We start from the raw sequence: 56,482 nt of genomic DNA on the forward strand, positions 1-56,482 counted from the left end.
TGCACAACCTCACCCTCGCCGGATAAGCGAGCAGGCCGCACGGCAGCCCGCCATGCCCGAGGCCACTCGAAGATCATTTACGGGACAACCCTTAGCGATGGATCATGACGGGCACTGGGCTTACCAGATGAACTCGCTTGATGTGCATGACGACGGCCTGACCAGGGCCGTTCTGGCGTTCGCGAGGCAGCATCAGCTCGGCCGTGGCCGGGATGCTCGACCGCTCACGGTCCTTCCCGGCTTTTCGTATGGGACCTATCAGTTCGATGCCGTCGCAGCGGCGTCGCCGGCCGTGCACGGGTTCCACCATGGGCGGAATGAGGCCTTGAACGAGGTCGTCTCGGCGGTCTTCCCGGCGTACGAGTGCGAGTTTCGCGGTGACGAGAACGTGGAGGAAGCAGTTCTGCGGTTCAAGCGCATGCTGCGGCCGACGGTCGTGTCCCGGTTGCCGGTCCCGTACCTGCGCATGCGATACGAGAACACGCGGACCGGTGGCGGCAGCATGGGCACCTCCCGGGGGTTCACCACACACGATGTGCTGCTGCGGGAACTCGTGCTTCTTGAAGGTGCTCCTGGCAGCTTCCTGGAGTTCGAGAACCTGCGTGGTGAGATGTGGCGCGTCCAGTGGGACGGCTCCTGGCTGGTGAACGGCCAGCCACAGGACGTGCGGCCCTCGGAGGAGTGGGTGATGACGGTTCTGGGGTGCCCTTAGCCCGTCTCCACACCGGCCGGTGCGCACCCGGTGCCGACTGACCATCGTGTGGTGCGCACGGTGCGGCGCACTCCCCTTCTGGTGGTGCGCGCTGGTGCGGCCGGTGCACACCACACCGCACAACAGTTGACGCAGGGTCACGGTGCGTCGAGCGGTTGTCGAGCGGTTAGGGATGGAAGATCTCCCTGAATGCTCGGCATCGAATGCGCATAGTGGGGCAATACAGGCGCGATACGGCGTGTTTCAAGGGAATCACGGCAGATCAGTCGCCGGACAAGGGTTGATTCTCATCCGGACAAGGGGGCGCGACACACCGGAGTCTCGTGCCGCCGACACCGATACGCCGCTGGACGCCCTACTGCAGAGCCCTGTGCCGAGGCCCGCCGGTCGGCCCGCCGTCCAAGGACAGCCTGTGCCGGACGCGCTGCGCCAGTGGCCCGCGCTGCTGGGCATCCTCGCGCTGGCGGTCATAGTGACCGTTTCTGCCGAGGCGACGATCGTGTACGCCAAAGTCCTCTCCCGCCTGGCACACCGCGACGGGCCCGGCGTGCGGCCGCAGGACTGAGTCTGCGGCTGAGCGACGGTGCAGTCGCGAAGAGGGTCCAAGGACGGATTGCTCGCGCTCGGACTACCGCGCGAAGCCCGAGTTCACGGACGGGCTCCGAGCGCGACGGGACAGCGGTGCACCTGGCTGCGGTCGCCGAAGATGCAAGGTCGCGTTGACCATCCGGAACGCCGGTCGTGCAGCTGACCTTTCACCTCACTGGTCACGGGCCGACGGGCGGTGCGGGCACGGTCATCAACGCGATCGGACACTGCGCGACGGATCTCCGTGCGGGCAAGCAGCGGCGAGCCACAGCAGCCCTCACGACCAACAGGCGGGCTCGGCACGTGTGCAGTTGCCATGTCTATGATCACGAGAGGTCGACGAGGAGGGCGCAGCATGGGGGATTTCGACCAGGAGTGGCGCCAGTCGCGCTCTGGTGCGGACCCCACGTCATCGGTGGCGCCGTGACACCGCTGTACTTCGCCACACCCGTCGGTGCTGCCGGCGCCACCATGTCCGTCGCCTTCGGCGACTCGCTCCAGCGTGGCGTCGACACCTGGGCCTGGGAATGGGACAACCGCATGAAGGCTGCGGTCGACGCCAAGGCCAATCCCGAGATTGCCGACACCTATCTCTCCATCAACAAGCAGGTACCCATCATGGTCGGTGAATGGGCGAAGGAGCGGCCCGACATCCCCGAGGCCGACGTCCAGAACTACACGCGCAACGTGCTGGACGGACGGGTACGCGGGACCGAGACCGCGCAGAAGTACCTGACAGACACGGCCAACTGAGCCGAACGACGAAGAGGAATGGGGCCAGCCATGACGGGGAAGACGACCCGCCGTGCGGTGCCGGTCAAGATATGGTCCGTGCTGCTGGCGGGTCTGGCCCTGTTGGGGGCGCTCGGCGCATGGCTCACCTTCGGGCGCGATACGGCCGCTCCCTGCAACGGCCTGCCCGAGGACCGGCGCGTACAGAAGTCCGTGGGGGCGGACGTGCATCCCGGTATGAGCTGTGCCGCCCTCGGTCAGGCCATCGTGAAGGCCACGGCCGCCGAGCAGGGCAGGCATTCACAGGCGCAGGCGCAGGCCGTGAAGGATGTGTTCTTCTCTCCCGGGCTCGGATACACGAAGAATCTCCGGATCGATGCCGCTCTGCGGGTGCCACTGGCCACCGTGCTCGCGGACTTCGCGGACGACACGCATGAGCTGCTCGCGGGACTCAACTCCCAGTACGTCGTCAAGGGGGACCCGGACGACGGCCCGTGGGAGACCTCAGGCACCTATCACCTGGCAGTCGACAGCCTCGTCTTCCGCAACGTTGTGCACGCCGTCTCCCAGGATCCACAGGCGTACGCGATCCTGCGCCTGGCAGAGACCCGGTACGCGGCGCAGCAGCTCGCAGCCGTCCCGGGCGACGCGACGGGGAGCGCGCTCTCCCTCCCTCCGACAAAGAACGCCCGCGCACTCGGCATCCTGGACGGCCTGACCGACAGGTACGCCCGTGACCGGGCGTGGCGGACCGCCGTACGCGACGGCTTGCTGCGTGAGCCGACCACCCAGGGCAGCTACCAGGAGAACCCCGCCTCCTACCTCAGAGCGGCATGGCTCCAAGGCCTCGGGAACACGCCGGAGGCGGAACTGGCCAACCGCCTCCACACCCAAGGAGTCGACGTCGCCCGCACATGGACCCAGGCGCGGAACACTGACCAGTCCACTCGGCAGGATCTGCTCGCCGAAGTGGATCGGAGCGCGGTGAGTGCCTACCGCGAGGCCAAGTCGTAGCCCAACTGCCCGGTGCAGCAGGCCCGGGCAGTGCTCTTCACCGCATTCCTCGACACGGTGATCAAGGACCGAGGGTGTGGGATCACTCGCCGACGTGGAGCGAATCGGAAGACGAGGAACCACTCCGGCTCGACTCCGCTCGGCGGGGCTGCACGGCTCCCCCACGCCGCAGGGCGGGATCACTGCCGGCTCTCGCTCTCTTCGCCACTCTCCTCCGCTCACGCCTCATGTGCGCTGCGGCACTGGCCGCAAACAAGCTCGCAGCCACAGCACAGAAACTGACCCCGACATGGCGCCGTCGGCCCGTCATCACCACGTCCTTCCGCGCGTCCTGCGGTCAGGCCCTGAGCAGGGTGCCTGCCCGGTAGACGGCCGCGCGGGCCGCCGCCCGAGGAAAGGTTGCGGCCCGCGCACGCCCGCTGGTCGGCGGTTCCCGCCCGTGCGGGCCGGGCGCCGGCGGCCGCCCGCCGTCCAGGCGGCCCCCAGCACCCGGCCCCGCGGGTCAGTGGTGACGCCGGCCCCACGACTCCGTGTCGACCGTACGACCGCGGTCATCGCGCAGCGTCGCGGTGTCGGCCCGGTTGCCCCAGATGTACTCGCGGCGGTTCTGGAAGAGGTCGGTGCGGGTGTCGCGGCCGCTTCCGGTGTGGATGCGGATCGTGGCGCGGCCGACGATGCGGACATTGTCGAAGCGGTAGCGGTTGCCGTCGTCGTCGCGCAGGGTCCAGCCGCGGAGGTTGATGGCGTCGCGGGTGGTGTTGGTGATCTCGACCCATTCCGCGTTCAGGGAGCGGTTGGAGTGGTCGTCGCGTCCGGGGCTGTCGGCCTGGACCCGGCTGATCTCCACCCGCGGACGCTGGTGGTGGCCGTCCTGGGCGGCCGCCGGCAGCGCAGCCGCGCCGACCACGGCTCCGGCGGCCAGGACGGTGGCGGCGATACGGCGGACGGAGGAAGAAGCAGAAGCCATGGGTGACGCTCCCTCAAGAACAGCGCCCCACCAGCCGAAACAGGCTGGTAGAGGCGGTGCGGGTTCCCGGCCCGGATGAGCCGAGAGCCCCACTCTCGACCCGGCACACGACCGGCTGCAGCCCTCGCCGGGGCCGGTTACCGCACCCGGACATTCCCGTCACACTCGCCTGCACACCACACGCATGCCGGTCAGGCGTGGCCCTGACATTCACTGACCGTTACACCCACCCATCCCGCGCCCGGGATGCGGCGAACAGCGCGCCCCAGCGCACCACCCGGCGCACTTCTGGCCCACCCCACCCACCCGGACTAGTTGATCAAGTAACAACCGTTCTGCGGAATTCTTCGCACTCACGTCCAGATAGGCACAAAATTTCGCACCTTGTAGCCAGCCAGGACTCCTCCAATCCGGCTCTGGCTGTCCAGTGCACGGGCGCGGCTGGCCCCGCGGCTCAAGGACGCAGACCCGTCGTGGTGGATCACGCCCGCGAGGTGGAGCCCTGAGTCGCGGGCGACGCGCTCGCACATGGCCTTGCGAGTCACCACGGGCTCGTCCTTGGCGGTGCACAGGCAGATGACGGCGATGGGCTTCGTGAGCTTGGTCATCGTTCATCCGATATCAGTAGCGGCGCGACAACGGACGACAGGTGAAGGCGTGTCAGTCCGTGCGCGTGCGGTTTCTGAGATCGTGTCCCCCAGGTCGGGGCAGCCCAGGACTCTCAGCCGCGCCGCTCAGAGTTCGGCGGCAAGGAAGTCGACGAGTTCGACGAGCTGTGGGGACAGGCCGCGCTTGCATTCGGTGGCGGCCAGTTTGATGCCGGTCAGGATGTCGGTGGCCGGCAAGCGTAGTCGCGCTGTTCGGTGTGGGCGGCGGCGAGTTCGAGCAGGTGACGGTTGCGGTTGTTGGAAGTGGAGCGGGCGGGCGTGGTGACCTGCTCGGAGAGCTGGAGGGCCTCAATCCGGGTTAAAGCCCACCCGAGCTGATCCCCGACGAGCTGGTCAGCACCGACCTCAAACGCAGCCTGCCCCACGCCCACCAGGCCAGGAACCAGGCCGAACCCGCCGCCGAAACCCGCAGATTCTTCCACCGCCGACAACGCCAGCCCCACATCGTGCGGGGATACTTCGGCGGCCGGCACATCCGCTACGTCCTCGACGGGTGAACCCCATGAGTTTCCGATCAATAGGGGATGTCTCACGTGGTGATGTCGTGACGTGCGGCTTCATGGCTGCTTGTGGGTGCTGATCTGTCGCGGCGGCTGGTCCTGACGGGCTGTGGGAATTGGCCGGCCCGTTGCTGCCGTCGTTCAAGTCCCGTCCGCAGGGCGGCGGGACTGCTCCGTGTGATCAGCGGGCCCTATTCACTGCGGTCGTGTAGGTGCTGACCAGCGGGTGCGCCTGGCGGCACCTGCCAGAGACGTTCGGTGTGTCGCCCGCGACGGCCCATCGCCGGTTCACCGTCCGGTACGAACGCAAGGGCTCCCACCTCCTCGCCTTCCTCGGTCTTGCAACCGCCCTGACCTGCTACAAGAAACCGATTAATATCACCACGTGAGACATCCTCTAAAGGCCCGGATTCAATGACACATGGCCTGATTGAGTGAGACGGGACATGCTCGCTTTGGTTCCCCACGCAAATACTCGATGCAGAGTTTTCAAGGCGTAGAGTGAGCGCGTGCCTGCTCTCGGGGTAATCCCCCAAGCCGTTGCTCTGCAGAACCTCTTGACGGATCTCTACTCCTCGCCAGTGGTTGTCGACCGTTGGCAGCGGCTGGAGCCCTGGGACGTAGCCCGGGTTCGGCTCCGGGGTAGTGCCGTCCCACGCTCCGTCGTCGTCAAGTGGATCCATACGGGCAAGGGTCAAGGCCAGGTCGGTACTTCCTCATGGCGGCTGCGCACTGAGCTGGCTGCGCTCCGGTTCCTCGGCGACGATGTCGGGATCGGTCTTGCTCCTCGCGTCATTGCCGCCGACACGGCTGCCCGGTTCCTCGTCCTGGAAGACCTCGCGCCACGTGTTCCCCTGGACCATCTGCTTGGACGCGACGGAGCGGCGGCCCACTGGGAACGGCTGGCCGCCTACGCCCATGCCCTCGGTGAGCTGAGCGCGGCCACCGCCGGGCGGGCCGAGATCTACTACGCTCGCCGAGGCAGGCTGGGACCTGTTGACCCCGCGGCCGACCTGGCGGGACGACTTGCCCCGCTCCGGGACACAGCAATCGAACACGCCGTGGCGCTCGGGGCTCCCCTTCAGGGCCGAGCTGCATGCGAACTCACCGCAGCACTGGATGCGTTGTACGACCCGGGCCCGTTCCTCGCCCTCAGCAACGGCGATGCGTACACCAACAACATCCTCCTCCACGCCTCCGGCCCGGCTGACGCCCGCCTCATCGACTTCGAATTCGGCGGCTACACGCATGCGCTGACCGACGCCGTGTGCCTGTATGTCCCCGGCCCGGCCTGGATGACGGTGGGCGATCCGGTCACCACAGGCCTGGCCGACCAGTACCGCCGCGCCCTGGCCCGCGGCATCCCGGAGGCAGAGGACGACCGGCAGTACGGATACGGCCTCGCCGCGGCCTGCATGTCCTGGGCACTGATCCGTCTGCAACGGTTCGCCATGCTGGATGCCCGCCCACCAGGCGACCGCAACCGCCCCCAGCTCATCTCAACACTCGAAGCCGTCGGCCGTACCGCCAGGACCCACAAGGCCCTGCCTCACCTCACCGCATGGATCCGCCGCATCGCCGCCCTGCTGCGCCGCCGCTGGCCCGATGCGGACCAGGACTTCGCCGACCCGGCAAGGTTCCCGCCCTATCTGCCTGCTTTTCCAAACGGGCCTGCTCGGTGAGGGTTTCGGCTCGTTTCACGATCTTCCCAGGTTCGTGGCGTGGGAGGTGCCGGACCCCGGCGGACGCTGGCGTGGTGAGCCGGTGGGGTTCAGCAGGCCGCCGCTCCCAGGGGCGGCGGAGGTCCTCGGCAAGCGGGCGTGCGAGGTGGGGCTGGGCGTGGGCGGCGGTGATCAGCCAGGTCCACAGGCCGACGGTGTGCGGGTCCTGAGGCTCAAGCGGGCGAACGAGGTCCTGCGGACGGCCTCGGCCTTTTCCGCGGCCCAGACGCGACCCGACCCGGCCCAGGTGAGAGCGCTCGTCCACACAGAGATACGGCGGCACCGTCGGCGGATCCGGACGGGCTACCCCTTTCCGGTTCGACGATGTGTACCCATTGCGCAGCGCCTGCCGGTTCGCGAGTCGACCCCGACGATCCGGCAGGTTTCCTTGTTGCTGTAGCCCTGCTGCATGAGCTGGAAGTATGCAGCCCGTTCCGCAGGCAGTCTCTTGGCACCCTGCGGTTTCCGGTCCTCCCGGATCTTGAAATCCATCGCACCCCTGAGCTGGGGTGTTGCAACGATCGCTGGAACTCAAGCGCGATCGAGCGGACGGGCCTGCCATTCGGCCATGCCCTCCCTCACCGAATCAGTGATCGTGGAGATGGTCTGCTTGGAGACCTCGGCGTCATGGACCTCGGCCAGGTGAGAGGAGATCTCGTCGCGGGTCAGGCCCTTCGCGGACAAAGAGGGCACCGTCTCGTCCACGCCGGTCAGTCGGCGCTGCCGCTTCTTGACGATCTTCGGCTCGAACAAAGCCCTCCCGGTCCCGCGGGGCCTCGATGCGAACCGGACAGACCGGCCTCACCCGTCAGCTTGCAGGCGCTCCGACTGATCCCAGGCCACGAGCTCCTTGATGAACCGGTCGTCCAAACCCGCCGGCACAGCCTCCGAAACGGGTGCCTTGGCTATGTTCTCGCTGGTCACAGGTGCACTCCTCGGTAATCGGAGTTACACCGTTCTCTTTGCAGTCCCGCCACTTGCCGCCGAATGGTGAACAGGCGTCAGATGATCAACCTAAAGGGCTAAACGTCGTCAACTCCACATGAATTGCGGTCACTTGACGCCCCATTTGGCGACGCGGGAGCGCTCGGGGTACCTCATTCGGCCCTTTGTGCCCGATTTCCGGCATGTCACGATACGAAAGTCGTATCAGTCGTTAGTACTTTTACTCACGTGCCGGCCGCACAGCCGGTTCCTCTGAGACAGGAGAACTCGCATGATGATCACCCGCTCCACCGCTGTCACCGCGAGTATCGCGGCTGCCGCAGCCCTGGCTGCGATGGGCATCACCTACGCCTCGGCCGCCTCCCAGCCGGAGCAGCCGGCCACGGTTGTCCAGCAGGCGGCTGCGGCTCAGGCGCCCTTCGGCGGCGATTCGGGCAAGCGCGACTCGGGCAAGGGCAACGAGGGCCGGGAGCACCACAAGGGCCGGATCCAGATCAACGAGCGGTCGTTCTCGTCCCACCCGGGCGACTGCATCACCGTCATCAGCGGCCTGGGCGCCAGGACCCTGAACATCCGCAATGACAGCCGCAGCACTGTCGAGGTCTTCCGCGGCGCGGTGTGCGACAACGGCGCGCCCATCGCCGTGGTCGGCCCCCACAGCCAGAGCGACGGCGTGAACCCGGGCCACCGCCACGACAAGGAAGGCAAGGAAGGCAAGGAAGGCAAGGAGGACAAGGAGGCCGTCGAGGTCGAAAACGGCGTCGTGGGCAGCTTCCGGGTGATCGAGCGCCACGAAGGCAAGGACTGGTCCTGATTCCGACGGCATAGCAGGGAGTCCCGGCCCGCCGGAATCGGGCCGGGCTCCCAATCCGGGCACCTGCCCGGACACGTCCTCCGGGCCGGAGCCCGGACTGCGACCATTGTCCGACAGCCCCCGCCCCCGCGCACGCCCCGCCGGACCGGGAAAGCAGGTACACCAACCACACCCCAACAGCCGCCCTCCCCCACACGGACCGGCCCGCCAGGTGAATCCCGCCAAAAACACCACGCGTTGACGCCCACCCAAGGACAAGGACCACCGGCCTCCCTTCCCGGCGTCCGGGCACACCCGACCGGGTGACGAAGAAACCGCGATCCGGGCCGCGCCGAGCAGTCGCAATCACCACCGGAGGCCAAGCACACGGCCACCCGCGACAAGATCCGCAAGCTGCCGGAAAAGCACGACATCCAACGCAACACCACCCGGCATTCCGCCAGGAAGACACGCCGGCGAACCGCTGCCAGTTCGTCACCGACCATCAGCGCCGCCACGGCGTGAAGCGGCTGTGCACCATCTTGGGGATCGCCTGCTCGATCGAGCTTCTACTACTGGCGCCGCACCGCGACCGCCAGGACAGCCCGACGGGCAGCCGACGCGGCCCGACGTTGGCCTGACGGAGGCGTCGTCGAACGCCCGGCTGCCTCATCAGCTGGAGTGGAGACGAGCGTCCGCTCGATCGCGTGCCGAAACAGAGGCTCACGTCCGTACAGCGGAGGCCGGCCCGTGCCGCATGTGCCCGACGTGCCCGAGGAACCCGGCGCTGGGGACCAGCAGTGCTGTGGGGCCGCGTGGGTGCCGGGGACACGTAACCCATTCGGCGGCGGCGCGGTGCCGGTGAGTCCGGCGATGCTGCTTGACATCGCGGTAACCCAAAGTGACATAGCCAAGAGGTGTCGCCATGGGTGATTTCGATGTCGTGGCTGTGCCCGCGAAGGTTGAGGGCGGGGTGAAGTCCGGTATGACGGTCCGGCGCAACGACATCTTCGCCATCTCAGGAAGCGGGCGGGCAGAGTACGACCGGACCCCGAGCGTGAGCTGCGGCACGACGACGAGTTCGGCAACGTGCACTGGTACTGCTGCGGCAACCCTCTCGAAGGCCGTGCCCTGCTCGACGGCGTGATGCAAGCGATGTCGCAGCGGGGCGCCCGCGAGCTCCGCAAGATCGTGGAAGAGCTTGACTCCTGCATGGGCCCACCCGACCCAGCCGCAAACCGCCGAAGACACAGAAGCAAGAGTGCCTGTTCCGTATCCCTGCAGCGCTCCTCTGCCGGCGCGATCCGGGTCCGTCCAGCGACAGCGCCAGGGGCCGAGGTGAACTCGGGCGAGAACGGACCGCAGTCCGCAACTGACCTGCTCCGCGGGGTGTCTCGCCCGCGGAGCAGAGTGCTGTTGCCGCCCGCCCAGTGGAGCTGCACCGGTACTCCCGTCGCCGAGCCGTTCGGTGTCCGCGGATGCGTTGCCCGAACCGGATGACCCCGATGTGATCGCGCCCCTGTGGACCGGTCCGATCGCATGCACCAAGGTCACGAGCCGGAGCGGGGGTCGGGGCACGATGCGGCCCTGCCTCTGCTGTGGCATCCCCGGACACGACGACCCGCCCTGCTTCTGCCGCCAACACCCCGGAGACCTGCGGCACCACCGCTGAGCGGGCGCCGGCCGCGGTGCGCGTGGTGGCGTGGCCGTGCCGAGCTCGCCTCCCGGCTGTGCCGAGCGGAATGGACGGGGTCCCGCGGTACCGCACTCGCGCCTCCTGGCCTGTCGTTGGTCTTGTGCACGTGAGAGACGGCGTGGCCGCGGCGCGGTCCCGCGACTTTGCCAGGCCTTTGCTGAAGTCGTGTCAGGCCGGACACTGCCGAGGCGCCTGGTTGCTCACAGACCCTGTGAGCGTGCACACTTGCGCGAATTCCGGCCGGGCGCAGCGTCGCACCCCACTGCCCACCTGCCTGGCATTTGCCGAGCCGGCCATCAGCACGTCAACGGGAGCAAGGTTGAGCACATCGGGAACTGCCCGCCAGCAGGACCTCCACGACCTCAGCGACGCACAGCTCTGCGCGCTGCTCCGCGAGCGCGACTCGGCGTCAGGTGCCGATCTCAGCGACGTGATGGGCGAGGTGTTCGCCCGTCACCACGACGCCGTACTCGCCTACGCCCGCACCTGCTGCCGCGACCTGGCCACCGCCCGTGACCTCGCGGCCGAGGCCTTCGCGCGCACCTACCGGGCGGTCGCCTGGGGGGCCGGCCCCGAGTACGCCTGGCGGCCGTACCTGCTGACCTGCGTGCGCCGGGTGGCAACCGAATGGGCACGCCGCGGTGCCCGCACACAGCTGTCGGACGACTTCGACACGTGGGCCGCCAGCCTGTCAGACGACCAGGACGTCGAGGGCGCCGCCCTGTTGGCGGAGGAGGGCTCGCTGGTCCTGCGGGCGTACCGGTCGCTGCCGGAGCGCTGGCAGGCCGTGCTGTGGCACGCGGTCGTCGAACGCGAGCCCGCGGGCGAGACCGCCCGGCGCCTCGGGATTTCGGCGGGGGGCGTCGGTTCCCTGGCGGCGCGCGCCCGGGAGGGCCTGCGCGAGGCGTACCTGTGCGCCCACTTGGACCAGAGCGCGAGCGACGAGTGCCGGCACTACGGCGGCCTGCTCGCCGCAGCGTTGCGCCGACCGGGCAAGCGCGTCACCCGGGACCTGGGACGGCATCTGCGGGCGTGCGACGACTGCGGGCGGGCCGAGCGTGATCTGCGAGCCGTCAACAGCCGGTTGGGTGCGCTGCTGCCGGCCGGAATCCTGCTGTGGCACCCCGCCTCCTCCGTACTGTCCGCCGGTGTGCACGGCGGCCAGCAGCTGGCAGCGGGCAAGGTGGTGGGGCTCAAGGTGGCCGCGGCGCGGTCCGGAGCCGCGAAGTGGACCGCGGCGGCGGCCGTTGCGGGTACGACGCTCACCGCGTTCGTCCTGCTGCCGGCCGAGGACCGGACCGAGCGAGCCGCCCCGACGCCCACGGTCGCGAACCCGAACCCGAACCCGGAGCCGAACCCGTACCTGCTGCCGTCCCCGACGGACTCGGCGCCACCGATCGTGTCCATCGGCGCTCCCATGTCGGCCGTCGCCGCCCCATCGGCCCCCGTCATTCCCACGCCGTCCTCCACGTCGCCCTCGCCGACCCCCGCCCCCGCCGGTCTGCCGTTGGTCAACACCGGCTCGGGACTGTGCGTCGGCTTCGCAGGCAGCGGTTCCGAGGGACCGTTGCAGCTCCAGCCGTGCACCGGCGCCGCATCCCAGGGCTGGCAGCGCCTGCCGGCCGGCCAGGGCACGTACCAGTTCCGGAACACGGGCACCGGTACCTGCCTCGACGGAACCACCGCCGGCGGAAACGTCGTCGACGTCACCCTGCGCACCTGCCGCTCGGGCACCGGCCGTGAGACGCAGCTCTGGAGGTCCGAGCCGGTCGGACGATCCGGCGCCTTCCGGCTCTGGTTCGTGCCACCGGTCCCGAAGAGCGACTACGCCGACCACCTGCTGGGCCCGCGGAACTGGCCGAAGACCGATCCTCCGCGCCCGGGTTCGGCCCTGGTACAGCTGCCCGACTACTACTGCTCCGTCAATTTCCTCTTCACCATGAAATGAGCGCACCGCCGGCCCGGTCGGGTTCGTCCTTCCGGGCGGGGCGCGCAGGCTTCCCGAAGGGCTTGGGGAAGGGACGACCACTGGCTCGCGGGCCCACGTCGAGCGCCTCCCGGGCGGCGCCGGACACCGCACCGGGGTCTGGATCGCCAACCAGCGCGCCCGCCGCGGGAGGTGCCGCCTCCGCCCCGCGCAGCGCGGCCGCCCCCGCGGTCGGGGGAGCGCGAGAGGAGGTCAGCGCGGGGCCACTACGGACCGGATCAGCTCCCGGGCGTCCACGACGCCGACGCCGTCGATGTCCTCCACCTGCCCGGACCCGAACCGCACCCACAGCGGCACCGCGCCCGCGTCCCGGGCGAACGCCAGCTTCTGCGCTGATGACGGGTTCGGTGCCGAATCGATCTCCACCACGAAGTCGGGAAGCGGCCCGGGCGACCACGCCAGCAGGTCCACGCGCCCGTACCGGGACTTGCCGTCCGGCACGAGGGGCAACCGCGCTTCGGCGTAGACCATCGCCTCCGCGCCCAGGCCGGTCTTCAGGAACTGCCGGACCTCCCCGGTCAGCTCCCGGGTCACCTCGGCCGTGGTGGCCGGCACCGTACGCCCGGCCTCCCGGTCCGCCAGAGCCTGCTCCGTCCAATCCTCCAGCCACCCCTGCAGCCCGCCCCGCATGCCCTCCAGTAGCTCGGCGGTCAGCGACCTACCGGGCCGGCCGGACAGGGCGTATCGCCACCCGTCCGCCCAGTAGGCCCGGCCCAGGATGTTCAGCACCCCGTCCCGGCCTGCAGCCGCCGCGCACGCGTCCGGGGTCGGGACGGCCTGCCCCGCGGCCGCGGTGACCTGCTCCAGGGTCCGCCTGGTTTCTCCGGCCTTCTCCAGTACCTGCTCGGCGGCCATGGCGCCCTGAAGGTGCCCCGCCGCCCAGTAGCGCCACTCCACCACCAGGCCGCCCGGCATGCCGGCCGGCAGCCGGACCGCGTCCAGCAGCTCGACGGCCCGGTCCGCCGACGCCTTCGCCGCGGCGGACAACTCCGCCTTGATCCGGGGCGCGTTCTCCTCGAACTCCCGGGTGCGGCACGCATGGCACTGGGCATGCTCGGCCTCTCGAGTACCGGGACGGACCATCTTCACGCACCCGCACCCCGGGAACACCCGCCGGACCCGGTACCCGACGCACTCACGGCACGCGGCGACGTCCCCGCCCTTCCACTTCGGCAGGGACCTGCGGCTGATCACGGTCTCCTCCCACTCGTGGCCGGCCGGACACCGCCACCACGCCCTGCCGCCGCCCGTCCCCACCCGGTCCGGGGTCAGAGAGCCGTTCCGGTCCGGGTGCCACATCGCCGCGACCGCCGGAAACACCTGGGCCAGGGACTCGGTGAACGTGCGCGCCACGTCAGACCACCGCCCCGGTGCGCTGGGCGAAGCAGCGCCGGCCCCGCCCCTTCCCGTTCGCGGTGGTCAACTCGGCTGTGGCCGCCGCGACTTCCTCATCATGGTCCATGCCTGCTCAACGACCGGACGGGCGGACACGTGCCCGGCGGTCCACTCTCCGGCCTCCCGCAGGGCTGACGCCCGGCAGGCAGGGCGATGGACAGGCGGCGCCGACACCAGGGTCTTGGCGGTGCGCGCGCTCCCCGGTCGGGGCCCGGCACGGGTGGTGGCCCCTCGCCCGGTCAGGTGACGTCCAGAGCGCCCGGGGCACCTGCCCTCGTCCGCACACTCCTGTCGGCACGGCGTGCGCCGGACATCACGCCATGCGGCTCGTCCTGCTGCCGGCCACGTTGCCGGCTCGGTCCGCTGCGAGGTCCGCACGGCCCGACGAGCGACACGCTCCCCCATCAGCAGGCAGTACGACGCCGTGCGAGATCCCCGCGCGGTGTTCGCGTACACCTACTTCCGGCTCACGTCCGACCTCGCCGCGAGCCTGCGTACGAACGCCCTGTCGTTCGCGGCGCCGGAGTGGGTCGCCGACCTGTCCGTCTCCCTCGCGGCGGGCTATTTCACCGCGATGGACGCCATCGACACCTGGCTCGGCCCTGACCCCCGCCCCCGCGGAGACGTCCTCTCCACCGATCTGCCGGACGCCGTCCCGAAGCCCTGGCGGGACGTCTACGCCGCCTCGGCCGTGCGGCACTCCTACGTCCTGCTGGACCGCTTGTTCACCCACGACGACGAGCTCTTCACCAGCTACGGGATCCGGGTCGTGCGGGGCCTGGCCTGGTTCAACTGCGACCGTCTCCTGGATCCGGATGCGACCGCCGAGGCGACGGGCTCCATCAGCAGGACCACTGCCGCGTTCATCGCCGAGTTCCGCTCCCCGGACGACTGGAAGCGCCGCCACGCCTTCCGTGTCCTGCGGGCCCTGGTCCCCTCCCGTCGGCAGTGGCCGCCGCCGGGCACCCCCGTCGAGGCAGGCCGGCCGTCCGGCTGAGCCGGGCCGTACGGCGGGACCCACTGCCGGCTCCGGACGCAGGACCCGACTGCCACCGGTCTGCGTACGCGTACGGTCCACGGGCGCCCCTCCCGGGGCACAACCCCGGATCTCGGATGTCCGCCGCACCGAAGCAACCCCGGTGTGCGGCTCACTCGGCGCCGGTGGACTGCGGGGTGGCGCCGGCCGGGAAGAGGGTGGTGGCGACGTGGTGGGTGTCGGCGTATTCGATGACGGAGGTGATCCTGCCGTTGCGGACGGTGTAGATGCCGAGGCAGCGGTTGTCGTAGGTGCCGCCGTAAACGGTCTCGGCCTTGGAGGTCCATTCGGCGACCACGCGCTCGCCCTCGGCGAGGGTGCTGATCAGGGCTATCTCCAGGGTGTCGGGGACGAGGACCGGCCCCATGCCGCCGAGGAAGTCGTTGATGATCGCGTCGCGGCCGTTCCACACCTTGGAGATCGGCAGGTCGCCCGGGTAGTGCCAGGTCGCGTCCTCGGCGAAGCTGTCGTGGATGACGCCGGCGTCACCGTCGCGCACGGCCTCGATGTAGCGGATGACGACGGTCCTGGGGTCGGTGGGGGTGGTCATGGTGGGGCTCCTTCGGTTTGCTTTACCGGACTTTGGTCTGTGCAGGTTGCAGGTTGGGCGGGTGGCGTGCGTCAGGACAAGGTGAGGACGGCCTTGCCGCGGATGCGGCGATCACGCAGGTCGGTGAGAGTGGTCGCGGTGTCGGCCCAGTCCGTGACGCGGCCGATCTCCGGGTGCAGCCGGTCCTCGTCGGTCAGCCGGACCAGCGCCGCCAGGTCGTCGTCGAGGCGGGTGTCCGCGTCGAGGTAGTGGAAGTGGCGGATGACGGCCGATTCCGGGCCGCTGAAGAAGTCGAAGAAGTCGAGCGTGGCAGGGGTGCGGCTGGCCTGGCCGAACCAGATGAGCGTGCCGCGCTTGGCGAGCCGTGCCAGAGCGAGCGGGAGGGCCCGGCCGCCGGTCGACTCCAGCACGAGGTCGTAGGGCCCACGGGCGTCGGCGACGTCGTGGACGATCTCGGCGGCGCCGAGTCCGGACAGCCGGGCGCCGCGTTCGGCGTCCCGGGTCACGGCGGTGACCTGCGCCCCCGCCGCGGCCGCCAGCTCGGTCACGTAGTGGCCCACACCGCCGGACGCACCGGTCAGCAGTACGCGCCGGCCCACCACGGGCCCGGCGGTGCGCAACAGCCGCAACGCGGTGAGCCCGGCCAGCGGCAGCGCCGCGCCCTGGAGCACGCTGACGCCGTCCGGCAGCATCGCGAGCGCGTCGGTCGGCACCGCCACGTACTCCGCCCAGCCGCCCGACATGGGGTGCCCCACGACGCGGGTGATCCCGGTCGGTCCGCTTCCGTCGGCTGCCGGCTGCACCACCAGCCCCGCGATGTCCTTGCCGGGGCGCTCCCCGGGTACGGGCTTCTCCAGCTTGAACGTCTCGCCCCGGTTGACCGAGAACGCCTCGACCTTCACCAGCGCCTCATGGGGGCGCGGGGTCGGCTCGGGGACGTCGGCGAACACGACCGGCTCGGCCGGATCCCCGGTCGCAATCAAGGCTTTCATCGTCTGCTCCTCCTCGGCGGCCTCGGGGGCCATCCCCCGGGCCGGTGCTGGTGTGGCGCTGGTTCGGCGTCGTGGACCATCTGACCGGGTGCCGGGGCCGCCCGGCCAACAACCAAGCCACACAGCCGACAACGCACGGTTGTCGCATAAGGTCAGCCGCATGGATCTCGACCTCGCCCTTGTCCGCGCGTTCACCACGACCGCCGCGACGCTGCATTTCGGGCGGGCCGCCGAAGAGCTGAACACCAGTCAGCAGGCACTGTCCAAGCGCATCGCGCGACTGGAGGAGCTGCTGGCCGTCAGGCTGTTCGTCCGCGAGGGCGGTACCAGGCTGACCGAGGCGGGCGAACGGTTCCTGCCGGCTGCGCACGAGGCGCTCGCGGCGGGGGAACGGGCGATCGCGGCGGTGAGCGGTACCGGTCCGGCCGTACGGATCGACACCTGGGGCCACCTCTACGCGCCGCTGCGCACCGTCGCTCAGGCCGTGGAGGCGCTCGGGGCAGTGCGGCTGGAGCCCGGCCCGGGACGCGACTGGCCCTCGGTCGCGCAGGCGCTGCTGCGCGGCGACACCGACCTGGGCTTCGGGCGGGTGCACCCGCTGCCCGGCGGCCGCGACACGGGCCTCACCCAGCGGCTGGTGCGGCTGGAACCCGTCGACGCGGTGGTCGGTCCGTCCCATCCGCTGGCCGGCGCGGACGCCGTGCGCCCGGCCGACCTGCGCGACAGCACGCTGTGGTGCCCCGCGGAACTGACCAGGCTGGACTTCCTCCGCCGCTTTGCCGACGCCTTCGGGATCACACGGCGGCAGGACGGCCCCAACCTGGGGTTGGACCACCTCGTCCAGTGCCTCCGCGGTGACGCCGCCTCCTTCACCCTCTTCCCCGCCGATGCGCCGCTGCCCGACCACGCGGGCCTGCGCGCCATCCCGCTCGTCGAGCCGGCCCCGCTGTACGCCTGGTCGCTGACCTGGCGCGAGTCCGCTCGCCACCCGCTGCTCGACACCCTGCTGCGCGGCTTCGCCGAAACCGGCCGCTCCCGGCGCTGGCTGGCCTACACACCACAGCGCGACTGGCTCCCCGACACCGACCACGCGAAACTCACCGTCCGCCAGTAGTACTTCGCAGGGCTCATGCGGATGCTCGGGCGGGATTCCAGGGTTCTGGGCACGACATTGTCCGTTGCTTCACCGCAGTCCCGTGTCTCCTCGGATATCCGGAATGGAATGCGCCGGATTCCGGTCTCCTTCGTTTCCGCGGTCGGCGTGAGAACGCCCGCCGTTCACGTGGCCACGCCCTGCTCGCCGAGCCAAACGGTCGGCAAGCAGGACGTGCTGCACCGGGCGCCGATGGCGGCGGTGTGCTCGCTGGAGAAGGACGACGTCCTGGAGCAGCTCTGGTCTTGAACCTTGGCTGTACTTAGAACTCGCGCAGATAGGTGCGGCATCCCTGGCAGGTAGGCAGGCGCAGATCAGCCGGACCGGGCGATGGCGCGCAGAGCGTCGATGGTCTCCTTTTCGTCTTGCTGGTCGCCGTAGTCGCTGAGTTTCACTACGACGGTCCGGCTTACGGGGTCGACGTAGATGTACTGCCCGTACACGCCGACGGCGGAGTAGTCCTTGCCGTTGCCGCCGGGGGGATGCCACCACTGCGCGGAATAGCCCCAGCCGTCGACTTTGTGGGGTGCTGCGGTGGCGATGCGCTTGATCCATGCCAGGGGAATGATCTGTTTGCCCTGGGCGCGGCCGTTGTTCAGGACGAGCTGGCCGAGCTTTGCGTAGTCGCGGGGGGTGGCGTTGATGCAGCAGAACGCCTTCTCGTTGCCGTTGTCGTGGTCGAGGTTCCAGGTGGCGCTGTCCTGTGCGCCCATGGGCGCCCAGATGTTGTCTGCCAGGAGGTCGGCCAGTGGGCGGCCTTGGACCTTGGCCAGGACCTGGCCGAGCAGTTCGGTGTCGATGCTGCGGTAGACGCCTTGGCTGCCCGGCGGGAACTGCAGGTCGCGATGGTCGTGTGCGAAGGCGGGCAGGTCACGGGTGAGGTACATCCGGGCGGTGCCGGTCAGCGGGTAGTACTCGTTGTAGTTCTCCGGGACGTCCACGCCCGAGGTCATATCCAGCAAGTCGCGCACAGTGATGGCGTCGTAGGCTCCGCCCGTCTTCAGCCGGGGCAGGATGTCGACCAGCCGGTCGCTCTCCCGGAGTCGGCCCTGCGCGATGGCCTGCCCGGTGAGCAGGGACACCACCGACTTGGCGGCCGACCAGGAAGACATGCGGGTGGTGGGGCCCACCCCGTCGCGGTACCACTCGTGGGTCAGCTGGCCGTCCCTGAGGACGAGGAAGGCGTTGGTGTGTGTGGTGGCCAGGAACTGATCGGTCGGCACCCGCTCGCCCTTCCATGGCACTGCGGCAGGAAGCGGCTCGTCGTGGACGGGTAGGGGTGCCGGTGTGGCCGGGGTGGGGATCGTGCGGGTGGCGAACAAGGTGCCCTGCTGCGAGGGTTCGGTGGTCAGCAGTTGGGCCAGTGTGGGCGGTGAGGGGATGTCGAGCAGCGCGGTAGCCGTGTAGGAGCCGGCCACCAGCACGCCTAGCGTCACCGGCAGTGCGATGAGGGTGCGCCGTAGTGCGCGCCGTGTCGGCGGCTTCGCGGACCGCGAGGCGGCCCCGGTGCGGTCGGTCGGCGCGGGCACCCGGGGGGTTGGGTCGGCGTCGGGAGCGGGCCGGAGGTCCACTGCCGGCTCGGGGCTGCTGCCCTGCGGGGCTTTGGGGTCCGTGTCGGCAGCCTCGTCGGCGCCTTCCACGGCAGGGCTGTGCTCAGACATCGGCGTCGTCCTTGGTGGTGGTGCGGGCGGTTGCGTCGACGGCCAGCCAGAACGCCTCCATCAGCGTCTGGAAGACGGCCTCGTCGTCCTGCGCGGCCAGGTGGGGCAGGTGCTTGGTGATGGCCGGATAACGTTCGGGGGAGACGGTGGCGTACGCCCCGGCCCAGGCATGCTCGTCAGCGGCGCGCACTTCCTGCGGGAGCGCGGCATACCCGGCACGCATGCCTGCGTACGCCAGCACGGTGTCGGCGAGCATCCGTTGGTACCGGGCCACACTGCCCTCGTCCAGACCGATCTCCTCCAGCGCCGCGAGCATCATCTCCATCGCGGCGAACTCCCCCGGGCCGCGGGTGGTCCGGCACGCAACGGCCGCACCGACATACGGGTGGGCCTCGAAGACCTCCACCAGGGAACGGGCCAGCTCCTGCAGCACCTCCCTCGGCCCCAGACCGTCGGGCACCCGCTCCACGGCCATGGTCAGCAGCCGATCCCCCACAGCCAGCAACAGCGCGTCCCGGTCCGCGAAATGCCGCCACACCGCCGACCGGTCCACCCCCAGTTCCTCTCCTAGAACCCGTCCGGTCAGCCCGTCCGGCTCCGCCCGCGCCGCGATCCGCACAGCCGCCTCCACGATCAGCTCCGGCGACAAACGCACCGCCCGGCTCTTGCTCACAGCCATATCCGCCCCGCCCTCGCCCGCATCAGTGTTGTCATCAATGATGACAACACTGATGCAAGTTGGTCAACTCCAGAGCGGCGCGATCATGAGGCGGCGATGTTCGACAAGGGCCTCAGTCGCGCGCAGGGTCGAGGCGATCACCAGCACCTGTGCCTGCCCTGCCGCCACGCACTGCGATCAACGGGGAGATCTGTGCCTGTTCTTCCGTCATGGCTTACCGAACCGCTATGGGGCCAGTTCTCGGCGTTGCTGCCCGAGCGGCCCCACTACCACCCGGACCATCCTCTGCACTGCCACCGTCCGCGCATCAATGACCGGATCGTGTTCGACAAGCTTCTGCAGGTGCTGCGGTTCGGCTGCTCCTACGAGGCGATCGCTGACACGACCTGCTCTGCCGGCACCATCCGCAACCGTCGCGACGAGTGGATCCGCCTGGGCATCTTCAGGCAGTTGAAGCAGATCGCGCTCGACTCCTACGACCGAATCATCGGCCTGATGCTGGATCAGATCGCCATCGATGGCTCCATCACCAAGGCCCCCGGCGGCGGCGAGGTCGCCGGGCGCTCCCCAGTCGACCGGGGAAAACAGGGCCTGAAACGCTCCGGCATGACCGACGGCTACGGCATCCCGCTCGGCCGTGTCCTGGCCGGGGCGAACAACCACGACTCTCCACTGCTGGCTTCGACCTTGGACCGCCTCACGGACCTCAGGCCGCTGCCCGAGGACATCACGGTGCACCTGGACGCCGGCTACGACTCGAACAAGACCCGCGACCTGCTCGCCGAACGCGGGCTGCACGGCCAGATAGCGCACAAGGGCGAGAAGGCCCCCATCCAGGCAAGCCAGCGGTGGCACGTCGAGCGCACCCACGCCTGGCAGAACGCCTTCCGCCGCCTCTCCCATTGCTACGAACGCCGCGTCGCCGTGATCGACGCCTTCTTCGACCTCGCGGACACGATCATCACCGTCCGCAGTCTGATCAGGCGATCCTGGACCACCCACCGTTGGGACAATCGCCCGAGGCGACGCCCGTGATCCCACGCCTATCTGCGCGAGCTCTTATCTCGGCAGTTGAGCGGCTCGGCCCAGCCTGCGGCCGTGAGGGCTTCGGCGCCGGATGCGGCCGCAACCCGCCCCAGCCGCGACTGCGGGCGGTCGGAGAGGAACGCCTCTGCGTACACCGGGCCGCGGGCACCGCCGGGCGCAACGGTCAGGCGGCGCGGCAAAGCGCCGTCGGGGCGGCGGGTGCCGCTGCGCGGCTGACGGTCGCGGGGACGGGGCCGGCAGTGCGGACGGCGGCCGGGGCCTCTTGCGGGCGGTGGCATACGAAGACGACAAGGCGCAGGACCGCGAACCGTGCGACGCCGGCGAGTGCGGAGGCGGTGAGGTAGACGACCTGCTCAAGGACCGCGCTGGGTGCCGCGACCAGGTGCTGCAGGACGAGCATCGCCATACAGGTGACGGCGTATGCGGCGGCTGCGGATCCGGCCGACTGCGTGTGCTGGCGCCAGGACGCGCGCCCGCCTGCACCGAAGGTGAAGCGGGCATGCAGCTCGGTGGCCAGGAGTGTGGAAGCCGCGGTGATGACGGCGTTGGCCAGGGCCCAGGGCATCCAGGAGGCAAGGGCCACCACGGCAAAGCTGGAGGCGATCCCCACTCCGCCACCGCAGAGCACGAAGCGGGCGAACAAGGTGAAGGCGCCGGGTGCCGCCTGCTGCCGGTTCAGTGCCACTGCCTCCATGACCCACCCCTTTGAACACTCACTCCGCGGAACGCATGCTCGCCCGACCTGCGCGGCCTGCTAACTGTCGTTTCTGATGATGGAAACGCTACGTTGCATTCATGAAAGCGACAACAAGCTTGTTGCGCCTGAAGTGCCTTAACTGCAGGTAAAAGCCATGAAATCGTTGCAATGGTTCGGAACATAACGCAACAATCGAAGCGAGTGCGTTGCAATAGATTGAGGATGAACGCTATGCCGGAGACGCCCTCGACCAGCAGGCGCAGCGTCACGGCAGCGCTGGTGTGCTGCGGGCACCGATAGTGCCGACGGCGTGCCGCAGGATCCGGGTGAGGCTGTCGACGTGGGCGGTGTGCAGCGCCAGTTCCTGCCGCTTGCCGACCAGGACCTCCAGCGCGACGCCGGAACCTGCGTACCCCATCATCGGCGCCCGCAGGGGCAGAAATCCGAAGCCCTGTCGGGCTCACCCCGACGGGGCGAAAGCTGTCGGCACGCAGGGGCGAACCAGTGCGTGCCGGGGCGGCTTTGGTATCAGACGAGGGCGGCGGCCAGCAGGGTGAAGGCGGCGATGATGACGGCGACGCGGACGTAGTGGAAGCGGTCCCAGCGGTTCATCTGCTCCTTCCAGTCGGCGGGCCGGTTGTCAGGGGTCCACGTCTTGCCCCGGTTGTTGATCGGGACGAGCAGCAGGATCGACATGATCACGCTGACGATCAGCAGCGCGGCGGCGGTGACGACGAGGCCGGTGCCGTGGTGGTGCCATCCCGCGACGGCCCAGGCCGCGACGAGGACGAGTGAGCCGATGTACCAGAACGGCATCACGGCGCCGAGCATCCGGCCCCCGTGGGAGTGGGCCAGCTGGTTGCTGTCCTCCGGGAGGGCGTTGAAGATCGGGTTCATGACGAAGGCGACGGAGAACTCCACCCCCACCATCAGGCCGACGACCACGGTGGTGATGACCTCAAGTGCGCTGAGCATGTTGCCCCTCCCGGGATCTAGCGCTGCTAGCTGATGTGGCAACGCTAGTACTGCTGCCGCTTGCTTGTCTAGCGGTGCTAGGATTCGAGTTATGTCACTACAGGAACGCAAGGCACGCGAACGGGCCGTCCGCGAGCGCCTCATCGTGGCGACGGCCCGCGAACTCGCCGAGCAGCAGGGCTGGGACGCGGTCACCACGCGCCGGCTCGCCGAGCGCATCGAATACAGCCAGCCCGTCCTCTACAGCCACTTCCGAGGCAAGCGCGAGATCATCGGCGCCGTCGCCCTCGAGGGCGCCGCCGAGATGGCCGTGGCGGTGCGGGCCGCCGCGTCCGCCGCGAACGGCCCGCGCGAGCGGGTCGCCGCCCTCGCCCGTGCCTACCTCGACTTCGCCGAGCGCAACCCGGCTGTCTACGACGCCTTGTTCCAGCTCGACGGCGGCCTGGCGTACGCGCAGGAGGACACCCCGGAGCCACTGAAGGACGCCTTCGCCGCGCTGATGGAGAGCCTGGGCGAGGTCGCCGGGGACGGCGTCCACCCGGGGCTGTTCACCGAGGTGTTCTGGGCGTCCCTGCACGGCCTTGCGACCCTGACCCGGGCGGGACGGCTGCTGCCGGAGGACGCCGCGCAGAGGGTGGAGCTGCTGGTGGACCGGCTCGCCGTGGTCTGACACACCGTCCCGGCGGGCACGCAGCCGGGGCCCTCGGGCCCCCGCCGCTGCCTGCCTGCCACGCGGCGCCGCGTTGAGCGGGCTGCTGGGCACCGCGTAGCCGGCCCAGTTGGAGTACGCCCATCCATAGCCATGGGCTCTACGCTCGGGGTATGAGGCATCGCGACCGAGCCCCCGAGGTTCAGGACGTACGGAACGCGGCGACGGAAGGCACGGCGCGCCGACTCGTACTCCTGCGGCACGCCAAGAGCGCCTGGCCGGACGGGGTTCCCGACCACGACCGTCCGCTCGGGCCCCGCGGGCTGCGCGACGCGCCCGCGGCCGGCCGACTGCTCGCCCGCTCCGTCGGCGTGCCGGATCTCGTGCTGTGCTCCCCGGCACGCCGCGCCCGGGAGACCTGGGACCTGGCCGCGACGGAGCTGGACCGCACGCCGCCTGTCCGGCACGACCCGCGCCTGTACGCGGCGGACGTGCGGGACCTCCTCGACGTCATCCGTGCAGTCCCCCCCGAGGTCGCCACCTTGCTGCTGGTCGGGCACAACCCGGGCCTGGAGGAGCTGGTGCTGCTGGTCGCCGGCGCGGCCGTGGGGGACGCCCTGGAGCGCGTCCGCACCAAGTTCCCGACCTCGGCCGTGGCCGTACTGAGCCGGCAGGGCGCCTGGTCGGACCTCGGGCAGGGCGGCGCGCTGCTCACGGACGTGGCAGTCCCTCGGGGGTAGCGGGAGGGCCGGGGTGTCATGGAGGGCGGGCCGGGGCTCCTCGGACCGGGTGCGGTCGCCGGCACCGCGGCGTACGGCGGACAAGACCGGGGGCCGGCATCCGGATCGCCCCGTCTCTTCACCCGGGACGGGGCGCCCGGTGTCGCCGAGCGGAAGGACGAGACGTGTGATCGGCATGAATCCCACGCTCGTCGAGCACGGGCGACAGTACGAGGGGTGCCGTCCTCGCTCCGGCTCGGGTCACCGGATTCCGGTGGCTCTGGTCACCATGCGCTGATGACCGGCGCGTCGGGCTCGTGCTGCCGCCAGACCTCGTTGAGGCGCGCGAGCCGGTCCGCGGCGGCGATGCCGCGCAGGGACGCGACCTTGCCGTCGATGACTTCGAACGCCACGGCGCCCACGACCCGGTCCTCTACCACGGCGAGGACCGCCGGGGAGCCGTTGACCAGCGCGATGTGGAACGCGGGCGAGCCGCCGGCCAGCCGCCGCTTCGCCGGCGTGGGCTTGAAACCGGCCCGCACGTACGAGGCGACCCGCTCGCGCGTCTTGTACTGCAACAGCCGCCTGGCCAGTCCGGCGCCGTCCGAGACCGCCGTCACGTCGTCGGTGAGCAGCGCCACCAGCCGTTCGGTGCGCCCCGACGTGGCGGCGGCGAGGAACTCCTCGACGACCCGGCGCGCGGACGCGGGGTCGGCCTCACCGCCGCGGCGGCGCTCGGCGGCGACCCGGATCCGGGCCCGGTGGACATGCTGCTGGCTCGCGGACTCGGTGATGTCGAGGATCGCGGCGATCTCGGCGTGGCTGTACGAAAAAGCCTCACGCAGGACGTAGACGGCCCGTTCGGCCGGTGAGAGGCGCTCCATGAGGGTCAGTACGGCCAAGGACACCGATTCGCGCTGCTCGAAGGTGTCAGCCGGGCCGAGCATCGGGTCGCCCTCAAGGAGCGGCTCGGGCAGCCAGGCACCGGCCGCTCGCTCGCGGCGTGCCTGTGCCGAACGGAGCTGGTCGAGGCAGAGATTGGTGACGACCTTGGTCAGCCATGCTTCCGGCACCTCGACCCGTTCGCGGTCTGCGGCCAGCCAGCGCAGGAACGTGTCCTGCACGGCGTCCTCGGCGTCGGCGGCCGAGCCGAGCAGACGGTACGCGAGCGAGGCCAGCCGGCCCCGGCTGGCCTCGAACCGATCGATGGCTGCACTGTCCATGCCAACAGCCTAGGCGGCCCTCACACCGGCCTGGTCGGGCGCGGTGGCAAGGCGGCGCTTTCGCTTCGGCATGCCGAAGGTCGGGTGGTCGATGCCCCACCCTGCCCCCTTGAGCACGCCCGACTTGAGCCGGGCGGCGGTCCGGCCGCCCAGGTACCAGGACTTCGACCGGACGTCCCCGTCCACCATCTGGAAGATCGCGTCCCGCCGCCCGAGGCTGATGTGGTTGCCGTAGTACTTCAGCCCGGTGGCCGGGACCTCGTTGCCTGTCAGGCGCGCGATGATCGCGGCGGTCGCCTGCATGTTGGTGAAGCCGGCCGTGGCGCAGGACATCGGCAGCGGCCGGCCGTTCTCGCCGATCGCGTAGGCGCAGTCACCGGCGGCGTAGACGTCCGGGTGCGAGACCGACCGCATGGTCCGGTCGACGACGATCTGGCCGGTCTCGGCGACCTCCAGGCCGCCGGCGGCCGCGATGGGGTGCACCGCGAACCCGGCCGACCACACGGTCACGTCGGCCGGGATGGACGTACCGTCGGCGGCGATCGCCCGTGTCTGCTCGACGGCTTCGATGCGGGTGTGCTCGTGGACGGTGATGCCGAGCCGGTCGAAGGCCTGGCGCAGGTGACGGCGGGCTTTCGGGGAGAGCCAGGCGCCCGGCTCGCCGCGGGCGGCGAGTGCGACCGAGAGGTCGGGCCGGGACTCGGCGAACTCGGTGGCGGTCTCGATCCCGGTCAGCCCCTCACCGACGACCAGCACGGCGGCGCCCTCGCGCAGGCCGGCCAGGTGCTCGCGCAGACGCAGCGCCGAGGACCGGCCGGCCACATCGAAGGCGTACTCGGCCACGCCAGGGACGCCTTGGTGGGCGACGGAGCTGCCGAGCGCGTAGAGAAGGGTGTCGTACTCGAGTTCGCCGTCGCTGTCTTCGCCGGTCACGGCGACGGTCCTGCGCTCGGGGTCGACGCCGGTGACGCGCGCCAGGCGCAGCCGCACCCCGGTGCCGGCGAACACGTCGGCGAGCTTGCGGACCGCGAAGTCCTGGCCGGTCGCGAGCTGGTGGAGGCGCATCCGCTCGACGAAGTCGGGCACGGCGTTGACGACGGTGATCTCGATGTCGGCGGGCGAAAGCCGGCGGGCCAGGTTTCCGGCGGCGAAGGCCCCGGCGTATCCGGCGCCGAGGACGACGATGCGGTGCTTCATGGCGTTGCTCCTGTCTCGTTCAGGTGCCCCTTGAACGGGACGGCGCCCCGATTGCTGACAGGAGCCAGGTGTGACCCGGGTCACCCAACCGGGACGAGCGGCCGAAAGATCGGCACCCTGTTCGCCGAGCGGCCCTCCATGCTCACCACGGTGGCCAGGATGACGGCTCGCGCTCCCCGCCGTCCGCTTCCCCGCGTATCTGCCCGCAGCACCGACGTGCCTTCGGCGCCGGTCCGCCCCGAGTCGAAGTCAGCAGCCGTCGGACAGGCGGCGTTCGAGGGGAGTGCGCATGCTGGGCCGGATGCGGATCCCGCCGAGGAAGGAGGCCAGGCGGGCCGCCTCGGCGGCGATCGCTTCCCGGGCCTCACGGGTGCGGCCCGCGGGCGCCTGCAGCCGGGTCGCGATCTCGCCGTCCGGACGCTGGGCCCAGCCGCCGACGATACGGCCGTCCCACCAGATGGTGGGGCCGATATTGCCGAAGGCATCGAAGAGTTCGGGAACGAGGGCGGGGTCGAGGTACCAGTCACGGTGCCGCCAGCCCATGGCTGTGGGGTCGAGGGAGGGCAGCAGGGCAGCCGCGGGTTCGGTCCCGGAGGGCAGATCGAGCTGGTCGGGCAGGGCGTGGCCGGGCCCGTGGGAGAGGTCGGCCTCGACAGCTCCGGTACGGGCCAGGGCCCGGCGGGTGTCGGTGAGGGTCCAGCCCGTCCACCACTTGACGTCCTCGGTGGTCGAGGGGCCGAAGGACTGCAGGTAGCGGGTGGCGAGTTCGGCGCGGGCGTCGTCGGCCGGGAGGTCGGGGTGGGGCTCGGCCGGCGCCCAGCGGAACTGCGAGGACGCCCAGGTGCCCAGCGGGCGGCCGCGCCGGATCCGGCCTTGCGCAGCCATCACCCCGAGCACCCGGCTGGTGATGCGGGGTGTCGCCTGGTACGGCTTGCCGGGCGAGAGGGTGATCTGCGTGCGCAGGGCGGGCACGGCGCCCGAGAGCTCGGCGGCGGTGGCTTCGCCGAAGCCGGCCAGAGCTCCGAGCACGGCCCGCTCGGCGGCGGCCAGCCAGTCCTCGCCGTGGCCGTGCTGCTCCCCCAGCACTTTCAGGAGGTTCTTTCGCTCCCGGGCCGCGACGGTCCTCGTGGTCGACGCGTCGACCACGGGCGCGAGGTCGCGGGGCACCACGAACATGGTGCGGCGCATGCACAGCATCCGCACCAGGCTCCGCTCCTCGTACAGGGCCCGCTCCAGCCGCGCCGGCGCCGGATCGGTCATGCGGGCGGCCACCGCCAGGTAGACGGTGGCCGGGTCCGTGGCGTGCAGGGCGAGGAGGGCATCGGTGACCTGCTCGGGCGTTGCCGCCCGCGCTGCGGGGGCCAGGAGGTGGGCGGTGGCGAGGCGGGCGCGCCGCTGCGCGTCGGTGATCCTCGGTCGGGAAATGGTCATGGGGGGGCGGCGGCGGTCGAAAGCGCCGAGGCCGTCCTTTCCGTCGAAGGGGGGTGTGGGACGCCTGACGGCCGGAGGGCCGTCAGGCACGCCGAAGCACCTCCGCCCCTGCTCCGGGGCCCGGGTGCGCCGACAACCACAGAGTGCACCCTCTTGCGGACACATACCGTCCGCATCTAGACGGGCAGCGCCGTGGCGGCCGGGTCCATGGCGCGGACCAGCTCGAAGGTCCGCACCCGCAGGTCGAAGTCGGGGCAGGCGGTGGTGACCGCGAGTTCGTCAGGAGAGTAGGCGGCGATCAGTGCGGCGAGCTTCTCGCCCACCTCCGTGGGGGTTCCGGCGAGCACGGACATGCCGTCCGTGTCCGCGCCCGGCGAGGTGGCGGTGGACTCCAGGGCGTGGAGCTCGTCCCAGGACGGAAGGGTGCGGCGGCTCGTCGGGGCGGCGGCCAGCGTGAGGAGGGAGCGCAGGAGCCGGACGTCCTTCGGGTCGTCCGCGCAGGCCACCCGGACAGCGACGCTGACGCGTGGGGCCGCCCCGAGCGGGCCGGGGCGGAAGTTTTCCCGGTACAGCTCGACGATGTCCGGCCGCACGGTGCCGTGGGCGAACTGCGCGAGGCAGAACGGCAGCCCGTGGCGGGCGGCGAGCTGCGCGCCGCCGGGGCCGGCGCCGGTCAGCCACAGCTGGGGCGGAGAGGACGCGGGCAGCAGGTCGGTCCCGGCGGAGACATGGGCCAGGAGGCGCTCGACCTTCTCCGGATAGGGCGCCTCGTCGGGGCCCGCGAGCTGCTTGACGACGGACTCGACCCCGCCGGGGCCGCGGCCGATGCCGAGGTCGATCCGCCCGGGGAAGAGCCGTTCCAGCAGGTTGAAGGTGGTCGCCACCTTCAGGGGCGCGTAGTGGGGCAGCAGGACCGAAGCGGTGCCCACGCGGATGGTGCCGGTCGCTGCCGCGGCAGCGGTGACCAGCACCTCGGGCGAGCCGCAGCCGCTGGTCGCACCGTGGTGCTCGGCGACCCAGAACCGGTCGTACCCCAGGTGCTCGGCCGCCGCGGCCAGCCTGACCGACTCCCGGGCGGCCCCGGCCGGGCCGGTGGCGCCGTAGACCAGGACCTGGTCGAACGCGGTGAGTTTCATCATCGGGCTCCCGTCCCGGCTCCCGCCGAGGGTTCGTGGCCGGCGGTCTGTGCCTCGTACATGCGCGCGTACAGACCGCCGAGACTCATCAGCTCCTGGTGGTCGCCGTCCTCGACGAGCCGGCCGCGGTCGAAGACCAGCACCCGGTCCGCGCGCAGCACGGATGAGAAGCGGTGGGCGATCAGCAGCGAGATCCGGCCGGAGGCAGCGGTGGTCAGGGTGTCGAGCAGCTCGGCCTCGGTGATGGTGTCGAGCGCCGCGGTCGGCTCGTCCATGACCCGCACGCTGGCCGAGCGCACCGTGCTCCGGGCGATGGCCAGTCGCTGCCACTGGCCGCCGGAGAACTCCACGCCGCCCGTGAACAGCTTCCCGGCCTGTGTGTCGTAGCCCTGGGGGAGGGAGGCGATGTGCTCGTGCATTCCCACTTCGCGGGCCGCGGCCTCGACCCGCGCGGCCCCCTGGTCGGCCTCGTGCACCAGGCCGAGCGAGATGTTCTCCCCGACCGAAAGCTGGTACTCGACGTAGTTCTGGAAGACGTACGAGACCCGGTCGCGCAGGCTGTCCAGCCGGAAGCCGGCGAGCGGGACGCCGTCGACGGCGATCGAGCCCCCGGTCGGCTCGTAGAGACGGCCGAGAAGCTTGCCGAGGGTGGACTTCCCCGCGCCGTTCAGGCCGACGACCGCCGTCACCTGGCCCGGTTTGAGGGTGAACGAGACGTTCTCCAGGGCGTGCCGCCCGCTGCCGGGGTAGCTGAACGACACGTCGCGGAACTCGATGCCCTCACTGATCTTCTGCGGGAAGGTCAGCTCGCCCTGCGGGAGCGGAGTGTGTTCGACGGCGAGGAACTCGTTCACGTTGCCGAGGTAGAGCTGGTTGACGTACATCCCGGACACCGCGCCGTAGAGGATCTGCGCGCTGCTCTGCAGCATGCCGATCGCCTGGATCACCGCCAGCAGCCCCGCCACGTGCCGGGCGTCGGTGCCGCCCAGGATCGCCGTGGCCTGTGCGGAGATGGTCAGTGCCGCGGTCAGGATCACCATCGGGATGGAGAGGCGGAGGTTCCGGTCGGCCAGCCGCAGATCCGCGCCGACGATCCCCGCCAGCAGCCGGCGGTGGTTGGTGAGGACCACCGGGGCCAGGCGGAAGGCCAGCACCTCCTTCATCGAGTTCGGCTGCGAGGCCAGGTGCTGCCAGTAGTTGAGCCGGCGCCGTTGCTCGGAGCGCCCGTGCTCCAGCGCGTGGGCGCGCTTGCCCTGCAGGATCTGCGCGGCCACCGTCGGGACCGGGGCGAGCATGGCCAGCAGCGCCACCCGGAAGTCCAGGGTCCACAAGATCACCCCGACCGAGCCGAAGGCGACCACCTGGGTGGCCGTCTGCACCACCTGGGAGAGCATCATGCCGGGACGGAAACCCACCTCCCGGACGGCCCGTTGCAGCGAGTCCTGGATCTTCGGGTCCTCCACCTGGGAGAGCGTGAATCGGCTCGCCCGGCTGATGATCTCGTCGGAGAGATGGGCCGACAGCCTGCTCTGACAGCGCTGCATGGCCCGGCCCTGCAACAGCGTCAGCAGCTGCGAACCGAGGCCCAGCAGGGCCAGCAGGACCAGGTAGAACAGCACGTTCCGGAGCTGCGGGTGCGAGCTGTTCGCCGCGTGCAGCAGAGCCGTCGCGAAGCCCGCGGTGAGGGTGACCTGGCCGGCCGGCAGGATGCCGACGAGCAGCGAGACGAGGACCGCCTGGGCGGTTCCGGCACGGTCACTGCGCCAGGACTGGCGCAGCACGAGCAGGCCCGGTCGCGGCGCGGCCGCCAGCCGCCGGAGCCGGGGGTGGAGGTGGGGGTGGAGGCTCACCGGGACCGCCCCGCCGCCGGGGCGTGCCCGGTCGCGGCGACCCGGTCGAGCAGCCGCCGCCACATGCCGTACGCGGCGTCCTCCTGCTCACGCCGCAGGCCCATCCGGTTGCTGTGCATGTGGAACAGGCTGCGCAGGACGTCCTTTCGGTCCGACCAGAGTGCGCAGGTCCGTTCGAGCTCGGCGGCCCGGGCCGCGTACGCGGTGCCCCGGGGCCGCCAGAGGGCGTCCACCTGCCGGAGCACCGCGGCCTCGCCGCCGGGCGCCGTGTGTCCCTGCCACAGCCGGCGTGCGACGGCCCGGTACTCCGCACCGCCGGCCTGCGGTCCGGCCATCTTCCGTGCCAGTTCGTGCCGTTCGGCGACGTCGGGCACCAGCACCCGGCCGACGGCTTCGAGGCTGAGCACGGTGAGCCCGGCCCGGTCCAGCGGGACCTCGCCCGCCGGTGCGGGGGCGGCGAGGTGCTGCAGCAGGGCCAGGGTCGCGGCGCTGTCCTGGCAGAACAGCTCCTCGGCGGCGTCGATCAGGTCGGGTCCGCCGTAGCGTTCGATCTCGCGCCGGTACGTCTCGAAGGAGACGTCGATGATCCGGCCTTCGACGACCAGGCCGTGGGCCCACGTCGCCACCTCGCCCAGCAGCTCGGCGGCGCGGGCCGGATCGGTGGCCCGGAAGCGCAAGCGCAGATGCGGGGCGGGATCGCCGTACCGGAGGTAGAACGGGTGCCCCGCCAGGCCGCGATCGGCCAGCGAGCGCGCCAGCGGCGTCACCTCCTCCACCAGGAGGGCGTCCTGCGCGTCGTGCTCCACGTACAGCTTGGCGTAGACCCACGGCCCCCCGACCGGCCGCAGCCGGTCGGCGTCGGTGACCCGCCGCCGGGCGACGGCCGTCTCCCGGGGCGCCGGTGCCTGTTGCCGGCGCAGCACGGGCACCACGACCTCCGCGGCGAAGGGGGCTCCGGCCTCGTCCCGGAGGAAGCCGTCCTCGGGACCCGGCAGCGCTTCCTCGATCCGCAGCACGAAGTCCGTGTCCCGGGCGGCGGCCAGCCGCAGCTCCTCCAGTGAGGGGGCGCTCTCCAGGTCGAGCAGGATGGTGTTGTCGCCCTGGGTGAGGACGGCGAGGCGCGGTACGTTCCACTGCTCGCGCCAGGCTGCGACGGCCGTGGTGAAGGCTGCCGACGAGCCCGTACAGCCGGCCGGCAGTCCGGAGGCGCTCAGCAGCCAGCGCGCGCGCTTCAGCACCAGGTCGCGCCGGGTGACCCGGGGAAGGAACGGCATGCCGGCCGACAGGGAGCCCCAGTCGAACGGCGAGACGTCGCGGAAGGCCGCCGAGGAGACGTCGAGCAGGAAGCGGCCGACGTTCGGCGCCATCAGCGGATTGAGCATGGTGTGCTGGGTGACGTGCAGGTCGCACCCGAGGACCGGGCTGTGCAGGTAGAGCCGTCCTTCGCGCACGCCCACGACCACGTCTTCGAGCGCGATCACCTGGTGGGCGGGCAGCCCCGGCGCCACGTTGAGCGGCAGCTCCAGCGCGCGTACCGCCGGACGGACCGCGACGTTCGTGGCCCGGGCCTTCTCCGGCAGGTAGGTGAGCTCCACCACCGCCACTCCGGGCAGCAGCGCGGCCTCCGCCTCGGCCAGCTCCGCCAGCCCCCGGCGCCCCTCCGTGCCCAGCAGATCGTGGAACCGGGCGAACGTCCGGCCGCCGTACGCCACCGCCGTGACCACCCCGCGCCACCCGGCCCTCGGAGAGGTCGGCGGCGCCACCTGCAGGTGTACGTCGATGGCGGGCCTCAGCGGCCGGTCGTCGTAACTGCGCAGCTCGGCCGTCCACCGCTCGTCGAGGACCACCTCCAGACTGCCGCGGCTGATCGCATCGGCGGCGAGCCGGTGCAGGACCGCGTCCCGGTCCTCCCTGCTCCGGTCGTGCGTGGTGGTCGGCTGCAACTCGAAGGAACGGGGCGGATTCCGGAAACCGGCCGGCGCGCCCAGCCCCGTCTCCTCGGAGAGCACCTCCAGGACCGGGACCTCGGCCTGTGCGCCGTAGCGCTCGGTGAACGCCGTCGCGTAGTCGCGCAGCCGCAACGGGTACCGGCAGACGTCGCCCACGGTGGTCAGGATCTCGGCGGCGTCCTCCGCCAGCGTCTGGACCTCGGCCGGAAGGACGGGCCGGGCGGGGACGTTCAGCCGGGCGTCGATCCGCAGCAGGGGCCCGGCGTAGTCCTTGCTCACCTGCCGCGCCGCAGGGGCCATCTCCTCCTGGAGCGCCTCCAGGGCGGCCACGTCGCCGACGGTGTTGAACGCGGCCACCGCGGCCTCGACGGACGCCAGCGCGGCCACCGCGTCGCGGTCGCAGGCGGTTTCCAACCGGGCCGACAGCGATGGCTGTTCCGAGCCCTCCAGCAGGACCGGCCGGTGCGCGGTGATCAGGAAGGCCAGCTCGACCAACTGGTCCAGGAGCGCGGTGACCTTCTCCGGGGGGACTGCCGGATACCGCTGCGTCAGCTCGTCGTACAGCTCGCCGAAGGCCTTCGGCGTACGGGCCGACTCCAGCACGAGCCGGACCGCCGGGGACCAGCGGATCGAGGCCGAGCGTCGTGATCCCTCGCCGTAGGCGTCGGCGGTGGACAGCCAGGCCCGGCCCCGGCTCCGGTGGATCAGGTCGTTGGTGCGCAGCTCCAGTTCGGGACGGACCCGCGGGGCGTCGGTGACCGACTTGAACAGGTGCAGCACCCAGCCCATGTCCGGCCTGGCCACGGCGTTGACGATCGCCGGCACGCCGAGCCGGGTACCGGTGGGGGCGCCGGGCCGGGTGGGCGAGGCGGCCGGGGCCGGTCCCGGGAACGCGCCGACCGCCACGCCCGCCACCGTGGCCAGCGGGGTCGGCCGCATGCTCATCCGGTTCAGGTACCGGCCGAGGCTCATCATCGCGCGTCGCCGGTCCCGGGCCGAGAGGGTGTCGATGCCCTCCACGGCGCGGGCCAGGTCCGGGGCCGCCAGAGAGATCGCCGAGCGGACCCCGGGCTTCGCCCACAGGTCCAGCAGACCGCGCAGATAGCGGGCCTCCCACCCGGCCGGGTCGGTGTCGGCCGGGTCGGCGCCGGCCGGCTCCGCCCCGGCTGCCAGCAGGTTCGTGATCTCGGGGGTCGGCAGGCCCGGCGCGCGGAGCAGGAAGAAGTCCCGTGCGGCGTAGGTGCGGTCTCTCCCGGGGTTGCGGTCGCTGATCTCGGCGTTCCGACGGGTCACGCTCAGTCCTTAGCTGTGCTGGTGCAGCGCTGTCACGGGGTGCGGCGGTTCTGTGTCCGTCGCCGGGCGGTCGCGGTCTCGGTCTCGGTCTCGGTCTCGGTCAGGCGGGGGTGAGGAAGAAAACCTCGTCCCACCCCGTCGCCTGCGGTGCGAGAGCCCCGCAGAGCGCGAGCAGCACACCGGCGGCGCCGTTGAGGAACCCCGGGTCGTCGACGAAGTCGCCACGCAGGGGCTCGTCCGCCACCACGTAGGGAAGGGCCTCGTCCGCCAGCGACAGGACGGTCGACAGCGAGTCCTCGGCCATGGCCCGGAAGGAGGCCGAACCCGTGACCGCGTGGGCCCTCTGATAGACCGCCAGCAGTCCGGCGTTGCCGTGGCAAAGACTGGGCGAGAAGATGTTCCGCTCGGCCGGCGCCCAGTCCGCCACCCGCTGGAGGGCCCCGACCGCGGTCGCCTCAAGAGCGGTGTCGCCGAGCACCTTGGAGGCGCTCAGCAGGGCGATGCCGATTCCCGGAGCGCCGTAACACCAGGCAGCACGCGCGGCGTGCCCGCCGACCGGGGCGACGGGCAGTCCGGTTCCCTCCTCGGCCCGCAGGAGGTTCGGCCAGGCGGCGCCGGGCACATCGTCCCTGAGCCGGTTCCGGACCAGCCAGGCCGTGGCCTGTTCCAGGCGTTCGGCCGGGCCCGGACCGCCGATCCCGGCGGCGGCCGCGGCGCACAGGGCCGAGACGATGCCCGGCAGGCCGTGGGCGAAGCCCAGGTTGTACATCCCGTGCGGTGCCTGCTCCTCGTACCCCGGATAGTCCGGGAAGTAGTCCGAGGAGGTGAACCAGCCGGGCCGCTGCCGGGCATCCGGCTCGGTCACCCGCAGGAGGTACTCCGTCAGCCGCTCGGCCGCGGTGCGGATCGGTTCGCCGGGCGAGGACTCCAGGGCCGTGCAGAGCCGGGCGGCTGCGGCCAGCTGACCGGCCGCGCCTGAGATGACGTCGAAGACGGCGACGGGCAGGCCCGCCCCGGGCTCCAGACGGGGCGTGGCCACGATCTGTTCGCCGAGCCGGTCGGCGATCCGGCGCAGGGACGGCAGGTAGCGGCGGTCGTACGCCGCGAAGTCGAGCAGGACGGAGGCGAAACCCGCGGTGCCGGCGTAGAGACCGGCTCCGGACAGCGGCTCTTCGGCGGTGGCCTGTGCGCAGCGGCGGAGCAGGGCATGCGCCGCGTCGATGAGTTTCGGCTCGTCCAGTGTCCTGTCGGCGTGCAGCAGCGCCAGCGCGATCCCCGGGTAGCCGTCGGCCAGGCTCGACCCGTGCGCCGCGGCCCCGGGGCCCGCGGTCTTGTGCGGCGTCTCCACGGCCGCATCCGCGAACGCCGCCAGCCGGTCGGCCATGGCGCGGGCCACCTCGGCGGTCCTCGTATCGAATTCCAGCACCGCCACCGCGGACTCCCCCCGATTCACAACGATTTCTCGGCATCGCTCTGCGAACGGCGCGCCGAGGCCGGCCGCCGGCCGTTTCCCGGGAAGCCCTGGACCTCCCGGAAGGCTCCCGGCGCCGGACGGCACCGGGAGCTCCTCCGTACGGGCACATGCCCGTCAGGTGATCAGCAGACCGTCGGGTAGCCGACCGTGATCGGACAACCGCAGGAAGCGTTGTTGCAGGACCAGCAGGTGCTGCCGATGCTTGCGAAGCCCTGCGTGGTGTCCTGGACCGGGGCAACGGCCACGCGGACATCGAGATCGAAGTCCTTCTCCATGTTTACCTCCACTGTGAATTTCATGAATTCCCGCCCCCGGTCGGGCTCGACTGAATTCCGCACCTGGGAGCGGCTGTAGAAGATTTTTAGCACGCAGCCCTAAAGCGATGGCCGGTTTAAGCACCTCGTTCCAGCCATCGGGCATGCGACGCGAGCGGCAAGATCACGGAAAGGCGCTGATCAACTCGTAGTGGAATGGGGCAATCCGGCCATCAGAATGGCTGGCTTCTTATCATTCGGCTGCCGAACGACGTCGCGAGGTGTCCATCTTCCGGCGAAAACGGGCCAGTTGAGTGTTTTGGTCGGCTTGTGGTGATCACCGAGAATGGGCTGGCCTGATCAATACGCCGTGGACCACACCTCCGGCAGTAATCAAGCCAGAATCAAGCATTGATCCACCACACATGCGGAGCATTTTCCGCAGCTAATTCCCCGGGCCGCGAATCCGCGTTGTCACAGGGAATTGGCAGGGGCGCCGGGCCGCGCGGTACCGCACCCGGGGCAGCGGCGCGGCCGCGGCGTCAGCCCCGTACGGCGACCGCCGCCTCAAGGAAGGTCCAGCCGTCGACCTTCACTTCCCGCCTCTCCCCCGGTTCCCAGCCGCGGGCCACCGCCGTGTCGAGCAGGAACCGTACGGTGCCCGGTTCGTGCAGGTTGAGGGCGCCGACACCAACGGCCCCCACCTCCCCCGACCCCGTGGTGAAACCCGCGACGTACCGACCGGGACCCTCATCGAAGACGAAGCGCAGCAGGCCGCCGGTGCCCGACGGGTAAGAGCACAGCGTGAGGGTCTTGCGGCAGCCGCCGTTTCCCAGCACGCAGTGGCCGTGGCGAACCGTCCACATGTAGGTACGCCCGTCGGCGACGAGCCGGCGGGCCTTCCGTGAAGAGCGGGGCATACTGCCGAGCGTACGCGGCCGGGTACGACGGAGGCCCGGTACGCGGCGCAGCCGCTCGCCGTCGTCCCGGGCGACGCGACGGGGGGCGCCCTCTCGCTCCCGCCGACGAGGAACGCACGCGCACTCGCCCGCCGACTACGGGAAGTCCCACGCGCTGTGCGTCCTCGTGCTCGGGGCCGGGCCGGCTCGGCACAGCCGGCACCGCCCCTTGGTCAGAGCGTGCGCGGGATCAGGACCTGGTCTCGTCGCTGCAGTACCAGTCGCCGTAGCGGCTGCCGCCGCTGTAGCGGGCCTCGCACACGCGCACCGGGACGTTTTCGGCGATGTCGTAGTTGCACTGGCGGATCTCGGTGCCGTTGTCGCCGATGCTGGTGGTGTCGTAACAACCGGTGCGCAGGTCCACCCACGTGTAGCCGTCACAGCCGACATTGGCGCAGACCCTCTGCTGGATCTTGCCGTGCACCGAGTATCCGTCGGCGATGTGGTCGGTGATGTAGAGCCAGTCACCGTCCGGGTAGAACGTCGACGTGCCCCAGCTCTTGCTGACACTCACGTTGAGCCCGCTCGCGGTGGCGGAGCCTTCCATCCCCCCGACCATGATCACGCTCGCCGCCAGGGCAAGACCGACCTGCGCCAGTCGCTTCATCTTCATAAAAGGTTTCCCTTCCAGTCAGTGTGCGATCAATGCGAGAACACAGTACTCGTGACTGCAAGTCAATTTCTTTGCTGCAGAGCCAAGTTGATGCTCACCAGCACCCCCAGGAGCCCCGGGGCGCCGTCCCGTTCCGGGTCGGGAGCCCTGCCGGTGCGCACGGCCGGAACTTCGGCGGCAGGTCGGCTGCGGGGCCCTGGCCGCGCGCCGAACGGGGTGCTTTTCAGCGAAGCCGATGCCGCTGCCAGTGAGCCTCACCGCGGCTGCCCGCACCATTACCGATGCTCCTGTCGTGGAAATCAGGGACGGTACCGAGCACTAGGCAGGCAGCATGGCGGAGGCGGGGATCAACTACGCGGCAGTGTTCCAGGCGCTGCCCGGCATGGTCGCGCTCCTGACTCCCGACCTCAAGTACGCGGACGTGAACGAGGACTTCGCGCGCCTTTCGGGGCGCACGCGCGAGCAGCTGGTGGGCCTCTACCTGTTCGACGTGTTTCCCGACAACCCGAACGATGCCTCCGCGACCGGCGCGCGGAACCTGGCGGCGTCACTCAAGAGGGTGCTCGCCACCGGCGAACGGGACACCATGGCACTGCAACGCTACGACGTGGAGTCCGTGGAACGGCCCGGCGAGTGGGAGGAGCGGTACTGGAGCCCGGTCAATGCCCCCGTCGTCGGCCCGGACGGCCGGGTGGTGCTGCTGGTCCATCGCGTGGAGGAGGTCACAGCGCTGATCAGGGCCCGCGGGGGACCCGAAGGCAGCCACACCCGCGTGCTGGAGGCCGAGCTCTACACCCGCGCCCGGGAACTGCAGGAAGTCAACGAGCGGCTGCGGATGGCCCACGCCCGCGAACGCGAGGTGGCCCTCGCCCTCCAGGAAGCGATGCTCCCCACTCCCGGACCGGTGGGGCATCACCGTGCCGCCGTGCGCTACCGACCGGCCGTCGGCTCCCTCAACGTCTGCGGCGACTGGTACGACCTCGTCGACCTGCCCGGCGACCGCATCGGCGTCGCCGTCGGCGACGTCGTCGGTCACGGCCTGCACGCCGCCGGCGTCATGGGCCTGCTCCGCAGCGCCCTCAGCGCCGCCTCCCGTGTCGCCGACGGCCCCGCCCGAGCCCTGGAAGTCCTCGGCCTGTACGCCCGCTCCGTCGAAGGCGCCGAGAACACCACCGCCGTCGAAACCTGCATCGACTGGGACACCCACACCATCGCCTACAGCAGCGCCGGCCACCCCCCGCCCGCCCTCCTGCGCACCGACGGCACCGTCGAATTCCTCGACCAGGCCACCGATCCCCCGCTCGGCGCCCGCCCCGACCACGTCCCCCGCCCCCAGGCCACCATCGCTTTCACCGAGGGCGACACCCTCGTCCTCTACACCGACGGCCTGATCGAGCGCCGCCGCGAGGACATCGACACCGGCCTCGCCCGCCTCGCCGACTCCCTCACCCGACACCGTGCGGCCGTCCCCGAACGCCTTGCCGACGCCGTCCTGCTGGAGCTCCTCCCGACCGGAGGCGCGACCGACGACACCGCCCTCGTCATCGTCCGGCTCTGACAGGCCGCTTCGACCAGCGCCCCGGGCCGTTGCTCGCGCCGGAGCCGGCACCGCGGCCGGCGCGGACGGTCTTGGCCTCCCCGTAGCCGATGCACCTGGCCGGTGGAAGGTGCGTCGTGAAGGGCAGCGAGCGCAAGTGCACCTCCTGGGCCCCGGTCCACGCCTGATCCGCTGAAAGGCCGGGCCCGCCTGGTTCCGTCCGGGGGACCAGGCGGAGCCAGGGGTGTGGTTCCACTGCGCCGACGGCCGGTCACAGGCGGCTACGGCCGGCACCGGGCACGGCGTCCGGTGGTGCGATCAAGGCGGAACGGAGGTGCGGTGGAACAGCCCCCGCAGGCCGTCGCGAGGCCTGCGGCCTCCCGGATCGCAGGACATGCCGCGGTATCCGGAGACGACCGCGTACGTCGGATTCAACGGCGGCGAGTCGGTGTGGAACAGTGCCGGGACGTGGCACCGGAACGGCCAGGTCTGGGGCCGGTGCGTCACCGTGTACAACAACACCGCGTACCGGGGCCGGAGTCGGACCATCCGCCCGGACCAGGGCATCGCCCGGATCCCCGCGTCGTTCGGGAACATCCACTCCAACCGGTTCCACGCATGCCGGCTGTCCTGAGTCCGGTGACCCGGAAGAGGTGTTCGCCGTTGTCGGTGCCACCGATGGCGAAGAGGCGGTCCGGTGCCGGGCCGCGTGGCCGGGGTCGGGGCCGGGGTCGGGGAAGCCGAGCGAGCCGCTCTTCGGACACGCCCCCCCTTCACTGATCGAATGATGACGACGATGGTGATCAGACGACCCTGGTGCCGGCAGGCCCGTTCCGTACCCTGGCGGCATGCGCATGCGCCCCACTCTGAACTGGACCCCCACCGAGGACCTGCCGCCGGGCACCAAGGATCTGGAGCCGGTGGCCGATGCGCTGAGCACCGGCGGTGTGCTGGTGCTCAGCGGGGCGGGCATCTCCACGGAGTCGGGCATCCCCGACTACCGGGGCGAGGGCGGGAGCCTGCTCCGGCACACCCCGATGACCTACCAGGACTTCACCTCCGGCGCCCAGGCGCGGCAGCGGTACTGGGCGCGCAGCCACCTCGGCTGGCGCACCTTCGGCCGCGCCCGGCCCAACGCCGGGCACCGGGCCGTGGCCGCGTTCGGGCGCCACGGCCTGGTCTCGGCTGTGATCACCCAGAACGTCGACGGCCTGCATCAGGCTGCCGGCAGCGAGGGCGTCGTGGAACTCCACGGAAGCCTGGACCGGGTCGTCTGCCTCTCCTGCGGAGCCTTCAGCCCGCGCCGCGAACTGGCTCGGCGGCTGGAGGAGGCCAATGAAGGCTTCGAGCCGGTGGCCGCCGGACTCAACCCGGACGGTGACGCCGACCTCACCCGGGAACAGGTCGGGGACTTCCGCGTGGTGCCCTGCTCGATCTGCGGCGGCATCCTCAAACCCGACGTGGTGTTCTTCGGCGAAGCCGTTCCGCCGCGCCGGGTCGAGCACTGTCGCGAGCTGGTCCGTGAGGCGGCCTCGCTGCTGGTCCTGGGCTCCTCGCTGACGGTGATGTCAGGGCTCCGGTTCGTCCGCCAGGCAGCCCAGGCCGGGAAGCCGGTGCTGATCGTCAACCGGGACGCGACCCGGGGCGACCGGCACGCCGTCACCCGGGTCGAGCTCCCCCTCGGGACGGCCCTCACCACAGTGGCCGACCGGCTGGACATCCCGGTCGACGGCCGGACGGCGGCCTGAACGAGGAAGCCACGGTTCACGGGCGCCCGGATCGGCCGACGGCGTGGTGACCGTCCGCGTCGGGGGCCGGGTGGTCGAGGACTGGTGGTGGGCGGCCCGGACTTCTCGCCGGACGTGTTCCTGATGAGCGCCGATCACCTGCCCGCCCGCACCCGCGCCGTATGAGAGCGGCCGCACCGCGACAGGTCCTGCCCCCGTACCGGCCGTCACCGGTGGGGGCCGGACCGGCAGCGGGTACGTCGTTCACGACTGCACCTCCCTGTCGCGGGCCCGGCCACGGGCGATGAGGCACGCCGGTACGGCCACGGCGGCGCCGATGTACAGCAGTGCCTGGTAGTCCAGGGCGTGCACGATCTGTCCGCCGACGGCGCCGGCCAGGGACAGGCCGACGAACAGTGCGCTGTTGTTCCAGGACAGCACGGCGGTCGCCCGTTCGGGGAACATGTCGACCAGGTGGCGCTGCTGGGCGGGGAAGAAGGCGTACGCGGCCAGCGCGAACAGGCCCAGCGCGCAGGCCAGCGCCCACGTGACCGGGTACACGAGCGCCACGACGGCCTCCAGGACGGCCGTCAGCGCCAGTACCGACCTGGTCACCCGCACCGCGCCGGCCCGGTCCGCGAAACGGCCGCCGACCTGCCCGCCGACGACGGCCCCGATGCCGTAGACCACCAGAAGCCATGTCACGGCGGTGGCCCTGCCGTCGGAGTGCAGCGCGATGGCCAGGAAGGTGTACAGGCTGTACACCGAGAAGGCCCACAGGGTCGTCACGGCGACGGCGGACACCGCGACGCCCGTACCGGGACGTCCGGCCCGCTGCGGCGCCCCCGGCGGGGAGGCGGCTGCCGGGACCGGCCGGGCACGCCAGACCAACGCATGGGGGAACGCCAGCAGGAACGTGCCTGCGGCCAGGATGACGAAGACGGCCTGCCAGCCCACGTACCGCCCCAGCAGCAACCCCGCGGGGGCGCCCACCCACAGGGCGGTCAGCAGGCCCGATCCCACCACGGCCAGCACCTGCGCCCTAGCCTGGGGCCGCGCACGGGTGCTGACGAGCGCGTACACGGTGGGACCGGTCGCGGCGGCCGCGATACCGGCCACCACGCGGGACACCAGCAACAGGGCGAAACCCGGCGCCAGTGCGGTGCCGGCGTTGGCCACCGAGAACAGCACCAGGGCCCCGACCAGGACCCCGGCGCGGTCCCAGCGGTCGGAGATCCAGCCGGCGAAGGGCGAAGCCACCACGTACGCGATCGAGAAGGCCGTGATCAGCAGGCCGGTGTCGGTCGCGGAGACGTCGAACGACGTGGCGATGTCGGGGAGCAGCGGCGCCACCACGAAGAGGTCGGTGCCCACCAGGAACTGCGTCAGCCAGGCCAGCGCGACCCGCCCGGCGGACAGGCCGGGCACGGTGTCGCCCGCCGACTCCACGCGCGCCGAGTGCATGGTCCGACGCTAGGGCCTGCGCCGAGGGGCGGCCGTCAGACCCGCCCTGACGTGCGGGGTGCCTGCCCGAGAGGTCACCCGGGCGGCCATGCCCGCGAAGCGATCCGGGTCAACGCACCACCACGGTGCATGGCGAGCGGCCGCCGGGCCCGCCGTCAGACGGGGTCGTCGCCGGTGTCGCAGGCGAGGCGCTGCTCGATGTCGGTCGCCCAGCGCTGGGCCCACTCACGGAGGCCGGTGACGGCCGTGGGGTCGAGGCCGTACGCGAGGAAGTCCTCGTCGTCGTACCAGTCGGCGCCGGCGAGGCGGTCGCGGAGGTCGTCGAGGCGGAACTCGTCGCGGCCGTGCCGGCGGCCGAGGTGTTCGAGCTCGGCGGTGGTGCGCCGGTGCGAGGCCGCGTGTACGTCGATGAGGTCGCGGGGCGCGCCGCGGTCGGCCAGGGCGCGGACCTTGGTGCCGATGACGTCGTCGAGGGCGAGGACCGGGCCGTACTCGGTGTGGGCCGGGGTGCTCCAGAGGTTCTCTTTGAGGATGTCGACTTCGCATTCGGAGCCGTCCGCCGGGTCGGTGACCATCAGGCGGGCGGACAGCGGGTCGACGGCGATGACGGCGACCTGCCAGCCGCGTTCGGCCAGCTCGTGGACCAGGTCGGCGGTGATGTCGGCCATCGGGGCCGGGTTCTCGGTGGCGACGTCGAGGTCCTGGCTGAGGCGGTCTACGAGGCCGTGGGCCTGCACGGCGTACCCGCCGGTGATGACGAGCGGGTACGGGGTGCCGATGGCTATCACGTCGGCCAGGAGCCGGCGGTGGAGGGCGCTGAGGTTCACGCCGCGGACGTCGTCCGCGTCCGGGCCGCCGTGAGCTGCGGGAAACGTGCTTCCCAGACCTGCCGGACGTGCCGGCTGACCAGGGTGCGCAGGGCCGGCCACTGCTCGGTCAGCAGGTCGCGGTCGAGGAGTGCGGTGAGGTCGTCGCGCTGGCCCTCGGCCAGGACGGTCCGGTACAGGCTCATCCGCTGGCGGGGCCGGTCCAGGTCGTACCTGCGCAGACCGGACCAGGCGACGTGCAGGGGCAGCTCCACCACTCCGCGGGTCGGGCCGGCCAGGTCGTCGAGGGAGGCGGGCAGGCGGTTGGTGTACCGCTCGCGCAGGACCTCGCCGACGGGTGCCGGTGGGAGCGGGGACGAGAGCTGAGCCATGCGGCCAGTATCCCGTGCCACGGCCCTCACTGGTACAGCGGGCGCGATATCGGGCTCCACCCGTCCCGTCTTTGGCCTGAGCTCCACTCGCACCAAAAATCGAACACATGCTTGAATTAATGCATGCAGTGCACCACCTCCTTCCCCGACGACCTGATCGGGCTCCAGGCGGACTGGCTCCGTACCTACCGGGAACTGGCCGGACGCCCCGCAACAGGCGGCACGACCATGCTCCGCCGCCGGCTGATCGCGCTCTCGTGCGCGATCTCCGTCCATCCGTACTGGTCGCGCCCCGGCCGTGCGGCGGGCGGTCCCGTCGAGCTCCGCCGCAGGGCGCGGGCCCGCGCGGCGCGGGACTGGGCGAGGGCGGCATGACGAGCGCCTGCCCCGGCGGCGACCGGGGACACGACGCGGCAGCGTTCCCGGACGACGCCGACGACGACACCCCGATACCGGCTCTCCGCCTCGTCGTCCATCCCCCCGACCACCGGGGCTGGCGCCGGGTGCGGTGCGACGGGCAGAGCCTGGGCACTGCGTACCGGCTCAGCGACATCACCGTCTTCCTCGCCGCCACGGGCATGGAGAACGCCGAGGACTTCGACCTCACGGACCCGGCCCTCGTCGACTGGCGCGGCGGCGGGCCGGACTGCTGGGTGCCCGTGCAGCCATAGGGAGGGCAGGTGGGCGGGTGGGCAGGTGCCGGCCGGCGGAAATGAACTCCCGGCCGCGGTCCGGCCGTGCGACGATCCTGGTTCGGAACCGAGACAACGCCGGCTGGTGGGTGGGGACATGGGCAGGATGCACGCGGACGAAGCCGCGACCGATGCCGGCCTGGTCCGGCGGCTGCTGCGCGCCCAGTTCCCGCAGTGGGCGGACCTGCCGATCAGCCGGCTCGCCTCCGGAGGCACGGTCAACGCGATCTACCGGCTCGGCGAGGAGCTGACCGTCCGTCTGCCGCTGCGCCCCGGCGGCGCCGAGGCGGTCGCGGTGGAGGCACGGCTGCTCCCCCGGCTGGCGCCGCTGCTGCCGCTGCCGGTCCCGGAGGTGGTGGCGACCGGCGCTCCCGCCCCGGAGGAGGGGTATCCCCTGGCCTGGGCGGTGCACCGGTGGATCGAGGGCCGCAACCCGGTCGAGGGCCGCCTGGCCGAGCCCGGGGCCGAGCCCGGATCCGGGGCCGCGGCCGCGGCCGAGTCCGAGCTCGTGGCGCGCGATCTCGCGGAGTTCGCGGTCGCCATGCGCAAGGTGGGTCTCCCCGGCGGTCCGCCCGCGCACCGCGGTGAGCCGCTGATCGCCGAAGACCGGGATGTGCGTACGGCGATCGAGGCGCTGCGCCGCACCGACGAACCCTTCGACGCCGATCAGATCACCGCCGCCTGGGAGGAGGCCCTCGCGGCACCACGGTGGACGGGCCCGGCCTGCTGGACGCACTCCGACCTCATGCCGAGCAATCTGCTGCTGTCCGGCGGCCGCGTCTCGGCGGTCATCGACTTCGGCACCGTGGGCATGGGCGAACCGGCCACCGACCTCATCCCGGCCTGGAACCTGCTGCCCGCCTCGGCGCGGGGGGTGTACCGCGAGGCGGTGGACGCGGACGACGCGACCTGGGCCCGCAGCCGGGGCTGGGCCCTGTCCATGGCGGTCATCCAGCTGCCGTACTACCGGACGACCAATCCGATCATCTCGGCCAACGCCCGGCACGTCATCCGCGAGGTCCTGGGGAGCCCGGCCGACGAGTGAAACGATGACCGGCCGGCCCGCGAAGGAGAACCGAGCCGGCCGCGACTGAACCAACTGCCGACGGTGCTCATGCCCTTCAGGAAGACCACATCGGGCCCGGCCTCCGTCGGCCTGCCGGGCCGCTCAACGACTGCGGCAACGCCTGTCAGCAGAGCCGGGAGTCGAAGACCCGTGCCGGGGACGGCAAAAGCAAAGGCAAGGAGATAACCCACTCCTTGCCCTCTTCAACATATAGCGCACCAGGGGCCTTGCGGCAAGGCCCTGGTCGTGTCGCAGAATGTCCAGCCGAGGCCAGTGCCTGCGGAAATCCATGGCTTCGCGAAGTACATGCACGTATGGACATGTACGGGTCCCGCGGACGCGAACCGCCGACGGGAAGCGTGGCGCCGTTGCGTGCAGTCGACGCGAAGACGCGAGCGGGTGTGCGAGCGGGTGTGCGCGCCGCCGGACCGCGCGGATCAGCAGGCCGACGATGCAAGCTTGTTCAATGGGGGATCTTGATGATCGACGTGATCGTTGCCGGTGGCGGACCGACCGGTTTGATGCTGGCCGGTGAGCTGCGGCTGCACGGCGTGCACGTGCTCGTGCTGGAGAAGGAGACGGAGCAGCCCAGGCAGTCCCGTGCGCGCGGCCTGCACGCGCGCAGCATCGAGCTGATGGACCAGCGCGGTCTGCTGGAGCGGTTCCTCCCGCTCGGCGAGAAGTTCACGGTCGGCGGTTTCTTCGCCGGCATCGGCGAGGAGTGGCCGGACCGGCTGGACACCGCGCATTCGTACGTCCTGTCCATCCCGCAGGTGGTCACCGAGCGGCTGCTGACCGAGCACGCCACCGGACTCGGCGCCGAGATCCGGCGCGGCTGCGAGCTGGTCGGGCTGAGCCAGGACGAGGACGGGGTGACCGCCGAGCTGGCCGACGGTACACGGCTTCGCTCGCGCTACCTCGTCGGCTGCGACGGCGGCCGCAGCACGGTGCGCAAGCTGCTCGGCGTCGGATTTCCCGGTGAGCCCTCCAGGGTCGAGACGCTGCTGGGCGAGATGGAACTGACCGCGTCGCCGGAGGAACTGGCCGCGGTGGTGGCCGAGGTCCGCAAGACCCAGACACGGTTCGGCGCCATCCCCGGAGGGGACGGGGTGTACCGCATCGTCGTGCCCGCCGAGGGGGTGGCCGAGGACCGTACGGCCGCGCCGACCTTCGAGGAGTTCAAACAGCAGCTGCGGGCGTACGCCGGCACCGACTTCGGCGTGCACTCACCGCGCTGGCTCTCCCGCTTCGGCGACGCCACCCGGCAGGCCGAGCGCTACCGGGCCGGCCGGGTGCTGCTGGCCGGCGACGCGGCGCACATCCATCCGCCGACCGGCGGGCAGGGCCTCAACCTCGGCGTCCAGGACGCGTTCAACCTCGGCTGGAAGCTGGCCGCCGAGGTGGCCGGCTGGGCACCCGAGGGGCTCCTCGACAGCTACCACGCCGAACGGCACCCGGTGGCCGCCGACGTACTGGACAACACCCGCGCGCAGATGGCGCTGATGTCCACCGAGCCGGGTGCGCAGGCGGTGCGCCGGCTGATGGCGGAGCTGATCGGCTTCGAGGAGGTGAACCGGTACCTGATCGAGAAGATCACCGCGGTCGGGATCCGCTACGACTTCGGCGAGGGCCACGAACTGCTCGGCCGGCGGCTACGGGACGTACAGCTGAAGCGGGGGCGCCTCTACGGGCTGATGCACGGCGGCCGCGGCCTGCTGCTCGACCAGACCGGCCGGCTCTCGGTGGCGGGCTGGGCGGACCGGGTCGACCACGTCGTCGACGTCAGCGAGGAACTGGACGTGCCCGCGGTACTGCTGCGGCCGGACGGCCACGTGGCCTGGGTCGGCGAAGACCAGCAGGACCTGCTCGCCCGGCTGCCGAAGTGGTTCGGCGACGCCGCGAGCTGAGCGCGGCGCCGTGGCCCGGGGCCCGCGCACCAGAACGCACGGCTCCACAGATCCGGCCGAACGGGCCGTCTGCCGGGCGGGCCCCGGGTGCCTGTGGTTGCACACCGCACCGATACCATCGCGGGGCTCCTTATCTCCCCCAAAACGTATCGGTGTCATGGGCACCGCAAGACTTCCAGAGGTGTCATGTCCGACAGGCTCGTCCTCACCGGGGACCATGTCCCGGAGCCCGCCGAGGTCCCGCAGGCGGCCCCCGGCCCCGCCCGGCCCCGCCGGACGGGGTGGCCGAGGGGCGCCGGTGGGGCCGGGTCCGCGCGGGCGCCGCGCATAGCCGTGCTGGACGGTCTGCGGCTGCTCGCGGCGCTGTCGGTGGTCCTGTTCCACTACCTGGCCGGCACCGGGACCATCCCCTGGCAGCGGACATCGGTCGAGCTGTTTCCCACGCTGCACCGGGTCGCCGGGTTCGGCTGGCTGGGCGTGGTCTTCTTCTTCATGATCAGCGGGTTCGTCATCTGCATGTCCGCCTGGGGCAAGTCGCTCCAGCAGTTCTGGCAGGGCCGGATCCTCAGGCTGTTCCCGCTCTACTGGGCGGCGGTCGTGCTCGCTTCGGCGGCCGCCCGTCTGGGCCCGCAGACCCCCGGGGAGCAGCGGGTCACCGTCGGGCGGATGCTCACCAACCTGACGATGCTGCAGGAACCCCTCGGCGTGAACGGCATCGACAACGTCTACTGGACGCTCTGGGTCGAGCTGCGCTTCTACCTGATCTTCTCGCTGGTCGTCCTGCTGGGCACCAGCCACCGCCGGGTCGCGAACTTCTGCTGGCTCTGGGCGCTGGGCTCGGTCCTGGCACCCACGTCGGGCATCCGGTTGCTGGACCAGCTCCTGGTGCCCGCGTGGGCGCCCTTCTTCATCGCCGGCATGGCCTTCTACCTGATCCGCCGGGCGGGCCGCATCGAGGGGGAGACCCTGGGCATCCTGGCGCTGTCCTGGCTGCTGATGCAGCACCGGCTCCCGGCGATCATGGAGGGCGAGGGGCACGGCATCAACTGGAAGGTCTGCCTGGCCGCGATCACCGCGATGTACGTGCTGATGGGCCTGATCGCGCTCGGGAAGCTGGACCGGATCCAGTGGCGCTGGCTGCCGGTCGCGGGCGCGATCTCGTACCCGCTCTACCTCGTGCACCAGTCGCTGGGCGTACGGGTGATCTGGCGGTGGAACGAGCAGTGGGGCGCATGGCCGACCCTGCTCGGGGTGATCGCGGGCGCGGTGCTGATCGCCTGGCTGCTGTACCGCCTCGTGGAGAAGCCGCTCGTCCCGCTCCTGCGCCGCCTGATCGCCCCGCCCGCGCCGCCGTCCCCGTGATCCCCGAACCGCCGGGGACACCGGCCCCGCCCGCTCAGCGTCCGCCGCGTGACAGATGCGAGCGCGGCGGGCCGGGCCGAAGTCCCCGGCGGCTCGGCCTTACCGGATCGGCTGTGGAACCGGAAACGGGATGCCCCCTGGTCAGGTCCTTGAACATGTTCAAGGACGTGACCAGGGGGTTCTCGTTTCATGTCTCGACGACGTCAGCGCATGTGGATCCGAATCGAAAGGGTGGTAACAATGTTTCCCAGCAGATACGTTGTTACCCATGACCGTACTCACCCCCTACCAGGACGCCCTGCTGCGCGGCCAGGAAGCGGCGCGCGCCGCCGTCCTCGACTGCGCGATCGGGCTCCTCATCGCCGACGGCCCCGCCGCGCTGACCATGCGGCGGATCGCCACCGAGATCGGCGCCTCGACCAAGGTCCTCTACACCATGTTCGGCGCCAAGGAAGGGCTCGCCGACGCCCTGTACCGGGAGGGGTTCGCCCGGCTGCGCCGCGCCCAGGAACAGGTGCCCCACTCCCCCGACCCGCTGACCCGCCTCGACCGGCTCGGCGCCGCCTACCGCCGGCACGCCCTCGCCGAGCCCGCCTACTACCGCGTCATGTTCGAGCAGGCCGTACCCGGCTACCGGCCGAGCGCCGCGTCCCTCGCCGTCGCCGAGACCGCCTTCGACACCTCCGTCGCGGCCGTCACCGCCTGCATCGACGCGGGCGTCTTCCGCCCCGGCGACGCGTACGAGATCTCCAAGCTCCTCTGGGCCGCCGCCCACGGCGCGGTGAGCCTCGAACTCGCCGGCCATTTCCCTCCCGACACCGCGGACCGGCGCTACACGGCCCTGATGACCGCGGTGTGCCACGCCTTCCTCAGCGGGCCGCAGACCGGCCCCACGACAGCAGACGGAGCACCCGAGCAGTGACGACCACGCCCTTACGCACCACCAACCGCTACCTGTCGGGAAGCTTCGCGCCCGTGACCGAGGAAGTCACCGCCCACGACCTCCCCGTCACCGGCCGGATCCCCGCCCACCTCACCGGCCGCTACCTGCGTACCGGCCCCAACCCGCTCGGCGTCGAAGACCCCGCCGCGCACCTCTGGACCCTCGGCGAGGGCATGGTGCACGGCGTCCGCATCCGCGCCGGCCGCGCCGAGTGGTACCGCAACCGGTGGGTCCGCTCCGCCGCCGTCGCCGACCGGCTCGGCGAGCCGCGCCGCTCCGCCGCCGTCGCCGACCGGCTCGGCGAGCCGCGCCGCGGCGCCCCCGTCGACGAGCGGACGGACTTCGCCCCGAACGTCCAGGTCGCCGGGGTCAACGGGCGTACCTTCGCCCTCATCGAGGGCGGGCTGAAACCGTACGAACTCACCTACGACCTGGACACCGTGGGCCCCTGCGACCTCGGCGGGACACCCGAGGGCTACACCGCCAACGCCCACTCCGTCTTCGATCCGCACACCCGCGAGCTGCACTCGCTGGCGTTCCGCTACGGCTCCGACGCCGTCCAGCACATCGTGATGGACGACACCGGCGCCGTCCGCCGCGTCACGACCGTCCCGGCTCCCGGCAGCCCCTACATGCACGACTTCGCGCTGACCGACCGGTACGTCGTCCTCTACGACTCCCCCGTGGTCTTCAGCGCCGCCCACCTCGGCACCGGCGTGCCCTTCACCTGGGACGACACCCACCAGGCCCGGGTCGGCGTGATGCCCCGGGAGGGCGGCGACGTCCGCTGGTTCGAGGTCGCGCCGGGCCTCGTCGGCCACACCCTCAACGCCCACCAGGACGGCACGGACCTCGTCATCGACGTCGTCCGCCACCCCGAGGGCTTCGACATCAGGGACTTCGGCACCAGCCGCCCCACGCTGGAGCGCTGGACCGTCGATCTCACCGCCGGCCGGGTCCGCGAGGAGCGCCTCGACGACCGCATCCAGGAGTTCCCCCGTATCAACTCCCGCCACACCGGCCGCCCTTACCGGTACGGGTACGCGGCCGCCGTCGAGCTGTACGCGCCGGCCGCGGGTCCCGACGACCACCGCCCGGACGAGGGGTTCAGCAGCGCGCTCCTCAAGCACGACCTGCTGCGCGGCAGCACCGAGGCCCACGAGTTCGGCCGGTACGGAGCCGTCGGCGAAGGCGTGTTCGTCCCCGCCGAGTCGCCCACGGCCGAGGACGACGGCTACGTCATGGCGTACGTCCACGACCCCGGACGCGGCGCCGCCGATCTCGTGATCCTCGCCGCCCAGGACTTCACCGGCGAACCGGTCGCCCGTATCCACCTGCCCGTACGCGTCCCGCTCGGCCTCCACGGGAACTGGGTCCCGGACGACGCGTCGGCCGGCTGAGACACCCGCCCGCCCTGTCGGACCGGCGGACCCCAGCCGCTGTCGCCGGCGTACTCGACCGGCAGCAGGGCGGTGGTGCCGAGGACGGCGGCGGTCTTCTGGCGCACGGAAGGGTGCCTGATCCTCTCGGGGGCACCGCCCTGGGCTTCCACCGCCGGCGGTGAAAGCCCAGGGACCGGGACCACGCGCTGCCGCGCTCAGGACTCGTCGCGCTCGCCTTCGGTGACGAACGGCTGGAGGAACGCCGCGATGTGCTGCTCGACGGCCGTGATGCGCTGCTCGTACGCGTACAGCTGGTCGCGCAGGAAGCGTTTGCCGTGCTCATCGGTGCGTGACTGTTCGATGTTGCGCTGGACGACGCCTATCAGCTCCTGGAGTTCCGCGTTCAGGGCGTCGCTGATGGCTCCCCACACCGCGCGCAGGTCGCTCGTACGGCTGTCGGCGTACTGCCGGGCCGACCGGTTCGCGGACTGCTTCATGTGCTCGGCGAACTCCTCCGCCACGCGGTCGCGGAGCTTGCCGCTGGCGAAGATCGCCGAGCTGGCCGCGAGGAGGGGGCCCAGGGCCGCGCCGATCGCCACGGTCACGGCCACCGGGGGCAGGACGAGGCCGAGGCTGACGATGCCCGCCGCGGTCGCGGCGGCGACTCCGCCGCCGAGGGCGGCGCCCGTACCGACCCCGGCGGCGAGGAGCGAGTTCGGGCGGTAGCGCCAGGGGATGTCGCCGCGTTCCCGTCGGACGCCGCGCCCGTTGCCCTTGGCGGCGGAGATGGCCAGGGTGTGCAGGAAGTCGTTGTGGTCGCGCACCGACCGCGAGCCGGTGAGGTCGGCGCGCAGCTTGTCCAGCAGATCCGCGTGGGTGCGCAGCAGCGGTTCGAGCTGTCGCAGCAGCTGCTCCTGGCGGGAGCGGACCATCGGTTCGAGCTGCTGGGCGCTGAAGATCTGCATCTTGCGCTGCAGGACGCTGGTGTAGCTGTCCTGCAGCTCGTGCTGCAGGGCCGCGCGCCCGCTCTTGCTGAAGACCTTCGCCACGCGCGCCTTCGGCTTGTCCACGCTCCAGTGCACGACCTGCGCGCTCTGCTCCGCGAGGAAGGAGCCGAAGGCGAGCTGGAGTTCGTGGCCCACGGCGGAGAGCTTGGAGTTGACGATCTCCCTTATGGTGTCGGCGCTCTGGCGCAGCTCGTCCTGGACTCCCTGGCTGCGTTCCAGCAGCGCGCTGAGCTCGGCCGTGGACCTCATCAGCACGGCGCCCTCGTCGTGCAGGCGCTGGCGCAGCCGGACGGCATTGTGCCGCAGGAACTCGGCGAGGCGGACGAACTTCACCCGGGCCGCGTCCCTCATGCAGAACAGTTCCAGGGCTGCTTCGAGCTCCCCGATGCCCGACGCGGCCTCGCGCGCCGTGTCCCCGTCGATGCGGGCCCTGAGCGCCTCCAGTGCGCTGACGAAGTACACGTTGGGCGTGGCGGGGGCCGCGCCGCCGTTCAGTTCCGCGACGACGTTGCGGCAGCGGCTCATGACCTCCGCGCGCTCCTCCTCCTCGATGCGGTCGAACTGGTTGACGACGAAAAAGATGTCGCGGTGGCCGAGCTGGCGCACGTGCTGGAGGTAGTTCTCGGTCTCGTGGAGTGTGAACGGGCGCCCGGCATCGGTGACGAAGACGACGGCATCGACCTCCTCCAGGAAGCGCAGGGTGACGCGCTCCCGGTCGGGGCTCTCGTTGATCCCCGCGGAGTCCACGATCTCCACCGACCGGCGCAGCAGTTCGAGCGGCTGCTCGACGACGGCCAGCGCGAAGGAGGGGGTGCGCGGCGCCCCGTGCGCGTCGATCTGCAGGGACACTTCCTGGCGGAACTCGTCCATGCCGACCGACTTCTCGCCGCCCTGCTGGTCCACGGTCCGGTAGAGCCAGGCCCGCTCCGTCTCGCCCCAGCGCAGCACCGTGGTGAAGGCGGTCGCCGGGTTCGCCTTCGTCGGCAGCAGCTTCTTGCCGAGCAGTGCGTTGATCAGCGTGCTCTTGCCGCTGCTGAACTCCCCCACCACCATGATGCGGAAGGTCTCGCGTTCGAAGGCGGCCCCGTTGATGCCCAGGTCGGGGGGCGGCGCCGCTCCGCCGGGGAGGTCGATCGCCTGCTCGGCCTCGACGGCCACGCGCTGCAGGGCCTCGTAGTGGGCGTGCAGCGTGGCGAGGTTGTCGCTCCAGCCGCGGAAGTGCGCGGCGGGGGTCTCCCTCCCCGCCGTGCTCCTCATCTCGGGTTCCATGGCTCCCCTTCCAGGCCGCGGAGGTGGTGGTGTACGGATCGGCCCAGCTCCCGGGCGCGGGCGCCGAGGGCGTGCCAGTGGTCCAGCGAGTCCGGCGCGGCGGTCGCGGCCGCCGTGTGCAGCCGCCACCACTGCTCGTCCCGTTCCCGCGCCGTGTCCAGCAGACGCTCGTAGACCTGGGCGAGGCGGGCCTCGGTACGGCTCGCCTGTTCGGTGAAGGACCGCTCCACGATCCGTTCCAGGTCGTCGACGGTGCGCTGGCGGCGGTCGGCGTGGCCGTGTTCCAGCAGTTCGTTGACGAGGGCCGTGCCCGCGGCGCCGGCGATCTGGCCGACCACCTCCGTGGCGAGGGGGGACAGCACGTTCTCGATCGCGGTGCCGACGAACTCGGGGACCCAGGAGGCGTCCCAGGACGACGCCTCGTCGGCTTCCGCGGCGGCGGCGGTACGGGCCGCCCCGGGCAGTTCGGGTTCCGGTACGGCCTCGCGGGCGGTCGGCATGGTCAGGACGCCGGCCCCGGCGCCGGTGTCCGCGCCGGGGCGGTTGCGCTGCAGGATGCCGCGCAGCCACAGGGTGTCGTGCTCCAGCGCCCGTTCCACGGCCGCCGTCGTCCACCTCTCGAACTCCTCCAGGGCCTGCGCGGTGTCCGGGACGGCGTGCAGCCGTATGAAGTGCTGCTCCTCGGGCGAATCGAGCATGCCGGACAGCTTCTGCGCCAGGTCGCGTACGAGCCGGACCCTGCGGCGGCGGGCCTCGGCGGCGACGGATGCGGCGAGCTCGCGGCGGCGTTCGTCGGCCTGCACGGTGAGAGCGATCCAGTGGAAGAGGGCGCTGGAGCGGGCCGCGTTCCAGATCTCCCCGACGCGCTCCCGGACGGGGTCGCCGCCGCGGTCCCCGTCCCTGTCCCCGTGCCCGTGCCCGTCCCCGTGCCCCTGTGCGGCCACGGCCCGGGCGGCCGCCTCCGCGACCAGGGAGCAGGTCGCGGCCAGCAGACGGAGACGGCGTACGGTGCGCAGTACGCCCCGCTCGCGGGCGCCGGTCAGGGCGGAGAGCACCGTACGGCAGTGCTCCACGGCGTCGCTGCCGGCGGCGGGGCCCGGCGCCGCGAGGACCGGGGAGTCGGGGACGATCTGCCCGGCCAGGTGGCGTACGCGCCGCATGACGTCGTCCGCCTCATCGTCCACCTGGTCGAGCTTCGACACCAGGACGATCACGGGCGGCGTGTGCGGAACAGCCGCCAGGGCCCTGAGTCTGGCCTGCTCGGTGGCCAGCAGCGCGCGGCGGGCCTCGACCACGACGACGACGGCGTCGCAGTCGGCGACGATCCGGGCCAGTGCCTCGGTATCGGGCTGCCGGACCCCGGACCAGCCCTCCCACCCCGCGGTGTCGACGAGTTCGACGCCGGCCCGGGCGAGCCACGACTCGGCGGGCACGTCCGCCTCCACGACGCGTAACCGGGCGGCCGGATCCTCGTCGCGCGTCCCCCGGGCCTCCGGATGCCCGCGCAACTCCGTGCCCACGGCTGCGGCGGCGGCCCGGACCAGGACCGGAGGCCCTGCCGTCGGGTGGACGGATACGGGGACACAGACCGCGCCGGCCAGGTCGTTGACGAGGCGCGACTTGCCCACGTTGGTGCTGCCTACGACACAGATCCGGGCCGCGGGCGCGTCGGCCCGCCGCTCGACGCGGCGTACGAGTGCGGCGGCGGCGTCCGCGCCGGCCCGATCCCCGAGGAGGGCGACCTGCCGCGCCAGACTGCGCAGGTCCCCGGGCCCGGAGAGGAACACGGGGCCCCCGCCACCCGCGTCGGCCGTCTCCGCGCTGTAGCCACCCGCCATCGCACCCGCCCCCGTGGTGGTCCTCCCCTTGGCGGGCCATCATGCCAACTCCGGCCCCCACCCGGGGCGGTTTCGGAGCAGTGCTGCCCGCGCGCGTCCGGATGGTGCGGCCTGCTGCATCCGACGCGTCGGCGGACCGTCCGGCGATCGTCCCGCAAGGTGCACGGCGAGCTCCGCGCCGGGCTTTGACTCATCGGCACGAGTGTTACCCCCTGTTCGAGGGCGCGAGGAACCGGCCGCCTCCGGAGGACGGCCCTCGGAACTCGGCCGGTCCCGACGAAGATGTCCGTGAGGGCGCCGAGCACGATCAGGACGTGTGCGACCTGTCGGCCGGCCCAGTCACGGTGCGCTCGACGCGTGGTGCTGTTCCAGTGCACGGACCATGCCTTGGACCACGCGGGCCAGCGCACGCGCGTAGTTCCAATTCGAGTTCGGGTTCGAACCGTAGGGACCGACCGCGATGGCGTACGCCCAGTCCGTCAGAGCGCCGGTCCCTCGCGGAGACAGGTCGCCGCATGGAACTGCGGCAACGAGCGCGCGCAACTCCTCCCACGGGGGGTCTGTCCAGTTAATGGTGGTTCTGGAGTTGCAACTGGAGCGGCAGTTCGCAGCGGAAGAGGGCTGCTGATGGCCTCGTACCAGCCCGCTGCGCCCCACCAGGCGCCGAGTACACCACCGGAACTGCTGACCGTCCCCCAGGTCATGGCCTGCCTCCAGATCGGCCGCTCTGCTGTCTACGACCTGCTCCGGAACCGGCAGCTCGCCTCGATCACCCTCGGCCGCGCCCGCCGCATTCCCGCCCGCGCCCTCACCGACTTCATCCGCGCCCGACTCGACCAGGAAGCCGCCTGATGTCCACGCCCCGCGACTCCAGCCCCTCCCGCCGCGTCCGCGCCAACGGCGACGGGACCGTCTATCAGCGCAAGGACGGCCGCTGGGAAGCCGCTGGCTACGTCCTCGCCCCGGGCAACACCCGCAAGCGCGTCCGCGTCTACGGCAGCACCCGCACGGAAGCCCTGTCCAAGCTCACCGAGAAGATCGCCGCCAGCAACCGCGGCATCCCCGTGCCGTCCGCACAAGGCAGCGTCAGCACCTACCTGACGTACTGGCTGGAGAACGTCGCCGTCCACCACCTCCGCGAGAACACCCACACCCGCTACACCGCCTGCGTCAACCACTACCTCGTCCCCGGTCTGGGCAAGAAGAAGCTCACCAAGCTCACCGCCAAGGACGTCCGTACCTGGCTCAACCAGCTCCGCACCACCTGCCAGTGCTGTGCCCGCAGCATCGACGCCCGACGCGACCAGCCCCGCTGCTGCGCCGCCGGAACGTGCTGCTCCAAGAGGCTCTCCCCGCTGACGCTGGCGTACATCCACTCCGTCCTCAAGTCCGCCCTGGAGCACGCCGTGCGTGAAGAGGAGATCACGCGCAACGTCGCCCGCAACGTCCGCACCGGCACGCCCCGACCCCGCCGCTTCGAACCCCTCAACGCCGATGAAGCCCGCCAGTTGCTCGCTGCCGCCCGCAATGACCGCCTGTTCGCGCTGTACGAACTCGCCCTCCGCACCGGCCTCCGCAAGGGCGAACTTCTCGGCCTCCAATGGGAAGACGTTGACCTCGACAAGGGCACAGCCAGCATCCGCCGTACCCTCCAGCGTACCCAGACCGGCGGGCTAACCGCCCTCCCCACAAAGACCCGGGCATCCGAACGCCGCATCGCCCTTCCTGCCGAGTGCATCCGCTCATTGAAGGAACGCCGTGAAGCACGGGAAGAAGAACGTGAGGCGGCAGCGGAGGGCTGGAAAGACAGCAGCATCGTCTTCAGCACGCCGGCA

General features: G+C 71.2%; 52 protein-coding genes and 2 pseudogenes (1 of these 54 cut by a window edge). 26 read left to right on the forward strand and 28 right to left on the reverse strand.

Features of this window, described 5'->3' with window-relative positions; all coding sequences use genetic code 11:
• The 4 genes from ABTY04_RS29760 to ABTY04_RS29775 form a co-directional block, all read left to right on the forward strand.
• Positions 1-712 (forward strand): hypothetical protein (locus tag ABTY04_RS29760; protein WP_352216505.1); only part of this gene is annotated, 712 nt, incomplete at its 5' end.
• Between the two features lie 412 nt (positions 713-1,124).
• Positions 1,125-1,277, forward strand: a complete 153-nt coding sequence (locus ABTY04_RS29765) for a hypothetical protein (RefSeq protein ID WP_352216506.1) — start codon at positions 1,125-1,127, stop codon at positions 1,275-1,277.
• Between the two features lie 398 nt (positions 1,278-1,675).
• The gene (locus ABTY04_RS29770) at positions 1,676-2,053 is read left to right on the forward strand and encodes a hypothetical protein (RefSeq protein WP_352216507.1); all 378 of its coding nucleotides are present in this window, start codon (positions 1,676-1,678) and stop codon (positions 2,051-2,053) included.
• A 30-nt stretch (positions 2,054-2,083) separates the two neighbouring features.
• A complete protein-coding gene (locus ABTY04_RS29775; RefSeq protein ID WP_352216508.1) occupies positions 2,084-3,046 on the forward strand; it encodes a hypothetical protein in 963 nt (320 codons plus the stop codon).
• Positions 3,047-3,548: 502 nt separating this feature from the next.
• Here the strand turns inward: ABTY04_RS29775 and ABTY04_RS29780 are convergent.
• The 3 genes from ABTY04_RS29780 to ABTY04_RS29790 all read right to left on the reverse strand — a co-directional run bounded on the left by ABTY04_RS29780 (position 3,549) and on the right by ABTY04_RS29790 (position 5,154).
• Entirely contained in the window at positions 3,549-4,013 is a 465-nt protein-coding gene (locus tag ABTY04_RS29780; protein ID WP_352216509.1) for a lamin tail domain-containing protein, read from the reverse strand.
• A gap of 353 nt (positions 4,014-4,366) precedes the next feature.
• A complete protein-coding gene (locus ABTY04_RS29785) occupies positions 4,367-4,621 on the reverse strand; it encodes a hypothetical protein (protein ID WP_352216510.1) in 255 nt (84 codons plus the stop codon).
• A gap of 215 nt (positions 4,622-4,836) precedes the next feature.
• The gene (locus ABTY04_RS29790; RefSeq protein ID WP_352216511.1) at positions 4,837-5,154 is read right to left on the reverse strand and encodes a hypothetical protein; all 318 of its coding nucleotides are present in this window, start codon (positions 5,152-5,154) and stop codon (positions 4,837-4,839) included.
• Positions 5,155-5,288: 134 nt separating this feature from the next.
• Here ABTY04_RS29790 and ABTY04_RS41245 point away from each other — a divergent pair.
• Both ABTY04_RS41245 and ABTY04_RS29795 read left to right on the forward strand, forming a co-directional pair.
• Positions 5,289-5,477 (forward strand): annotated as a pseudogene (locus tag ABTY04_RS41245) (transposase); the annotation flags it as partial.
• Between the two features lie 213 nt (positions 5,478-5,690).
• A complete protein-coding gene (locus tag ABTY04_RS29795) occupies positions 5,691-6,863 on the forward strand; it encodes a protein kinase family protein (protein ID WP_352216512.1) in 1,173 nt (390 codons plus the stop codon).
• A gap of 579 nt (positions 6,864-7,442) precedes the next feature.
• Here the strand turns inward: ABTY04_RS29795 and ABTY04_RS29800 are convergent.
• Positions 7,443-7,692, reverse strand: a pseudogene (locus ABTY04_RS29800) (transposase); the annotation flags it as partial.
• A gap of 11 nt (positions 7,693-7,703) precedes the next feature.
• Positions 7,704-7,826: a hypothetical protein gene (locus ABTY04_RS29805; RefSeq protein WP_352216513.1), complete on the reverse strand. Its 123-nt coding sequence runs from the start codon at positions 7,824-7,826 to the stop codon at positions 7,704-7,706.
• 292 nt (positions 7,827-8,118) lie between these two features.
• On the opposite strand from ABTY04_RS29805, the gene ABTY04_RS29810 reads away from it, so the two are divergent.
• Both ABTY04_RS29810 and ABTY04_RS29815 read left to right on the forward strand, forming a co-directional pair.
• A complete protein-coding gene (locus ABTY04_RS29810) occupies positions 8,119-8,661 on the forward strand; it encodes a hypothetical protein (protein WP_352216514.1) in 543 nt (180 codons plus the stop codon).
• Positions 8,662-10,655: 1,994 nt separating this feature from the next.
• Positions 10,656-12,284: a sigma-70 family RNA polymerase sigma factor gene (locus ABTY04_RS29815; RefSeq protein WP_352216515.1), complete on the forward strand. Its 1,629-nt coding sequence runs from the start codon at positions 10,656-10,658 to the stop codon at positions 12,282-12,284.
• A 231-nt stretch (positions 12,285-12,515) separates the two neighbouring features.
• On the opposite strand, the gene ABTY04_RS29820 is transcribed toward ABTY04_RS29815, so the two are convergent.
• Positions 12,516-13,676 (reverse strand): zinc-ribbon domain-containing protein, encoded by a 1,161-nt coding sequence (locus ABTY04_RS29820; protein ID WP_352216516.1) that lies wholly within the window; start codon positions 13,674-13,676, stop codon positions 12,516-12,518.
• A 343-nt stretch (positions 13,677-14,019) separates the two neighbouring features.
• Here ABTY04_RS29820 and ABTY04_RS29825 point away from each other — a divergent pair, with 343 nt between their 5' ends.
• A complete protein-coding gene (locus tag ABTY04_RS29825) occupies positions 14,020-14,715 on the forward strand; it encodes a DUF5995 family protein (protein ID WP_502996745.1) in 696 nt (231 codons plus the stop codon).
• A 151-nt stretch (positions 14,716-14,866) separates the two neighbouring features.
• Here the strand turns inward: ABTY04_RS29825 and ABTY04_RS29830 are convergent, their stop codons facing one another.
• The gene (locus tag ABTY04_RS29830; protein WP_352216518.1) at positions 14,867-15,304 is read right to left on the reverse strand and encodes a nuclear transport factor 2 family protein; all 438 of its coding nucleotides are present in this window, start codon (positions 15,302-15,304) and stop codon (positions 14,867-14,869) included.
• Positions 15,305-15,375: 71 nt separating this feature from the next.
• Entirely contained in the window at positions 15,376-16,296 is a 921-nt protein-coding gene (locus ABTY04_RS29835; RefSeq protein ID WP_352216519.1) for a zinc-binding dehydrogenase, read from the reverse strand.
• Between the two features lie 160 nt (positions 16,297-16,456).
• Between ABTY04_RS29835 and ABTY04_RS29840 the strand changes: the two genes are divergently transcribed.
• A complete protein-coding gene (locus tag ABTY04_RS29840) occupies positions 16,457-17,410 on the forward strand; it encodes a LysR family transcriptional regulator (protein ID WP_352216520.1) in 954 nt (317 codons plus the stop codon).
• 147 nt (positions 17,411-17,557) lie between these two features.
• Positions 17,558-17,698, forward strand: a complete 141-nt coding sequence (locus tag ABTY04_RS29845; protein WP_352216521.1) for a hypothetical protein — start codon at positions 17,558-17,560, stop codon at positions 17,696-17,698.
• Between the two features lie 65 nt (positions 17,699-17,763).
• Here ABTY04_RS29845 and ABTY04_RS29850 read toward each other — a convergent pair whose 3' ends face one another.
• Together ABTY04_RS29850 and ABTY04_RS29855 are read right to left on the reverse strand one after the other, a co-directional pair.
• Entirely contained in the window at positions 17,764-19,110 is a 1,347-nt protein-coding gene (locus tag ABTY04_RS29850; protein ID WP_352216522.1) for a serine hydrolase, read from the reverse strand.
• Positions 19,103-19,783: a TetR/AcrR family transcriptional regulator gene (locus tag ABTY04_RS29855; protein ID WP_352216523.1), complete on the reverse strand. Its 681-nt coding sequence runs from the start codon at positions 19,781-19,783 to the stop codon at positions 19,103-19,105. The genes ABTY04_RS29850 and ABTY04_RS29855 overlap by 8 nt, the downstream gene beginning before the upstream one ends.
• 198 nt (positions 19,784-19,981) lie before the next feature.
• Between ABTY04_RS29855 and ABTY04_RS29860 the strand changes: the two genes are divergently transcribed.
• Positions 19,982-20,824: an IS5 family transposase gene (locus tag ABTY04_RS29860; RefSeq protein WP_352216567.1), complete on the forward strand. Its 843-nt coding sequence runs from the start codon at positions 19,982-19,984 to the stop codon at positions 20,822-20,824.
• 175 nt (positions 20,825-20,999) lie between these two features.
• On the opposite strand, the gene ABTY04_RS29865 is transcribed toward ABTY04_RS29860, so the two are convergent.
• From ABTY04_RS29865 to ABTY04_RS29875, 3 genes are all read right to left on the reverse strand, one after another.
• Positions 21,000-21,530 carry a GtrA family protein gene (locus tag ABTY04_RS29865; protein WP_352216524.1) on the reverse strand — a complete coding sequence of 177 codons (531 nt, stop codon included), beginning with the start codon at positions 21,528-21,530 and terminating at the stop codon, positions 21,000-21,002.
• Between the two features lie 268 nt (positions 21,531-21,798).
• Complete coding sequence (locus ABTY04_RS29870) at positions 21,799-21,954, reverse strand: hypothetical protein (RefSeq protein ID WP_352216525.1); 156 nt, start codon at positions 21,952-21,954, stop codon at positions 21,799-21,801.
• Positions 21,955-22,061: 107 nt separating this feature from the next.
• Positions 22,062-22,508, reverse strand: a complete 447-nt coding sequence (locus tag ABTY04_RS29875) for an anthrone oxygenase family protein (protein ID WP_352216526.1) — start codon at positions 22,506-22,508, stop codon at positions 22,062-22,064.
• Between the two features lie 91 nt (positions 22,509-22,599).
• Between ABTY04_RS29875 and ABTY04_RS29880 the strand changes: the two genes are divergently transcribed.
• Positions 22,600-23,178 (forward strand): TetR/AcrR family transcriptional regulator, encoded by a 579-nt coding sequence (locus ABTY04_RS29880; RefSeq protein WP_352216527.1) that lies wholly within the window; start codon positions 22,600-22,602, stop codon positions 23,176-23,178.
• A 152-nt stretch (positions 23,179-23,330) separates the two neighbouring features.
• Positions 23,331-23,897 carry a SixA phosphatase family protein gene (locus ABTY04_RS29885; RefSeq protein WP_352216528.1) on the forward strand — a complete coding sequence of 189 codons (567 nt, stop codon included), beginning with the start codon at positions 23,331-23,333 and terminating at the stop codon, positions 23,895-23,897.
• 263 nt (positions 23,898-24,160) lie between these two features.
• Here the strand turns inward: ABTY04_RS29885 and ABTY04_RS29890 are convergent, their stop codons facing one another.
• The 10 genes from ABTY04_RS29890 to ABTY04_RS29935 all read right to left on the reverse strand — a co-directional run bounded on the left by ABTY04_RS29890 (position 24,161) and on the right by ABTY04_RS29935 (position 37,255).
• Positions 24,161-25,099 (reverse strand): sigma-70 family RNA polymerase sigma factor, encoded by a 939-nt coding sequence (locus ABTY04_RS29890; RefSeq protein WP_352216529.1) that lies wholly within the window; start codon positions 25,097-25,099, stop codon positions 24,161-24,163.
• A gap of 9 nt (positions 25,100-25,108) precedes the next feature.
• A complete protein-coding gene (locus ABTY04_RS29895; RefSeq protein ID WP_352216530.1) occupies positions 25,109-26,296 on the reverse strand; it encodes an NAD(P)/FAD-dependent oxidoreductase in 1,188 nt (395 codons plus the stop codon).
• 249 nt (positions 26,297-26,545) lie between these two features.
• Positions 26,546-27,727 (reverse strand): winged helix DNA-binding domain-containing protein, encoded by a 1,182-nt coding sequence (locus ABTY04_RS29900; protein ID WP_352216531.1) that lies wholly within the window; start codon positions 27,725-27,727, stop codon positions 26,546-26,548.
• Between the two features lie 176 nt (positions 27,728-27,903).
• Positions 27,904-28,866, reverse strand: a complete 963-nt coding sequence (locus ABTY04_RS29905; RefSeq protein WP_352216532.1) for an MsnO8 family LLM class oxidoreductase — start codon at positions 28,864-28,866, stop codon at positions 27,904-27,906.
• Positions 28,863-30,713 (reverse strand): ABC transporter ATP-binding protein, encoded by a 1,851-nt coding sequence (locus ABTY04_RS29910; RefSeq protein WP_352216533.1) that lies wholly within the window; start codon positions 30,711-30,713, stop codon positions 28,863-28,865. The genes ABTY04_RS29905 and ABTY04_RS29910 overlap by 4 nt, the downstream gene beginning before the upstream one ends.
• Positions 30,710-33,955: a lantibiotic dehydratase gene (locus tag ABTY04_RS29915; RefSeq protein WP_352216534.1), complete on the reverse strand. Its 3,246-nt coding sequence runs from the start codon at positions 33,953-33,955 to the stop codon at positions 30,710-30,712. Before ABTY04_RS29915 ends, ABTY04_RS29910 begins: the two co-directional genes overlap by 4 nt.
• Positions 33,956-34,055: 100 nt before the next feature.
• Positions 34,056-35,387: a lanthionine synthetase C family protein gene (locus tag ABTY04_RS29920; protein WP_352216535.1), complete on the reverse strand. Its 1,332-nt coding sequence runs from the start codon at positions 35,385-35,387 to the stop codon at positions 34,056-34,058.
• Between the two features lie 164 nt (positions 35,388-35,551).
• Positions 35,552-35,704: an FDLD family class I lanthipeptide gene (locus ABTY04_RS29925; protein ID WP_352216536.1), complete on the reverse strand. Its 153-nt coding sequence runs from the start codon at positions 35,702-35,704 to the stop codon at positions 35,552-35,554.
• 521 nt (positions 35,705-36,225) lie between these two features.
• Positions 36,226-36,603, reverse strand: a complete 378-nt coding sequence (locus ABTY04_RS29930) for a hypothetical protein (RefSeq protein WP_352216537.1) — start codon at positions 36,601-36,603, stop codon at positions 36,226-36,228.
• A gap of 229 nt (positions 36,604-36,832) precedes the next feature.
• Positions 36,833-37,255: a hypothetical protein gene (locus tag ABTY04_RS29935; RefSeq protein WP_352216538.1), complete on the reverse strand. Its 423-nt coding sequence runs from the start codon at positions 37,253-37,255 to the stop codon at positions 36,833-36,835.
• Between the two features lie 331 nt (positions 37,256-37,586).
• Here ABTY04_RS29935 and ABTY04_RS29940 point away from each other — a divergent pair, with 331 nt between their 5' ends.
• From ABTY04_RS29940 to ABTY04_RS29950, 3 genes are all read left to right on the forward strand, one after another.
• Positions 37,587-38,813: a PP2C family protein-serine/threonine phosphatase gene (locus ABTY04_RS29940; RefSeq protein WP_352216539.1), complete on the forward strand. Its 1,227-nt coding sequence runs from the start codon at positions 37,587-37,589 to the stop codon at positions 38,811-38,813.
• A 373-nt stretch (positions 38,814-39,186) separates the two neighbouring features.
• Complete coding sequence (locus ABTY04_RS29945) at positions 39,187-39,426, forward strand: hypothetical protein (protein WP_352216540.1); 240 nt, start codon at positions 39,187-39,189, stop codon at positions 39,424-39,426.
• Between the two features lie 214 nt (positions 39,427-39,640).
• The gene (locus ABTY04_RS29950; protein WP_352216541.1) at positions 39,641-40,540 is read left to right on the forward strand and encodes an NAD-dependent protein deacetylase; all 900 of its coding nucleotides are present in this window, start codon (positions 39,641-39,643) and stop codon (positions 40,538-40,540) included.
• A gap of 243 nt (positions 40,541-40,783) precedes the next feature.
• On the opposite strand, the gene ABTY04_RS29955 is transcribed toward ABTY04_RS29950, so the two are convergent.
• The 3 genes from ABTY04_RS29955 to ABTY04_RS29965 form a co-directional block, all read right to left on the reverse strand.
• Positions 40,784-41,983 carry an MFS transporter gene (locus ABTY04_RS29955; protein ID WP_352216542.1) on the reverse strand — a complete coding sequence of 400 codons (1,200 nt, stop codon included), beginning with the start codon at positions 41,981-41,983 and terminating at the stop codon, positions 40,784-40,786.
• Positions 41,984-42,138: 155 nt separating this feature from the next.
• A complete protein-coding gene (locus ABTY04_RS29960; RefSeq protein WP_352216543.1) occupies positions 42,139-42,810 on the reverse strand; it encodes a nucleotidyl transferase AbiEii/AbiGii toxin family protein in 672 nt (223 codons plus the stop codon).
• A complete protein-coding gene (locus tag ABTY04_RS29965) occupies positions 42,807-43,181 on the reverse strand; it encodes a hypothetical protein (RefSeq protein ID WP_352216544.1) in 375 nt (124 codons plus the stop codon). The genes ABTY04_RS29960 and ABTY04_RS29965 overlap by 4 nt, the downstream gene beginning before the upstream one ends.
• A 123-nt stretch (positions 43,182-43,304) precedes the next feature.
• On the opposite strand from ABTY04_RS29965, the gene ABTY04_RS29970 reads away from it, so the two are divergent.
• From ABTY04_RS29970 to ABTY04_RS30000, 7 genes are all read left to right on the forward strand, one after another.
• Positions 43,305-43,556, forward strand: coding sequence for a DUF8825 domain-containing protein (locus ABTY04_RS29970; RefSeq protein ID WP_352216545.1), 252 nt, complete (start codon positions 43,305-43,307; stop codon positions 43,554-43,556).
• A complete protein-coding gene (locus tag ABTY04_RS29975; RefSeq protein WP_352216546.1) occupies positions 43,553-43,852 on the forward strand; it encodes a hypothetical protein in 300 nt (99 codons plus the stop codon). The genes ABTY04_RS29970 and ABTY04_RS29975 overlap by 4 nt, the downstream gene beginning before the upstream one ends.
• A gap of 127 nt (positions 43,853-43,979) precedes the next feature.
• Positions 43,980-44,918 (forward strand): aminoglycoside phosphotransferase family protein, encoded by a 939-nt coding sequence (locus ABTY04_RS29980; protein ID WP_352216568.1) that lies wholly within the window; start codon positions 43,980-43,982, stop codon positions 44,916-44,918.
• Between the two features lie 500 nt (positions 44,919-45,418).
• Complete coding sequence (gene rox, locus ABTY04_RS29985; protein ID WP_352216547.1) at positions 45,419-46,846, forward strand: rifampin monooxygenase; 1,428 nt, start codon at positions 45,419-45,421, stop codon at positions 46,844-46,846.
• Positions 46,847-47,032: 186 nt separating this feature from the next.
• Positions 47,033-48,208, forward strand: a complete 1,176-nt coding sequence (locus ABTY04_RS29990; protein WP_352216548.1) for an acyltransferase family protein — start codon at positions 47,033-47,035, stop codon at positions 48,206-48,208.
• Between the two features lie 268 nt (positions 48,209-48,476).
• The gene (locus ABTY04_RS29995; RefSeq protein ID WP_352216549.1) at positions 48,477-49,130 is read left to right on the forward strand and encodes a TetR/AcrR family transcriptional regulator; all 654 of its coding nucleotides are present in this window, start codon (positions 48,477-48,479) and stop codon (positions 49,128-49,130) included.
• A complete protein-coding gene (locus ABTY04_RS30000) occupies positions 49,127-50,551 on the forward strand; it encodes a carotenoid oxygenase family protein (RefSeq protein ID WP_352216550.1) in 1,425 nt (474 codons plus the stop codon). Before ABTY04_RS29995 ends, ABTY04_RS30000 begins: the two co-directional genes overlap by 4 nt.
• A 197-nt stretch (positions 50,552-50,748) precedes the next feature.
• Here ABTY04_RS30000 and ABTY04_RS30005 read toward each other — a convergent pair whose 3' ends face one another.
• Together ABTY04_RS30005 and ABTY04_RS30010 are read right to left on the reverse strand one after the other, a co-directional pair.
• Positions 50,749-52,797, reverse strand: a complete 2,049-nt coding sequence (locus ABTY04_RS30005) for a dynamin family protein (protein ID WP_352216551.1) — start codon at positions 52,795-52,797, stop codon at positions 50,749-50,751.
• Positions 52,794-54,647, reverse strand: coding sequence for a GTPase (locus ABTY04_RS30010; RefSeq protein WP_352216552.1), 1,854 nt, complete (start codon positions 54,645-54,647; stop codon positions 52,794-52,796). The genes ABTY04_RS30005 and ABTY04_RS30010 overlap by 4 nt, the downstream gene beginning before the upstream one ends.
• Positions 54,648-55,274: 627 nt before the next feature.
• Here ABTY04_RS30010 and ABTY04_RS30015 point away from each other — a divergent pair.
• Positions 55,275-55,499: a helix-turn-helix domain-containing protein gene (locus ABTY04_RS30015; protein WP_352216553.1), complete on the forward strand. Its 225-nt coding sequence runs from the start codon at positions 55,275-55,277 to the stop codon at positions 55,497-55,499.
• Positions 55,499-56,482 carry the 5' portion of a tyrosine-type recombinase/integrase gene (locus tag ABTY04_RS30020; protein ID WP_352216554.1) on the forward strand. It continues 324 nt past the right edge of the window, so the window shows 984 of its 1,308 coding nt (coding positions 1-984); the start codon lies at positions 55,499-55,501; its stop codon lies beyond the right edge, outside the window. Before ABTY04_RS30015 ends, ABTY04_RS30020 begins: the two co-directional genes overlap by 1 nt.

This window comes from Streptomyces sp. NPDC097981 (assembly GCF_040302565.1).
In the GTDB taxonomy this organism is placed as follows: Bacteria; Actinomycetota; Actinomycetes; order Streptomycetales; family Streptomycetaceae; genus Streptomyces.

Excerpts from the sequence above, each read along its gene's own strand:
- ABTY04_RS29840 (WP_352216520.1), top strand. The coding sequence starts at position 16,457 with ATGGATCTCGACCTCGCCCTTGTCCGCGCGTTCACCACGACCGCCGCG.
- ABTY04_RS30005 (WP_352216551.1), bottom strand. The coding sequence starts at position 52,797 with ATGAGGAGCACGGCGGGGAGGGAGACCCCCGCCGCGCACTTCCGCGGC.
- ABTY04_RS29955 (WP_352216542.1), bottom strand. The coding sequence starts at position 41,983 with ATGCACTCGGCGCGCGTGGAGTCGGCGGGCGACACCGTGCCCGGCCTG.
- ABTY04_RS29780 (WP_352216509.1), bottom strand. The coding sequence starts at position 4,013 with ATGGCTTCTGCTTCTTCCTCCGTCCGCCGTATCGCCGCCACCGTCCTG.
- ABTY04_RS29895 (WP_352216530.1), bottom strand. The coding sequence starts at position 26,296 with ATGAAGCACCGCATCGTCGTCCTCGGCGCCGGATACGCCGGGGCCTTC.
- ABTY04_RS29965 (WP_352216544.1), bottom strand. The coding sequence starts at position 43,181 with ATGGCTCAGCTCTCGTCCCCGCTCCCACCGGCACCCGTCGGCGAGGTC.
- ABTY04_RS29775 (WP_352216508.1), top strand. The coding sequence starts at position 2,084 with ATGACGGGGAAGACGACCCGCCGTGCGGTGCCGGTCAAGATATGGTCC.
- ABTY04_RS29785 (WP_352216510.1), bottom strand. The coding sequence starts at position 4,621 with ATGACCAAGCTCACGAAGCCCATCGCCGTCATCTGCCTGTGCACCGCC.
- ABTY04_RS29865 (WP_352216524.1), bottom strand. The coding sequence starts at position 21,530 with ATGGAGGCAGTGGCACTGAACCGGCAGCAGGCGGCACCCGGCGCCTTC.
- ABTY04_RS29940 (WP_352216539.1), top strand. The coding sequence starts at position 37,587 with ATGGCGGAGGCGGGGATCAACTACGCGGCAGTGTTCCAGGCGCTGCCC.
- ABTY04_RS29970 (WP_352216545.1), top strand. The coding sequence starts at position 43,305 with ATGCAGTGCACCACCTCCTTCCCCGACGACCTGATCGGGCTCCAGGCG.
- ABTY04_RS29930 (WP_352216537.1), bottom strand. The coding sequence starts at position 36,603 with ATGCCCCGCTCTTCACGGAAGGCCCGCCGGCTCGTCGCCGACGGGCGT.
- ABTY04_RS29975 (WP_352216546.1), top strand. The coding sequence starts at position 43,553 with ATGACGAGCGCCTGCCCCGGCGGCGACCGGGGACACGACGCGGCAGCG.
- ABTY04_RS29900 (WP_352216531.1), bottom strand. The coding sequence starts at position 27,727 with ATGACCATTTCCCGACCGAGGATCACCGACGCGCAGCGGCGCGCCCGC.
- ABTY04_RS30010 (WP_352216552.1), bottom strand. The coding sequence starts at position 54,647 with ATGGCGGGTGGCTACAGCGCGGAGACGGCCGACGCGGGTGGCGGGGGC.
- ABTY04_RS29880 (WP_352216527.1), top strand. The coding sequence starts at position 22,600 with ATGTCACTACAGGAACGCAAGGCACGCGAACGGGCCGTCCGCGAGCGC.
- ABTY04_RS29875 (WP_352216526.1), bottom strand. The coding sequence starts at position 22,508 with ATGCTCAGCGCACTTGAGGTCATCACCACCGTGGTCGTCGGCCTGATG.
- ABTY04_RS29905 (WP_352216532.1), bottom strand. The coding sequence starts at position 28,866 with ATGATGAAACTCACCGCGTTCGACCAGGTCCTGGTCTACGGCGCCACC.
- ABTY04_RS29990 (WP_352216548.1), top strand. The coding sequence starts at position 47,033 with ATGTCCGACAGGCTCGTCCTCACCGGGGACCATGTCCCGGAGCCCGCC.
- ABTY04_RS29835 (WP_352216519.1), bottom strand. The coding sequence starts at position 16,296 with ATGAAAGCCTTGATTGCGACCGGGGATCCGGCCGAGCCGGTCGTGTTC.
- ABTY04_RS29925 (WP_352216536.1), bottom strand. The coding sequence starts at position 35,704 with ATGGAGAAGGACTTCGATCTCGATGTCCGCGTGGCCGTTGCCCCGGTC.
- ABTY04_RS29980 (WP_352216568.1), top strand. The coding sequence starts at position 43,980 with ATGCACGCGGACGAAGCCGCGACCGATGCCGGCCTGGTCCGGCGGCTG.
- ABTY04_RS29995 (WP_352216549.1), top strand. The coding sequence starts at position 48,477 with ATGACCGTACTCACCCCCTACCAGGACGCCCTGCTGCGCGGCCAGGAA.
- ABTY04_RS29850 (WP_352216522.1), bottom strand. The coding sequence starts at position 19,110 with ATGTCTGAGCACAGCCCTGCCGTGGAAGGCGCCGACGAGGCTGCCGAC.
- ABTY04_RS29885 (WP_352216528.1), top strand. The coding sequence starts at position 23,331 with ATGAGGCATCGCGACCGAGCCCCCGAGGTTCAGGACGTACGGAACGCG.
- ABTY04_RS29890 (WP_352216529.1), bottom strand. The coding sequence starts at position 25,099 with ATGGACAGTGCAGCCATCGATCGGTTCGAGGCCAGCCGGGGCCGGCTG.
- ABTY04_RS29935 (WP_352216538.1), bottom strand. The coding sequence starts at position 37,255 with ATGAAGATGAAGCGACTGGCGCAGGTCGGTCTTGCCCTGGCGGCGAGC.
- ABTY04_RS29810 (WP_352216514.1), top strand. The coding sequence starts at position 8,119 with ATGATGATCACCCGCTCCACCGCTGTCACCGCGAGTATCGCGGCTGCC.
- ABTY04_RS30015 (WP_352216553.1), top strand. The coding sequence starts at position 55,275 with ATGGCCTCGTACCAGCCCGCTGCGCCCCACCAGGCGCCGAGTACACCA.
- ABTY04_RS29870 (WP_352216525.1), bottom strand. The coding sequence starts at position 21,954 with ATGATGGGGTACGCAGGTTCCGGCGTCGCGCTGGAGGTCCTGGTCGGC.
- ABTY04_RS29945 (WP_352216540.1), top strand. The coding sequence starts at position 39,187 with ATGCCGCGGTATCCGGAGACGACCGCGTACGTCGGATTCAACGGCGGC.
- ABTY04_RS29830 (WP_352216518.1), bottom strand. The coding sequence starts at position 15,304 with ATGACCACCCCCACCGACCCCAGGACCGTCGTCATCCGCTACATCGAG.
- rox (WP_352216547.1), top strand. The coding sequence starts at position 45,419 with ATGATCGACGTGATCGTTGCCGGTGGCGGACCGACCGGTTTGATGCTG.
- ABTY04_RS29950 (WP_352216541.1), top strand. The coding sequence starts at position 39,641 with ATGCGCATGCGCCCCACTCTGAACTGGACCCCCACCGAGGACCTGCCG.